This is a genomic window from Thermococcus sp. ES12 (assembly GCF_012027515.1).
Taxonomy (GTDB): Archaea; Methanobacteriota_B; Thermococci; order Thermococcales; family Thermococcaceae; genus Thermococcus; species Thermococcus barossii.
Genome location: NZ_SNUP01000005.1, coordinates 1 through 42,796, shown reverse-complemented (window position 1 = coordinate 42,796; position 42,796 = coordinate 1). Strand labels below are relative to the sequence as shown.

At 54.6% G+C, this 42,796-nt stretch carries 47 protein-coding genes and 1 rRNA gene; 15 read left to right on the top strand and 33 right to left on the bottom strand.

What is annotated here, in order from left to right; all coding sequences use genetic code 11:
* A 5S ribosomal RNA gene (gene rrf / locus E3E37_RS10680) occupies nt 1-95 on the bottom strand; the annotation flags it as partial.
* Between the two features lie 53 nt (nt 96-148).
* Here rrf and E3E37_RS10675 point away from each other — a divergent pair.
* Together E3E37_RS10675 and E3E37_RS10670 are read left to right on the top strand one after the other, a co-directional pair.
* Nucleotides 149-1,663, top strand: coding sequence for a hypothetical protein (locus E3E37_RS10675; RefSeq protein WP_240921976.1), 1,515 nt, complete (start codon nt 149-151; stop codon nt 1,661-1,663).
* Nucleotides 1,664-1,667: 4 nt separating this feature from the next.
* Nucleotides 1,668-2,036: a ribonuclease P protein component 4 gene (locus tag E3E37_RS10670; protein WP_167717296.1), complete on the top strand. Its 369-nt coding sequence runs from the start codon at nt 1,668-1,670 to the stop codon at nt 2,034-2,036.
* Between the two features lie 50 nt (nt 2,037-2,086).
* Here E3E37_RS10670 and E3E37_RS10665 read toward each other — a convergent pair whose 3' ends face one another.
* Entirely contained in the window at nt 2,087-3,247 is a 1,161-nt protein-coding gene (locus E3E37_RS10665) for a cell wall-binding repeat-containing protein (RefSeq protein WP_167717293.1), read from the bottom strand.
* 230 nt (nt 3,248-3,477) lie between these two features.
* Nucleotides 3,478-4,047: a cyclase family protein gene (locus E3E37_RS10660; RefSeq protein WP_088865048.1), complete on the bottom strand. Its 570-nt coding sequence runs from the start codon at nt 4,045-4,047 to the stop codon at nt 3,478-3,480.
* A 54-nt stretch (nt 4,048-4,101) separates the two neighbouring features.
* Between E3E37_RS10660 and E3E37_RS10655 the strand changes: the two genes are divergently transcribed.
* Nucleotides 4,102-5,367: an adenosylhomocysteinase gene (locus E3E37_RS10655; protein WP_167717291.1), complete on the top strand. Its 1,266-nt coding sequence runs from the start codon at nt 4,102-4,104 to the stop codon at nt 5,365-5,367.
* On the opposite strand, the gene E3E37_RS10650 is transcribed toward E3E37_RS10655, so the two are convergent.
* The 5 genes from E3E37_RS10650 to E3E37_RS10630 form a co-directional block, all read right to left on the bottom strand.
* Nucleotides 5,282-6,250, bottom strand: a complete 969-nt coding sequence (locus E3E37_RS10650) for a hypothetical protein (RefSeq protein ID WP_167717289.1) — start codon at nt 6,248-6,250, stop codon at nt 5,282-5,284. The two genes, E3E37_RS10655 and E3E37_RS10650, sit on opposite strands and share 86 nt — an antisense overlap.
* Entirely contained in the window at nt 6,240-7,496 is a 1,257-nt protein-coding gene (locus E3E37_RS10645; RefSeq protein WP_167717287.1) for a DUF58 domain-containing protein, read from the bottom strand. Before E3E37_RS10645 ends, E3E37_RS10650 begins: the two co-directional genes overlap by 11 nt.
* Nucleotides 7,484-8,308 carry a hypothetical protein gene (locus tag E3E37_RS10640; protein ID WP_167717286.1) on the bottom strand — a complete coding sequence of 275 codons (825 nt, stop codon included), beginning with the start codon at nt 8,306-8,308 and terminating at the stop codon, nt 7,484-7,486. The genes E3E37_RS10645 and E3E37_RS10640 overlap by 13 nt, the downstream gene beginning before the upstream one ends.
* Entirely contained in the window at nt 8,295-9,941 is a 1,647-nt protein-coding gene (locus tag E3E37_RS10635) for a hypothetical protein (protein ID WP_167717283.1), read from the bottom strand. Before E3E37_RS10635 ends, E3E37_RS10640 begins: the two co-directional genes overlap by 14 nt.
* Before the next feature lie 278 nt (nt 9,942-10,219).
* Nucleotides 10,220-11,191: a MoxR family ATPase gene (locus E3E37_RS10630; protein WP_167717281.1), complete on the bottom strand. Its 972-nt coding sequence runs from the start codon at nt 11,189-11,191 to the stop codon at nt 10,220-10,222.
* A gap of 116 nt (nt 11,192-11,307) precedes the next feature.
* Between E3E37_RS10630 and tsaA the strand changes: the two genes are divergently transcribed.
* Nucleotides 11,308-11,964 (top strand): tRNA (N6-threonylcarbamoyladenosine(37)-N6)-methyltransferase TrmO, encoded by a 657-nt coding sequence (gene tsaA, locus E3E37_RS10625; protein WP_167717310.1) that lies wholly within the window; start codon nt 11,308-11,310, stop codon nt 11,962-11,964.
* 124 nt (nt 11,965-12,088) lie between these two features.
* Here tsaA and wtpC read toward each other — a convergent pair whose 3' ends face one another.
* The 3 genes from wtpC to wtpA are packed head-to-tail and all read right to left on the bottom strand — an operon-like array spanning nt 12,089 to nt 14,935.
* The gene (gene wtpC / locus E3E37_RS10620; protein ID WP_167717278.1) at nt 12,089-13,123 is read right to left on the bottom strand and encodes a tungstate ABC transporter ATP-binding protein WtpC; all 1,035 of its coding nucleotides are present in this window, start codon (nt 13,121-13,123) and stop codon (nt 12,089-12,091) included.
* The gene (wtpB, locus tag E3E37_RS10615; RefSeq protein ID WP_167717308.1) at nt 13,116-13,859 is read right to left on the bottom strand and encodes a tungstate ABC transporter permease WtpB; all 744 of its coding nucleotides are present in this window, start codon (nt 13,857-13,859) and stop codon (nt 13,116-13,118) included. The genes wtpC and wtpB overlap by 8 nt, the downstream gene beginning before the upstream one ends.
* A gap of 38 nt (nt 13,860-13,897) precedes the next feature.
* A complete protein-coding gene (wtpA, locus tag E3E37_RS10610) occupies nt 13,898-14,935 on the bottom strand; it encodes a tungstate ABC transporter substrate-binding protein WtpA (protein ID WP_167717306.1) in 1,038 nt (345 codons plus the stop codon).
* Between the two features lie 155 nt (nt 14,936-15,090).
* Between wtpA and E3E37_RS10605 the strand changes: the two genes are divergently transcribed.
* Nucleotides 15,091-16,479, top strand: coding sequence for an ATP-binding protein (locus tag E3E37_RS10605; RefSeq protein WP_167717304.1), 1,389 nt, complete (start codon nt 15,091-15,093; stop codon nt 16,477-16,479).
* Between the two features lie 18 nt (nt 16,480-16,497).
* Here the strand turns inward: E3E37_RS10605 and E3E37_RS10600 are convergent, their stop codons facing one another.
* Both E3E37_RS10600 and E3E37_RS10595 read right to left on the bottom strand, forming a co-directional pair.
* Nucleotides 16,498-17,049 carry an HD family hydrolase gene (locus tag E3E37_RS10600; protein ID WP_167717276.1) on the bottom strand — a complete coding sequence of 184 codons (552 nt, stop codon included), beginning with the start codon at nt 17,047-17,049 and terminating at the stop codon, nt 16,498-16,500.
* A 2-nt stretch (nt 17,050-17,051) separates the two neighbouring features.
* On the bottom strand, nt 17,052-17,366 hold the full coding sequence (locus E3E37_RS10595) for a hypothetical protein (RefSeq protein WP_058938761.1): 315 nt from the start codon (nt 17,364-17,366) through the stop codon (nt 17,052-17,054).
* A gap of 49 nt (nt 17,367-17,415) precedes the next feature.
* Here E3E37_RS10595 and E3E37_RS10590 point away from each other — a divergent pair, with 49 nt between their 5' ends.
* Entirely contained in the window at nt 17,416-17,973 is a 558-nt protein-coding gene (locus tag E3E37_RS10590; RefSeq protein WP_167717274.1) for an Era-like GTP-binding protein, read from the top strand.
* Here the strand turns inward: E3E37_RS10590 and E3E37_RS10585 are convergent, their stop codons facing one another.
* From E3E37_RS10585 to E3E37_RS10575, 3 genes are read right to left on the bottom strand one after another with little or no spacing between them, the layout of a single operon-like run.
* Nucleotides 17,974-18,378 (bottom strand): secondary thiamine-phosphate synthase enzyme YjbQ, encoded by a 405-nt coding sequence (locus tag E3E37_RS10585; protein ID WP_167717302.1) that lies wholly within the window; start codon nt 18,376-18,378, stop codon nt 17,974-17,976.
* The gene (locus E3E37_RS10580) at nt 18,378-18,671 is read right to left on the bottom strand and encodes a hypothetical protein (RefSeq protein WP_167717272.1); all 294 of its coding nucleotides are present in this window, start codon (nt 18,669-18,671) and stop codon (nt 18,378-18,380) included. Before E3E37_RS10580 ends, E3E37_RS10585 begins: the two co-directional genes overlap by 1 nt.
* The gene (locus E3E37_RS10575) at nt 18,650-19,933 is read right to left on the bottom strand and encodes a prenyltransferase (protein WP_167717270.1); all 1,284 of its coding nucleotides are present in this window, start codon (nt 19,931-19,933) and stop codon (nt 18,650-18,652) included. The genes E3E37_RS10580 and E3E37_RS10575 overlap by 22 nt, the downstream gene beginning before the upstream one ends.
* 120 nt (nt 19,934-20,053) lie before the next feature.
* On the opposite strand from E3E37_RS10575, the gene E3E37_RS10570 reads away from it, so the two are divergent.
* Genes E3E37_RS10570 through E3E37_RS11790 form a run of 3 tightly spaced genes read left to right on the top strand, consistent with a single transcriptional unit; the run spans nt 20,054 to nt 21,596 of the window.
* Nucleotides 20,054-21,154 carry a TRM11 family methyltransferase gene (locus E3E37_RS10570; protein ID WP_167717268.1) on the top strand — a complete coding sequence of 367 codons (1,101 nt, stop codon included), beginning with the start codon at nt 20,054-20,056 and terminating at the stop codon, nt 21,152-21,154.
* A gap of 43 nt (nt 21,155-21,197) precedes the next feature.
* Complete coding sequence (locus E3E37_RS10565; RefSeq protein ID WP_088865062.1) at nt 21,198-21,413, top strand: hypothetical protein; 216 nt, start codon at nt 21,198-21,200, stop codon at nt 21,411-21,413.
* A gap of 36 nt (nt 21,414-21,449) precedes the next feature.
* The gene (locus E3E37_RS11790; RefSeq protein WP_167717300.1) at nt 21,450-21,596 is read left to right on the top strand and encodes a PIN domain-containing protein; all 147 of its coding nucleotides are present in this window, start codon (nt 21,450-21,452) and stop codon (nt 21,594-21,596) included.
* A gap of 16 nt (nt 21,597-21,612) precedes the next feature.
* On the opposite strand, the gene E3E37_RS10555 is transcribed toward E3E37_RS11790, so the two are convergent.
* A complete protein-coding gene (locus E3E37_RS10555) occupies nt 21,613-22,041 on the bottom strand; it encodes a CoA-binding protein (protein WP_167717266.1) in 429 nt (142 codons plus the stop codon).
* A gap of 67 nt (nt 22,042-22,108) precedes the next feature.
* On the opposite strand from E3E37_RS10555, the gene E3E37_RS10550 reads away from it, so the two are divergent.
* On the top strand, nt 22,109-22,546 hold the full coding sequence (locus E3E37_RS10550; RefSeq protein WP_167717264.1) for a hypothetical protein: 438 nt from the start codon (nt 22,109-22,111) through the stop codon (nt 22,544-22,546).
* Here E3E37_RS10550 and E3E37_RS10545 read toward each other — a convergent pair.
* Together E3E37_RS10545 and E3E37_RS10540 are read right to left on the bottom strand one after the other, a co-directional pair.
* Nucleotides 22,518-22,904, bottom strand: a complete 387-nt coding sequence (locus E3E37_RS10545) for an NfeD family protein (RefSeq protein ID WP_088865066.1) — start codon at nt 22,902-22,904, stop codon at nt 22,518-22,520. The genes E3E37_RS10550 and E3E37_RS10545 overlap by 29 nt on opposite strands.
* A 13-nt stretch (nt 22,905-22,917) precedes the next feature.
* Nucleotides 22,918-23,568 (bottom strand): M48 family metallopeptidase, encoded by a 651-nt coding sequence (locus tag E3E37_RS10540; protein ID WP_167717298.1) that lies wholly within the window; start codon nt 23,566-23,568, stop codon nt 22,918-22,920.
* A gap of 38 nt (nt 23,569-23,606) precedes the next feature.
* Here E3E37_RS10540 and E3E37_RS10535 point away from each other — a divergent pair, with 38 nt between their 5' ends.
* Nucleotides 23,607-24,407 carry a radical SAM protein gene (locus tag E3E37_RS10535; RefSeq protein WP_167717263.1) on the top strand — a complete coding sequence of 267 codons (801 nt, stop codon included), beginning with the start codon at nt 23,607-23,609 and terminating at the stop codon, nt 24,405-24,407.
* Here E3E37_RS10535 and E3E37_RS10530 read toward each other — a convergent pair whose 3' ends face one another.
* From E3E37_RS10530 to E3E37_RS10490, 9 genes are all read right to left on the bottom strand, one after another.
* Entirely contained in the window at nt 24,408-25,040 is a 633-nt protein-coding gene (locus E3E37_RS10530) for a diacylglycerol/polyprenol kinase family protein (protein WP_167717261.1), read from the bottom strand.
* A gap of 30 nt (nt 25,041-25,070) precedes the next feature.
* Nucleotides 25,071-26,390 (bottom strand): glycerate kinase, encoded by a 1,320-nt coding sequence (locus E3E37_RS10525; protein WP_167717258.1) that lies wholly within the window; start codon nt 26,388-26,390, stop codon nt 25,071-25,073.
* Nucleotides 26,391-26,410: 20 nt separating this feature from the next.
* Complete coding sequence (locus E3E37_RS10520) at nt 26,411-27,427, bottom strand: TrmB family transcriptional regulator (RefSeq protein ID WP_088865071.1); 1,017 nt, start codon at nt 27,425-27,427, stop codon at nt 26,411-26,413.
* A gap of 9 nt (nt 27,428-27,436) precedes the next feature.
* Nucleotides 27,437-28,540: an ABC transporter ATP-binding protein gene (locus tag E3E37_RS10515; protein WP_167717256.1), complete on the bottom strand. Its 1,104-nt coding sequence runs from the start codon at nt 28,538-28,540 to the stop codon at nt 27,437-27,439.
* Nucleotides 28,541-28,549: 9 nt separating this feature from the next.
* Complete coding sequence (locus E3E37_RS10510; RefSeq protein WP_088865073.1) at nt 28,550-29,383, bottom strand: carbohydrate ABC transporter permease; 834 nt, start codon at nt 29,381-29,383, stop codon at nt 28,550-28,552.
* Nucleotides 29,380-30,231 carry a carbohydrate ABC transporter permease gene (locus tag E3E37_RS10505; protein ID WP_088865074.1) on the bottom strand — a complete coding sequence of 284 codons (852 nt, stop codon included), beginning with the start codon at nt 30,229-30,231 and terminating at the stop codon, nt 29,380-29,382. The genes E3E37_RS10510 and E3E37_RS10505 overlap by 4 nt, the downstream gene beginning before the upstream one ends.
* A gap of 13 nt (nt 30,232-30,244) precedes the next feature.
* Nucleotides 30,245-31,531: an ABC transporter substrate-binding protein gene (locus tag E3E37_RS10500; protein ID WP_371731716.1), complete on the bottom strand. Its 1,287-nt coding sequence runs from the start codon at nt 31,529-31,531 to the stop codon at nt 30,245-30,247.
* A gap of 122 nt (nt 31,532-31,653) precedes the next feature.
* On the bottom strand, nt 31,654-32,667 hold the full coding sequence (locus E3E37_RS10495; protein WP_167717254.1) for a Gfo/Idh/MocA family protein: 1,014 nt from the start codon (nt 32,665-32,667) through the stop codon (nt 31,654-31,656).
* The gene (locus E3E37_RS10490; protein WP_167717251.1) at nt 32,664-33,671 is read right to left on the bottom strand and encodes a Gfo/Idh/MocA family protein; all 1,008 of its coding nucleotides are present in this window, start codon (nt 33,669-33,671) and stop codon (nt 32,664-32,666) included. Before E3E37_RS10490 ends, E3E37_RS10495 begins: the two co-directional genes overlap by 4 nt.
* A gap of 91 nt (nt 33,672-33,762) precedes the next feature.
* Between E3E37_RS10490 and E3E37_RS10485 the strand changes: the two genes are divergently transcribed.
* Nucleotides 33,763-34,905 (top strand): glycosyltransferase, encoded by a 1,143-nt coding sequence (locus E3E37_RS10485; protein WP_167717249.1) that lies wholly within the window; start codon nt 33,763-33,765, stop codon nt 34,903-34,905.
* Here E3E37_RS10485 and E3E37_RS10480 read toward each other — a convergent pair.
* The 5 genes from E3E37_RS10480 to E3E37_RS10460 are packed head-to-tail and all read right to left on the bottom strand — an operon-like array spanning nt 34,884 to nt 40,105.
* Nucleotides 34,884-35,834, bottom strand: a complete 951-nt coding sequence (locus E3E37_RS10480; protein ID WP_167717247.1) for a carbohydrate kinase — start codon at nt 35,832-35,834, stop codon at nt 34,884-34,886. The genes E3E37_RS10485 and E3E37_RS10480 overlap by 22 nt on opposite strands.
* Nucleotides 35,835-35,847: 13 nt before the next feature.
* The gene (locus tag E3E37_RS10475) at nt 35,848-37,035 is read right to left on the bottom strand and encodes a beta-galactosidase (protein ID WP_167717245.1); all 1,188 of its coding nucleotides are present in this window, start codon (nt 37,033-37,035) and stop codon (nt 35,848-35,850) included.
* A gap of 31 nt (nt 37,036-37,066) precedes the next feature.
* On the bottom strand, nt 37,067-37,888 hold the full coding sequence (locus tag E3E37_RS10470) for a carbohydrate ABC transporter permease (RefSeq protein WP_088865081.1): 822 nt from the start codon (nt 37,886-37,888) through the stop codon (nt 37,067-37,069).
* Complete coding sequence (locus E3E37_RS10465; RefSeq protein WP_088865082.1) at nt 37,885-38,772, bottom strand: carbohydrate ABC transporter permease; 888 nt, start codon at nt 38,770-38,772, stop codon at nt 37,885-37,887. Before E3E37_RS10465 ends, E3E37_RS10470 begins: the two co-directional genes overlap by 4 nt.
* A gap of 10 nt (nt 38,773-38,782) precedes the next feature.
* On the bottom strand, nt 38,783-40,105 hold the full coding sequence (locus E3E37_RS10460) for an ABC transporter substrate-binding protein (RefSeq protein WP_167717243.1): 1,323 nt from the start codon (nt 40,103-40,105) through the stop codon (nt 38,783-38,785).
* Nucleotides 40,106-40,366: 261 nt separating this feature from the next.
* Between E3E37_RS10460 and treT the strand changes: the two genes are divergently transcribed.
* The 3 genes from treT to E3E37_RS10445 form a co-directional block, all read left to right on the top strand.
* Nucleotides 40,367-41,611 (top strand): trehalose synthase, encoded by a 1,245-nt coding sequence (gene treT / locus E3E37_RS10455; protein ID WP_167717241.1) that lies wholly within the window; start codon nt 40,367-40,369, stop codon nt 41,609-41,611.
* A gap of 2 nt (nt 41,612-41,613) precedes the next feature.
* Nucleotides 41,614-42,633 carry an HTH-type sugar-sensing transcriptional regulator TrmB gene (gene trmB / locus E3E37_RS10450; protein ID WP_167717239.1) on the top strand — a complete coding sequence of 340 codons (1,020 nt, stop codon included), beginning with the start codon at nt 41,614-41,616 and terminating at the stop codon, nt 42,631-42,633.
* Nucleotides 42,634-42,642: 9 nt separating this feature from the next.
* A partial coding sequence (locus tag E3E37_RS10445; RefSeq protein ID WP_167717238.1) for an ATP-binding cassette domain-containing protein occupies nt 42,643-42,796 on the top strand: 154 nt, incomplete at its 3' end.

Sequence of the window (42,796 nt, the reverse complement as noted above, 5' to 3'; positions counted from 1 at the left end):
CCCTCCCGGAGGGCAGTACACCCGGGATCGCTGGCGGGCTTAACTTCCGGGGTCGAAACGAGACCGGGTGTGACCCCGCCGCTATGACCGCCGTACCGTTCTATAGCTCCCGCGGTGCATTTATAAATCTTGCGGTCGATGAGGATGGATGATGGAGGGCGAGATACTGGAACTGCTGAGGATGGAGAGGATGAGGGAGCCGCTGAGTCCGGGAAAACGACTCAGGGAGTTTCAGATGAAAATCCAGCGGCTCAAAAATGGGGATGAGATAACGGTAGCGGGTTTTCTGCTGGGCAGAAAGCCGCCCCATGCGCCGAAGGACGCCCTGTATTACCTTCTTTCCCCGCTCTCCCCCTCGGAGCTGTCGTCCCTGCGGCGGGGGGACTTCCGGACGTACCTAGTTATCCGGGTGACTGAAAGAACCGAGTTCTCGGGGAGGGCAAATCCAGGAAGCTACGTACTCGTAAGGGGAATCATGGACGCCTACCCATGGGGAAACCTCCGCATGCTCAACGCCACAAGGATTGAGGGGAGGGACTACTCGGAGTACTGGAGGAATTATCGCGAGTTTGCGCTGAGCAGGCGGGAGGTTCTTGACCTTTTTGAGCGGACGGTCTACCTCCGCGACGACATGAGGAAGGCCCTCATCTACTCGATATACGGCGTTCCGTACATACCGGGGATGGAGTGGGGCGAGGGATTCGAGTTCACGGTTTTCAAGTACGGGGAGGATTCCGGGCTTCTAGCTCTCTGGAAGGCCCTCAAGTACTTTTACTCAAGCCTTCCCTGGGAGGTCCGTCTCACTAGGAAAAGTGTTCTCGAAGTGGACGACCCATTCACCGGGCTGGATTTCAGGCTCGGAAACCCGAACGGGAGCGACATGAGGTACTACACGCCGCCGACCAAGAGGGGCACCGTTAGCTTGCCCAAGTGGGTCACAGAGAGGATACTGAGCAAGCGGGCAATTGGCCTGCTGCCCAAAAACATCGAGGCAAACCCCCTCGACAGGATGGCCAGGATGTCCGAAACCCCCTTCGTGCTGGTACCCTCGGAAGAGAAGCCCTACTTCGAGGAGAACAGGGAGTTTCTCCAGCTCATACCGAATCTCCTCGTCACGATATTCAGCCAGAGGGAAAGGCTGGGCTCACTCGACCTGAAAAAGACCCGGGCGGTTGAAGAGGAGTTTTTAAGGTGGCTCAGGGAATCGAGGGAGGACTACGGGGACCCGTTCAGGGCTCTGACAGCTCCCAGCGGACCAATGAACGTCAGGCTTAGGGCGGAGCTGGGCAAACGGGTCTTCGGCTCTATAGTCAGGTTCAACGGGAGGGTCACCAAAAGGGCCGTCAGAGAGGTCAAGCTTATAAACGAAGCCATAGTGAACGACTGGATGGTGGTTCTAAAGGACCATCCCTCGGAGATGATAAAGCTCCTGAGGGAGTACCGGATGTATATCCCCGGAACGCTCAAGGCCAGGCGGGCCCTGGAGATACTGCACGACCTGGCCTCGGTGAGCCCCTCAGGCGAGATAGCAAGGGGAGACTTCATCCGGGAACTGGTAAGGGACGGGTTCTCAGAGGAGGATGCCGCTGAGCTTCTTGAAAGGTTTATAGCGGCGGGATATGTATACGAACCGTTCCCCGGCAAACTTAGACCGATAGGGTGATGGCATGTCCAAAAAGTTCATCCGACAGAGGGAGCAGAGGGAAAAGCGCAGAATTGCCCGCGAAAGGGTGAACATCCTCTTTACCCTCGCCGAGAGGGTCTTCCCCTACGAGCCAGAACTGGCCAATCGCTACGTTGAGATAGCCCTTGCCGTTCAGCAGAAGGCAAGAATAAGGATGCCCAGAAAGTGGAAGCGCCGCTACTGCAAACGCTGTCACTCCTTCCTGGTTCCGGGCGTCAACGCCAGGGTGAGGCTCAGGAACGGCCACGTCGTCGTCAAGTGCCTCAATTGCGGTCACATGATGAGGTACCCGTACATCAGGGAGCAGAAGGAAAGACGAAGAAAAGGGCAAAAAGCTGATTCAAGCCCCTGATTTTAGCGCCCATACCGGGGGTTGGTGGTGCCCAACGTGTGTTAACGCATTCACGGCCTTGAGGAACCCATTCCGTGGGCTTTTTGAGTGCTGTCCCTGATTCCCTGCCTTCCGTTCTGGTAAGCCTCCTTTATCATCGCTTTTATCTGGTTCATGAGCTCCTTGGCCTCTTCGTACTGACCGTTCTGAATTGCAGTTTTGAGTTGCTCCATCAGCGCGTTGATAGCGCTAACATCTATCCCCGCATTCTCCATGACACTTATCTGTGCCTCAAGCTTCCCCATCTCGTGCATGAGGGCAACTTTTTCGTCGTTCTTTATAACCATCCTCATCTCTCCGTTCGCCGCCTTAAGGCTGAATTCCGTCTTAACCTGAAGTTCAAGCACCATCCTGTATGCTTCAGTGTAGTTTCCGGCCTGAAGTGCTTCGTTGACCTTCTCCATCGTCATTTCCATCGTCCTAACTTGCTCCATAAGTGCTGTTGAGTTGGTTTCGTTTGCCACCATTTCCAGGGCTTTGAGCCTCTCCATGACCTGAATCATCAGCTGGAGCACGGTCTCCTTGGTAACGTTGACCTGGACTTCCTTCGCGGTGCAGTTGCACTCACGGAGCTGCTCCCTAACGTGTTCCATGACTTTCTCTGATGCCTGGGTCTTGACCATTGTCATTTCCTTTATGCCCAGCCGTTCCATGAGTCCAGTGACGTTGCTGCTCTCATTAACGTAGATTATCATTGCCCCCTTCTGAACGGCCAACTGGAGAGCGTTCTGGATGGCCAGCGTGTCGTTTCCAGCAACGATAACGCTGTTGTTGAACCTAAGGCCAAGCTTTACCTGGGCCTGTTCCATGACCATGAGGTTGGTCTCGTACCTGTTCTGGCCTCCCCAGCGTTCAACCGTAATGTTGAGCTCTTCCAAGTCAGTGACGTACTCGTCAACCACCGCATCAGGGCCGCCGATTATTATCACTTCGTCAGGGGCGTAACTCATAATCTCCGCCGTAACGTTCGGATCATACACACCCCACGTTGTCGTGACAATCACTGCTCCTGTTTCGTTTGCCAGATACTCGGCGATTGCTTTGTCGGCCGCGTTGTCACTGACTAAAATCACGGTAACACTCCCTTCCGCGGCACTGACGTTTCCGACCGTCAGCGGCATTCCCAACATCAGCAACCCAAACAGGATTGCCATCAATTTCTTTCCAATCATGGCTCTTCACCTCGGTTATCTTTATGAAAGAAGGTCTATTTAAGCTTTTTTCACGAAATCGTCCACGTACGTTGGCTTTTGTTTAGAAAAAAGTTACGAGAACCCAGTTTTATCTTTTAACCGTTAACGAAGGTTTCACAACGTTTAATTATGTTTAATTGGGATTGAACTGGAGCAAATGCATGAATAAACGGTTAACTAACTCGTACCAAACAAAACAAGCACAGAATTTACTCCACAAATGCCACAGCCCTCACGGGGCTTCCGGAACCTCCCTCAATCCTGAGGGGAAAAGCCACGAACGTGAAGTCCTTTCCCACGAGTACCTCCAGGCTGGCCAGGTTCTCGAACACGGGCACCTCCTCACTGAGGAGTATTCTGTGGACGGCGTCGTCCCCGATGCTCATGGAATCGGTGCCAACGGCCCTTACCCCTTCGGCCACGAGGAACAGCGCCACCTCCGGGGAGAGTTCCCGTCCACCTGTCAGGAACAGCACTACCCTGTCAAAGTAACCCTCGTCAGGAATCTCGTCCAGCCGTATCGGGCCGTCTCCACCTCTGACATCAACCACGAGGCCCCTTCCCATGAACTTCTCAAGCGGCATCTCGTCGATGGTTTTCCCGCCCGGGATGAAGTGCGCCGGGGCATCAACGTGCGTCCCGGAATGCTCTCCCATCTTCAGGACGTTCATGTAGTAACCGTCCCTCTCGATAACTGCCCAGAGCCTTACGCTCACTGGAGGATCGTCCGGATAAACCGGTGTATCCTCGGAGAGGGGCACCGACAGATCGACTATCATGGGAACACCAATCCTTTTTTAACGTCTTTGATTAAAAACCCTGCGGTGATAACGATGAACTGCACGAAGGATTACTGCATCAAGGACATTGGTCTTGCCCCAAGCGGCGAGAAGAAGATAGATTGGGTCTCAAGATTCATGCCGGTTCTCCAGGAGATAAGAAAAGACTTCGAAAAGAGGAAGCCCTTCAGAGGCGTCAGGATAGCGACCACGCTACACCTTGAGATGAAGACGGCCTTCCTGCTCCTCACCCTGAAGGCGGGCGGAGCCGAGGTTTCAGCGGCGGCGAGCAATCCGCTGTCAACGCAGGACGACGTCGTCGCGGCTCTGGCAAAGGCGGGAGTGAAGGTCTATGCGATCAGGGGAGAGAGCCGGGAGGAGTACTACGAGAACATGCACCGCGCTCTGGACATAAGGCCGAACATCATCATCGACGACGGGGCGGACATGATAAGCGTTGTCCACCGCGAGAGGGAAGAGCTTATCGACGAAATCTGGGGCGCGAGCGAGGAGACAACGACGGGCGTCATAAGGCTCCGCGCAATGGAGAGGGACGGCGTGCTGAAGTTCCCGATAATAGCGGTGAACGACAGCTACACGAAATACCTCTTCGACAACCGCTACGGGACGGGGCAATCCACCTGGGACGGAATAATAAGGACGACCAACCTCCTCGTCGCTGGAAAAAACGTTGTAGTTGTTGGCTATGGCTGGTGCGGAAGGGGAATAGCGATGCGGGCGATGGGTCTCGGTGCGACGGTTATAGTGGTTGAGGTCGACCCCATCAGGGCGCTGGAGGCGAGAATGGACGGGTTCCTGGTCATGGACATGAGTGAGGCCGCTAAGATAGGCGACATCTTCGTCACATCAACGGGCAACATCAAGTGCATCCGCAGGGAGCACTTCGAGGTCATGAAGGATGGCGTTATAATGGCTAACGCGGGCCACTTCGACGTGGAGATATGGAAGCCCGATTTGGAGGAGCTGGCGGTCGAGGTAAGCGAGCCGAGGCCGAACATCACCGAGTACAGGCTGGCCGATGGAAGGCGGCTCTACCTCCTCGCGGAGGGCAGGCTGGTGAATCTGGCTGCTGCCGACGGCCACCCGGCGGAGATAATGGACATGAGCTTCGCCCTGCAGGCGAAGGCGGCCGAGTACATCCTCAGCAACCACGAGAGGCTGGAGCCAAAGGTCTACATCCTGCCAAGGGAGATAGACGAAATGGTGGCGAGGATTAAACTTGCTTCAATGGGAATAAAGATCGAGGAGCTGACAGAGGAGCAGAGGAAGTATCTTGAGAGCTGGGAGCACGGGACTTGACCTCGGAATTTATGAAGAGAACGTATCTTCTCCCTTTTTCCACCCATTCTTTCTTCTTCACGAGTATACTCGACTCCCATGGCGACCTCAAGACGACAATGTTGGGAATTCTATTTGTCCATTTCAACTTCATGAGAACGGGCCTCCTAACTGGGGTACCCCCAATCAGACCCAGTGTGATACTCCTGTCATCTTCGTTCAAGAGCTCTCTTGTGAAAGAATCCCCCACCACCATCTGGGTTCTGAGGATGAGAAAGGTTTCCGAGAAGGTCTCTTTTTCCTTGGACGGTTTGGGATCGGCAAATGATACTGCCACCGCAACCGCGGCACCCAGGAGGAAGGGAAGAAGGAGGTAGAAAGGAAGGGGATTACCAAAGAGTTTCCCACCGGAACTCCAGTAAAAGAGGAGAACGAAGTATCCCAGACCAAGCGGAATTGGAAGAAGGAGCTCCATCAAAGATGCCATCGCCGAGACCCGGAGTTCTTCCGTATCTGCACCGAAACTCAGCAACATCTCCCAGTCTTCCATCAGCCACTCGATGTATCTGCCCGAGAGGAAGGTGATTGAAAAAACAAGGGCTCCGAGTGTGTAGCCACCCACTAAACGTATGGGGATACCGCCAAGGGAAGGGAGCAAGTAAACCAAAAACTGAAGTCCCAGCGTTTTCAAAAGGCTTTTCGAGAGCAGGTAATATCCAAAGGAAAGCACCAAGGCGAGGAGCAACGTCAGAAGGATGGGGGGCACCCAAAGCTGTGTGAGCCAGTAAACGTATTCTGAAAGGGCTCTCCCGGCTGTCCTTTGTGAAAAAAGCCACGCCACCGGAATTGAGGAGAGGATAACAAGCAGATAACTGAGATTTTTCAGGCGTGAATCAACGACCATTTAGAGCACCTCCGATGATCTTTTTGAGTGCCACGGTGAGACTCTCTTCGAGGGGATTCCAGTGCACCACCTCAGCCCTTAAGTTCTCGGAGAGCTTTTCTTTCTGGAGCGCCGAAAGAACGAGCTGATGATCCCCGAAGTGCCCATAGGGGTTTACATCAACCACCACAACCTTACTCCCGAAGCTCTTCCTCGCAAGGTTAACCGCCGCTTTTATGTCATCAAGCGTGTATGGAGTGAGGTTGGTTATGAACAGACTCACCGTGACGTTCCCACCAACGGAAAATCTGGAGTGTTCAACTGCTAGAGGGAGGGAATCGTCCCGATGAATCGAGGGACCAACCGAGAGGAGTAGTTTGGAAAACGTCGAAAGGGCCTGAACTCCACTTCTGGGCGTGAGCATTTTCCTCGAACCAACGAGGTACAAACCGACCCTGAAGTCGTTCCTGAGTAGGAGGTTTATCAGAGAAATCGCCAAGCCGATTGAGCTTTCAAGGGAGCCTTGGAAAACTCCACCCACGGCCATGTTCTCACTCGTGTCGAGGTACACCATTACGGTGGCTCTCCCCTCAGGCTCGTACTCGTTCACTAGAACCTTGTTCAGCCGTGCGGTTGCCTTCCAGTTTATTGTTTTCAGGGGGTCACCGGGCCGATATTCTCGTATTTCTTTGAAATCCGTGGAAACCGAACCGAGGGGAGCGGTATGGCTTGAGGTCATCTTCTCCTTGGTGCGAAGTTTTGGAAGAACAGCCCGTTTTGTTCCATGCACCCGGGGATACGCCTCTATCACGACCTCCTTGTCCCAAACGGAATACGTGGAAGGTTTTATTCCGAGGAAATCCTTGCCCACAACTTCGATGGGGGAAATTGAGTGGGAACCTTTTTTCCTGGCTTTCACCCGGTATTCGTACTCCACCTCAAGGGGATGCCCTGGCTTTTTGAAGAAGACGTGCCTGTTCTTTCCAAGAACCTCCAGACCCGGGGGGACAACGTCGCCCACAATTACAAAGCCCACTCCCTTCTCCACCCTAAGCTTGACCCTAACCGTCGCCTCCTGCCCCACTCCCAGCCTTCTTGTCTCAACTTGCCTTTCAACAAAAACCCCCGAAGGAGGGTTGGAAAGCATGCTGTAAGCGAGAACAGATGCGGGGATGAAGCTCACATAGGCAAATCCTATTATCCCTGTAAACACCGCCAGTGCAAAGGATGCCATGGTCATGAAGACCAGCCACGTCAGTCTGTCCATCCTCTAACCCCCACATGGGTACTGAGCCTTTTGGTGAGTTCCCTGATGAGCAGAGCCCTCCTTATCTTCTCTTCCTCCGCCTTCTTCTCAACGAGCCAGGGGGGAGCCAAGGGTGAAACGGGGACCTCGGAATAGTCCACTAAAGGCCTGATTATCTCCTCAAGGTGGAGGTCGTAAAGGCCCCTTGGGGAGTTCCTGATCAGGAAGACAAGGAGGGGCACCTTGTCGCCTTTTTCAACGAACGCCTTGACGATCCTCTCGATGTCCTTCGAATATGCATCACCCCTCGGGGTAAGTTCCGGCAGGGGCAACGGCTCAATGTCCGCGCTCTCCCTCCTGAGGGAGGAGACGTAGGTCGAGACAAGGTACGTGAGGTACAGTATCGACATGACCGTGAGGAGGTAGAACAGTGTGCGAACCGCGGAGGTACTGGAGGGATACGCGAATATGAACGCTGATATTATCCCAACAATGGCAACCCCAAGGAAGTTCCTCTCAAGAAAATCACTCCCATATATGACCCAGAGAGCGTAAGCCGCCGCATAAATCATGGAAATCCATCCAAGGGAGGCACTTATGAAGACCCTCCACCAAGAGTCAGAGCGGAGCAGGATCACGGAGATGGACATTATCAAAAACCCGAGCCCTCTGACCAGGAGATCCTTGCGCCTCTCAACGTAGCGGGTAGCTGAAGCGACAGCCGCTCCGCTTCCAAACAAAAGTGCCAACGGCAACTCCATGAATATGAAAGCCAAGACACTCCAGACTGCAAAGTTGCTCGCGAAACTCTTAAGCTCATCATTCACCCCCACTCTTCAGCACCCCCAGCTTCACGAGACCCTCAACGAACTCGTGGAAGTGTTTTTCTCCAACCATGTGCTCCGAGTACCTGGCCTTGACGAATATCTCGGTGAGAGCGCGTAAATATCGCCCGTCGAGACCTTTCCTCCTCAAAAGCCTCTCTATTTCATAAGGAGTCATGGGCCTCTCCGGAACGCCATTGAAGACGGCAAAGGGGAGGAAATGGAGCTCATACGCCTTAATGACAGCGTCTTTCGGTGGAAGGACGTGGACTTCTATCTCGGAATCTCCCGTGGAAAGCTTATGCCTGCCTGCCCCCAGCACGAATTCGAACTGCCTGCCTCTCCCGACTGGGAGACCATCAAGGAACAGCTCTCCTTCCTCCGACAGAACAACCCTCACCATCTCGCCCGGGAGAAACACCCTTCGCAGGGGTTCAACGAATTTTATATCCCCTCTGGAGACACTAACTTTTGGAACGACAGCGATTTTACTCTTTCTGTTTTTTCTCTTTGAATAGATGCTGTAGCCAACTCCCACAGCGGCACCGACCATAAGGAGCGGATACATCCTCCAGAGTATCCCAGAAACGCGGTCGAGATACACCTTAATCCTCTCAAGAAGTGAGTTCTTATTCTCATCATCACGCCTTTTCTCTGGAACGGCTAGGCTCACGGTACGGTTCAGAGGCAGGTAATACCTGTCTCCGTCGTAGACAATCCTGATGCTCTCAACCCCTGTAAGGTTGAGGAAGACATAACCTCTCTCATCGGTTTTTGCCTCAATAACTCCCAAGTCCGTCGCTATCTTAAGGGTTCTGTTGGAAAGTGGATGGCCATCCCAATGAAGGAACAGGCGAATGGTTCCATTCATCTGGGTCACCGAAACCTCCGGCTCACGCAGTATTACGACAGTTGGGTCGCTGTCCGAAGGGTAAGCCTCATACCCGCGGTAATACGCTATCAGCTGATAGTCCCCAGGCGGTAAAGTGGAGCCAATGAAGGCATTAACTTCAAAGGTTCCATTGTGAATTTGGGAAGAACCTATGAAGACTCCCTTGATGCCCTTGCTCTCGTTCAGGGTTACCGTGACAACGCCACTCCTAACGGGCCTTCCATCCGGATAGTATACAACTCCTCGAACCTTCATCGTAAGGACACCATTACCCCATACCGCCGTAGGATAGTCGGTTATCTTAACGATCGGCTTTTCGAGAAGTGCCACCCACATAAGGAGAACCACGGTTTCATTGGAGGAGTTCACCGCAACAAAAAAGGGGTAGTAGCCCGGCCTCACCGACCGCTCCAGAGGAGGTATCAGATACTTGTGGAGCCTGTATCCGGCGGTTTCCTCAACCCAGCTGGTTCTGATTGGAAGTGCCGAGAACACACTGACAACTCCATCGGAGGAATTCTCCCTGAACTCCACAGTAACAGCGCGGTTGTACGTTGTAATGACGAGGGGTGTCTCCGTGTCCATTAGGTACGGCATTGGCCCGTTCACTCCTCTGAGCATCTTCACGCGCTTGGAATTATCCACGTATGGGATGTAGTACACACCGGGATACCACACCACGATAGTGTCCGGTTCGTGGCCTGCAATTGCCGGCAGGCTCTTTGCAGGGGCCTTTACACAGACCAGCATCGGATCCTCGGGCAGAACAGCTACAGGACATTGGGTTTGAATATCTGACGGGGAAAAGGTGAAGTTAGAACGGGGAAAGCTCGGTTTAGGGAGGAGATTGTCGAAACGGACTTCTGAGGGGGAGCACTTATCATCGCTGTGCTTCACACCGGCTGATGACATTTCCTTTAGAAGGCTCTTTGTTGAACTTCCTCCAGAGTAGGGGATGACAGAATAACCCAGCGTCAATGAAGCGAGGAATATCATCGTGAGGAGTAGCATTGCGGAGTGTTCTCGCCTCATTTTTCTTCGCCTTTCGGTACGGGTGTTTTTTCTAGGGCTTCTTTGATCACTTCCTCCCCGCTTATGCCTTCAAAAGCGTACTCGGGCTTAATTACAATCCTGTGAGCCAAAGCATCAACCGCGTAAGCCTTCACATCATCCGGCAAAACAAAATCCCTCCCCTCAAGCAAAGCGTTAGCCTTCGCAACCTTCATCAACGCAATCCCGCCACGCGGACTGGGCCCCGCCTCAACCCGCTCATCACTCCTAGCGTTTCTGATGAGCTCGGCAATGTACTTCAGCAAGTCCCTGCTGATGAAAATGCCCTTTTCAACAAGCTCCTGCATTTTCACGAAGGTCTCGCGGTCAATCAAAGCCTTCATGTCGACCGTCGGGTCGTCCTTCCCCCAGTTCAAGCGCGCCTCAAGAATGGCAATCTCGTCCTCGAGGCTCTTGGGGTAGCCAACCCTCAGCCGGAGCAAAAACCTGTCCAATTGAGCCTCCGGCAGGGGGTAAGTCCCCTCAAACTCGATTGGATTCTGTGTGGCGATGACGAAGAAAGGCCTCTCCAGCGTGAATGTTTCACCCTCGATCGTTACCTGCTTCTCCTCCATCGCCTCCAGGAGGGCACTCTGAGTCTTCGGTGGAGCGCGGTTGATTTCATCAGCCAAAAGCACGTGCGTGAAGATTGGGCCTTTAATGAGCTCGAAGGTTCCCAGGTTTTGACGCCAGACTTTCGTGCCGAGAATGTCCGCGGGCAGTAAGTCTGGAGTGAATTGAACGCGAGTGTACTTCAAGCCTAGAACTTTTCCGAAGGCTTTTGCCAGCAGCGTTTTTCCCAGTCCGGGGTAATCCTCGAAGAGGACATTCCCGTTAACGAGAGCAGCAGCCAAAGTCTTCCTGACAACAACTTCATTACCAATGTAAATGCTTGAGATGAGTGATACAACCTCATCAACGAATCCTTTGAACTCGTCCACTGTGAGCATAGTACATCCCGCCAATGTTCTTTTGTTACCACAGCAACTCAAAAGAAACATCATGCCCTTAAAAGTTTTATGGGCGAAGGTTTAAACGAGGGAAGAGTACTCATTCTGTGGTGCCAATGAACTTCGAACCCTTCAAGCTCGTCCCCGTCGGATACGTGAGGAAGAACGGCGAGACTTTCATAGAAATCCTCCCAAAGTTCACCGATGCAGTCGATGGCCTTCAGGAAGGAGACTGGATAAAACTCATCCTCTGGTTCCATGGCAGCGATAATCCAGAGCGGAGAAGCGTCCTCAAGGTTCACCCGTACAACAACCCTAAGAACCCCCTCAGGGGAGTCTTTGCAACGCGCTCACCGGTCAGGCCCAACCCTCTGGCAATATACGCCGTAAAAATCCACCGCATCGAAGGGAACAGGCTCTACATCGACTGGATAGACGCCCACGACGGAACGCCTGTGGTGGACATTAAAATCCTCGTGGAAAGGCTCGACTGTCCAAGGGAGGCACCGGTTCCGGAGGAAGAGCTGGATATACCGTCTTCCAGGCAGATCGGGGAGGTCAACCGGATACCAAGGAAGAGCGAGCACCTCGACGGGCTGGAAGAGGTCTCGCCGGAAGAGTATGAGGCACTGGTTCTTGAGCTCGGGCCGAAGACGGCAGTACTGAGGGCAAAGGAACTCTCAGAGCTCATCGAAGCCCTTAACGAAATCTACGAGAACCTGCCTGTGGAGATAAGGGACAGGCTGGCCACATTAAAGCAAAGAACGGACTGATCAGAGGTCATCGTCCCAGAACTCGATGCACCAGATCAGGCACTCCCTACTCTCACAGCAGTTGAGCACTATGCAGCTGTAGCAGTCGCAGTCCTCCGGTGGATTTGGCCCCATAACTTCACCCCTAGAATACATGGAGGGCGCTCGCCTTGAAGCTGACGTAGACTTCCTTTCCCTTTGATATCCCCATCTCAAGCATCGATGAGCGGGTTATGAACGCCCGCAGGTAGAGCTCCCCGACCCTGAGATGCACCCGGACGAGCGGGCCGAGCTCCTCGACGGAATCAACCACCGCGCGGAATTCGTTTCTCGCGGAGGTTTTTATGGGCCCGAGGGACAGGATTATGTCCTCGGGCCTCAAGCCAACGCGTATCGTACCCTCCGCCCCAACTGGAAGCTCTATCTCAACGCCGTTTGTTTTGAGAATCCTCCCCTCCGCGGTTCCCTCGATTATGTTCTCGAAGCCGAGGAAGCGTGCAACTTCTTCGCTCGCCGGCCTTGAGAAGACCTCCCGGACAGAGCCCGTCTGGACGAGTCTTCCGCCGAGCATCACGCCAACGCGGTCGCCCAGGCTTATGGCCTCCTCGAAGGAGTGGGTGACGTGAAGAGCCGTGAAGCCAAGCTCCTTCCTCCAGCGCTTCATCTCACCTATAAGCTTCGCCCTCGTCTGGACGTCGAGGTTTGCAAAGGGCTCGTCCATGAGGAGAAGCTCAGGTTCTATCACCAGCGCCCTGGCTATCGCCACGCGCTGGCTCTCTCCACCACTCAGCGTCTTGGGTTTTCTGTGGAGGAGATGCTCAATGCCAAGAACCTCAGTAATTTCCCTTACCCTTTTCTCAATCTCGGCCCTTGGCGTCTTCCTCAGCCTCAGGCCAAAGGCTATGTTGTCAAAGACGCTCATGTGGGGAAAAAGGGCGTAGCTCTGGGGGATGTAGGCCAATCCCCTCCTCTCCGGCGGCCAGTCGGTTATGTCCTCCCCGTTGAGGAGGATCCTTCCCCCGTCCGGCTCGATGACACCGGCTATTATCTCCAGGAGCACGGTCTTTCCGGCTCCGCTGGGACCGAGGATTATGAAGTGCTCTTTAGTCCTGACGTCAAACGTCACATCGCGCAGCTTGAACTCCTTCCAGTCCTTGGAGACGGATTTCACCTCAAGCATTCTTCCTCCCCACCAGCCAGCGCAGGATTATGAAGATTGTAAGGCTCATCAGTATGAGTATGACCGAAATCGGCCTCGATGCCCTTAAACCATAGTTGTTGAAGTACTCCATGACGAGCACCTGGGCCGTTTTGGGGTAGTAAGCGACGATGAGTATGGCACCGACCTCGCTTATCGCCCTCGCCCACGTCATTATCGCACCGCTCGCTATGGCCGGGAAAGCCATTGGAAGGGCTATGGAGAAGAAGGCCCGCAGGCGCGATGCCCCAAGGGTCCTGGCCACGTGCTCCAGCTCCTCATCAACGGCCAGAAAGCCATCCCTTGCGGCGTTTATGGCAAAGGGTGCCGAGACGAAGAGCATGGCCGCTATTATGCCCGTGTAGCTGTCGAGGATGGCGCTTGAGAAGGTAACGAGGAGCATTATTCCCACAACGGAATGGGGAATGACTATGGGCACGTCCACGATGGCCTGCACGAGGCTTTTTCCAGGGAACTCCTTTCTGGCCAGCACATAACCCAAGGGAACGCCAAAAAGGAGGGCTATCAGCGCGGTGGCGGTCGCCGTTATGAGGGAGTTTCTGAGGGCCTTGATGACGAGTTCATCCTGGAGCGTCTTCACCAGCATTCCCCAGTCCGAGGCCTGCTTTGCCAGTATGACGACCAGCGGGAGGGCTATGTAGACGACGAGGAAGCTCCCCAACGCGGCGAAGAAGTAGAGGGTGTAGTCCCGTTTCATGGCCATCCCCTAAAATTTGAAGGGAGAGGATAAAAAGCTCACCCCTCCACCTTGACGAGGGACTTTATCTCGTCCGGGACGCTGCCGAAGGCAACGGGCGGCCAGATGAAGTCCTGGTGGTTCTCCTGGAAGACGCGCTTCCCGTTCTCGCCCAGGAGGTATTTGAGGAACTCAAGGGCGAGCTCCCTGTTGGGCGCGTCCTTCGGGACGGTCACGCCGTAGACTATGGGCTTGGCCGTGATGGTCTTCTCGGTGGAGCCGATGTGGATGCTCACCTTACTGTAGTAGTCCGCCATCTTGAAGTCCCTGAGGTTTATCTCGTCCGGGAGTGTTATGTAGCTGAGGTTGTGCTGCTCGGCCACGCTCTTGTAGATGAAGAAGTAGTCGAGGCTTCCGCTCTCGACGAGGGCCGTAAGGTCGGTCTCCTTTGGCCTGATGACGACCTTGTCGTTCTTTATCTGAATCTCCTTGGGGGCAACCACGTGGGTGCCGTTGAAGTATATGTTGGTGTTCTTCTCGACCAGGGTCTCGAAGACCGGCTCGTTGTAGTAGTAATCCGCGAGCTTCATGACCATCACCGAGCGGTAGCCGCAGGGGTCCTGGTTGGGATCGCTGAATCCGAAGGTAACGCCCGGTCTGGCGAGTATCTCGTACCACCTCTCCGGGTGGGCCTTCATCTCGTCGGCGTACTTGCTGTGCTCCGTGAAGGCTATAACTATCTCGTTGGTGGCGAAGATGACGTAGAAGTCGGTGTAGTTGGGAACCATGAGCTGGGGAATGAGCGTGTAGTCTGCCACAGCGACTATATCGGCCTTCTTGCCAAGGTCGGTGACCTTTCTCACCGCCGCGACGCTCCCGCTCGCCTCGTCCTGGAAGGTCACCTTAACGCCAAGGTTCTCCTCGGCGTACTTCGCGAACTCCTCCTCCAGCTGCTGGAAGGGGACGCTCAGCGAGCCGGCGTGGAAGATTACGAGGGTTTCTTCCTTCATGCCGGAGTCACCAGAGCCACCCATGCAGCCGGCCGCGACGACCGAGAGGATAAGAACCGCGATCAAAGGGAACCCCGCTTTCTTCATCGTAACCACCGATACAATGGACGGAACCGTGTATTTAAACGTTTTGAGCAAACAAAAGGATTAACGTAAATGGATGTGTTTTCCGGGGCTTCGAGGGGTGAGGCGCGAAACCCTTAAATAGTTTACTCACAAGTAATTTACTGGTGAGTAAACTAATGTTCATCGACCGGAAGGCTGAGCTGGGACTGCTTGAGGATCGCCTGGAGAGGGGGAGAGCCGAATTCGTCGTTCTCTACGGCAGGAGGAGGATTGGAAAGACCGCCCTGCTCCTTGAGTTCATACGGAGGCATGGCGGCCTCTACCTCCTCGCAAGGGAGACGAGCGAGGCCGAGAACCTCAGGCGCTTCTCGGAGAGACTCGCGGCCCACTTCAACGACGAGTTCTTAAGGAAAAACCCCCTCCAGAGCTGGGACGCCTTCTTCGAGTACCTGCACGGTAAAGCAATGGAGGAGAGGCTCATAGTTGCCATCGATGAGTTCCCCTACCTCGTGAAGGGAAACAGGGCCCTGCCTTCCATCCTCCAGGAGTACTGGGACCTGAAGCTCTCCCGCGGGAAGATTTTCCTGGTCATCTGCGGCTCCTCGGTGGGTATGATGGAGAGACTCCTCGGCTACAGGAGTCCGCTCTACGGGAGGAGGACGGCCCAGCTGAGGCTCAGGCCCCTGAACTTCTTCGAGGCGAGGGCCTTCCTTCCGGGGTACACGCTGGAGGACTTCGTGAAGGTCTACGGCATCCTCGGGGGGACGCCGGCCTACCTGCTCGAATTCAGCGACGGGAGGAGCCTTGAGGAGAACCTGCTCGACTACTTCCGGCCCGATTCCTTCCTCTACGGCGATGCCCTCTTCATACTGAGGGAGGAACTCGATGAACCGAGGAACTACTTCGCGATAATGGAGGCCATAGCGAGGGGGAAGACAACTCTCGGCGAGATAACCAGCGAGACCGGGCTCGAGAGGGGAACCGTGGGGAAGTACCTGGGCGTTCTCATCGACCTCGACCTCGTGAGGAGGGAAGTCCCTGTAACGGCCAGCTGGAAGAGCAGGAAGGGGCGCTACTACATAACGGACCCCTACTTCACCTTCTGGTTCCGCTACGTCTACCCGAACGCCGACCTGGTGGAGAGCGGCCAGGGCGATGCCCTGGTGGAGCTCGTGATGAACGATCTCCCCGCTTACCTGGGCGGAGTCTTCGAGGAGATCGCGAAGCAGTTCTTGGTAAAGCTCAACAAAGCCAACGGGCTCCCCTTCCGCTTCACCAAGATTGGCCGCTGGTGGCACAGGGGAGAGGAGATTGATTTGCTCGCCCTGAACGAGCGGGAGAAAAAAGCTTTGTTTGTAGAGGTTAAGTGGAAGGGGCTGAGGGAGAAAGAGGCGCGCGGAATACTCAGAGATTTGGAGAGGAAGAGCGAGCTGGTAGGACTTGAAGGGTGGAAGAAGGCCTATGGCCTGGTGGCAAAGGCGGTTGGGAACAAGGGGGAACTGAAAGAGAACGGTTACCTCGCCTGGGACCTTGAAGATTTCGAAGAAGAACTTGACGGGGCTTAAACAGTCATCAAACCCCGGCTATCTGCCCGTTCTCCTCTCCGCCAGCCCCTCCACCAGCTCCTTGAAGTGCCCGTAGAACTCGCTCTCGCGGAGGTAATCAAGGGCACCCCAGAACTCATCGAGGTCGGCGAAGCCGGCCCTTTCATACTCATAGGCCTGGATCAGCATCTCCAGCCTGTCGGCGAACTTGACGAGCCTTCCCTCTCTGCTCAGCCCCTCCTCGTACTCGCGCCAGAGCCTGAAGTACTCCCGTGGATTTGGCGTCTTGATGAAAAGCTCCATGGCTGCCTTTTTCTCGGCCTTACCTTTGTCGAGGTAGTACTGGGCGCTCAGCGGGATGTCCGTTACCCTCGCCTCGGCCAGGTCGTGGATGAGCGCTATTTTCAGGGCCCGCTCGACGTCTATCTCCACGCCACTCGCCTTGAGCTCGTCCGCCAGGAAGAGAGTGATGAGGGCAACGCGGTAGCTGTGGTCGGCTATGCTTTCGGGGTTTGGAACTCCCCTGAGGAGCCAGCCGGTTCTCGGCAGTTTCTTCAGGTTTCCGGCCTCGATGAGAAGGTCAAGGAGCATGCTCATTCCTCCGTCGTGAAAACGGCCCTTTCCGTTTCGATGGCGCTCGCCATTATGCAGTCGCCGAGAAACCTGCCGTAGACCTTCACCCATTCGCCCTTCCCGAGGCACGGGCTTCCCGAGAACTCCACCCTGAGGCCGGAAACTTTAAAGGTCGTCCTGTAACCAGGTAGCTCCATGGGGAGGAACTCGACCAGGGGCTTGTCCTCGATGGTGCCCTCGATGACAACGTTCTTACCGCGAAAACCGCCGGAATTCAGCTCATCAACCGTAACGATGTAATAATAATGATGACCAAGTTTAACCCGCTTGGGCATGCTCATCACCTTTATAGGCCAGCCTTGTAAATATATGTGGGGTGAGGGTATGATAAAGGTTGCGATTATCGGTGCCGAGAACGTCGGCAAGTCAACGCTCATGAACGCCCTGATCGGGGGTAAAATTTCAGAGGTGGAGAACCTCCCTGGAACGACCAAGGGAACCATCAGGCGGCGCTTCGGCAAGCTGAAAATACCGAAGAGCATGAAGAACCCGCTCGGCGGCGCCGACGAGTTCGTCCTCATAGACACTGCTGGACTCTTCGACCCCCAGAGGGAGCTGAGGGGAAAGGTTCTGAGCGAGGAGAAGTTCCGGGAGATAATCGACGAGATAGTATCCTCTGACATCGTCATCCACATGGTCGACGCCACCGTCGGCCTGCACCGGGGCATGGAGAAGCTCCACCACCTGCTCAAGTTCCGCTACGAGAAGCCGATAATTGTCGTCATCAACAAGATAGACCTCGTGCCGAGGGAGCGGGTCGAGGAAGTCAGGGAAACGATAAAAAAGCGCCTTGAGCAGGAGGCGATACCGCTGTCCCTGGTCACCTACGAGGGCTTCAACGACCTGATAAAGGCTTTAGCGTACTACGCCCAGTACGTGTGATCAGCACTTGCATATCTTCACCAGTACCCTCCTGTGCCTCGGACCGTCCAGCTCGATGAATAGGATTCTCTGCCAGGTTCCAAGGAGCAGTTCACCATTCTCTATCGGAACCACCACTTCCGGGTTAAGAAAGAGGGTCGCCCTCAGGTGCGAGTGGGCGTTGCTGTCTATACGGTCGTGGAGGTAACCTTTGCCCCTGGGTATCAGCTCCTTCATCTTTGACTTGATGTCCTGGATAAGCCCCTCCTCGTTCTCGTTTATGGCAAGGCCCGTGGTGGTGTGAGCCGTAAAGACGACGGCAATACCGCTGGTCACATCGCTCTTCCACACGAGGTGCTGAATCTCATCGGTTATGTCCACAACCTGGAACTTCTCCTCGGTTGGAACCTTGACCTCGAACAGCATCACTCCCACCGGGTTAGTCCTTTCTTTATTTCGAGTAAAAGCTTATCGGGGGACTCGATGGAACCGGAGACAACCGCCCTCAGGAGGACCGCCTTCTCATAGGCCTCAACCAGGTCTTTCCTGCCGTTGTCCACGACCTCCGAGCGGAGGGTCCTGTATATCTCCTCGACGGCGTCCCTGAACAGTATCTCGTCGGAGTAAAGCTCCTTGTTGGTCAGGAGGATTGTTATGAGGTAGCTGACAAAGTCAATCCTGTCCTCCTTTTTTCCTATCAGTGCCTTGAGCCGTTCCATGACTTAACCCTCCCCGGAAGTTCCTGCTCTAGGGCCTTGATGAGTATCTCGGAGACGAGTATCGAGGAGAATCTCGGGTTCCGGACCTCAAGCGCGGCGTCGATGGCCCTCTCAACCTCCCCCCTCTTGACCAGGTGATGGGCAACGTCGGCCATTATTATCGAACGCAGCCTCTCGTCCTGTATGAGGCTTCCTATCCTCATTGCCCCCTCCAGTTCGCCCTTAAGGACGTGGTAGCGTGCTATCTTGGCCCATACCTCCTCGCTGGAGGTGCCGTTCCCGATGGCCTTAACTATTGCCCAGCTACCCTTCTTCGGGTTCTCAAGGATTCTGTTCATGACGACCTTTCCGACGAGGGCCACCTCTTCCTCCCTCATAGCGGAGATGAAACTGGGCAGAACGTCGTGGTCCCTTTCAAGGAGCTCCAAGGCCATCTCAACTATTATGGACTCACTGTTATCGAGGCGCCTTATGAGGTCAAGTGCCGGCACGCCCTCACCGCTCAGGGCGAACACGAATGCCAGCTCCACCGTGAAGTCCCTTCCAAACTTCCCGATGAGGTCGTTGGCAACCGTCTCCAGGGTGTCTATGTAGTGACCGAGCACGTCCTTCTCCTTCAGATAGAAGGCAACCTCCTTGAAGGCCTGCCTGGCCCAGTCTTTGACCTGAATCTCCCTGAGAAGGGAAATGGCGTTCTCGTAGCTCTCCAGGAACAGATAGGCCTTTATCAGTTCCAGCATGGCCTTTGAGCGGTGGGGTTCGGAGTCTATATAATCCACGATCAGCTTGCTCTTCCTGAGCCTGTAAGCCACCCTCAGGTGCTCCTTTCCTATCATCCTGGTGTTGGCGCGCAGTATTTCGAGGAGAACCTCGTTCCGAACCCTGGGATTCTCTATCTCCAGAGCGTAAGTTATCGCCTCACTAACCTCCCCGAGCGCCAGCATGTAGCCGGCGGCACTCTGCATTATCAGATCCCTCTGAGCCTTTGGAAGCATCCGGGAGTCTTCGAGAACTCCCTGGTATATCCTCTTGGCGGATTTAAGCCCCGCGCGGCCCATTGAGTATCCAACGGAAAGCAGCGCCCGGAACATAGTCACAGGATCCTCTATCTCCTTGGCAGTCTCAATTGCGCGCAGAAAAGCGGTCTTGTAGAGGTTGTCCCTTGCTTTGGCTAATCTCTCACCAATTTTAGCGTAAGTTGCAGATTTTATATAGGGGTCTGGAATCACCTCAACGGAAGCCAGCACCTCTTTGGCAATCATACGACATATCCCCCATTATATTGTAGATTTTACCTGGGTCCCTGTGTAATATATTACGCGCTTCTTCTTATTAACCTAACCCTCGGAACGTTTTTAAGACCGTAAGGGGAGTGAACGACTATGTACGCCGTGATATTTGGAAAAAATCCCCGCCTGAGTGAAGCGGAATTTCATGCGTTTGTAAGAAGGTTCAACCTAAAGGTCGAAATCATCGACTCCACTCGTGACTGGATGGTATTTAATTCAAGCTCCAAGGTTGGGAGGTACTTCCACTGGCTCGGCGGCTCTTTGAAGCTCGTGAGAATAGTGGGCGAGGGCGAGGAAGCTATTAGGGAACTCGAATACGCGAGGCTTTTCACGGTCAGCCTCTACGGGAGGGACGACTGGAAACTCTGGCGGAGGCTGGGGAGTGAGGTGAAGAGACACTTCAAATCGGAGGGGCCTTCAAAGTTCTTCAAGCCGGCAAAAACCTATGCCATGCCCGCCGAGCTCATCCTCAAGGGCTTCCCCGAAACGAAGGACTTCGTCTTCATCTTTAGAGAAAACGGGAGCTTCCTCGTGGGGGAAACGATTAGGGTCACCGACCCCTTCGAGCTGAAGAAGCTCGACGTGGAAAGACCCGTCCAGAGGCCCGTACTAGCTATCCCGCCGAGGCTCGCGAGGATAATGGTGAACCTGACCGAGGTGAGGAAGGGCAACTTCCTTGACCCCTTCTGCGGCATAGGGACGGTGGTTCAGGAGTTTGTCCTTCAGGGGCTCAGCGCTTACGGAAGCGACCGCGACCCGGAGAGGGTTAGGGAGACAAAGAGAAACCTCGCATGGCTCAGGCGGGAGTTCAGGCTCAAGAACTCTGCCCACCTCGAAGTCTGCGACGCGAGAAAGCTGAAGCGCTGTTTCCGCCAGAGGTTCGACGCGATAGTTACCGAGCCCTACCTCGGAAAGCCCCTCAGGAGGAACCCGAGCAGGGGAGAGGCGATAAGGCTCGCCAACGAGCTGGACAGGCTCTACTACCCGGTCTTTGAGAGCTTTGGCGATGTCCTCAAAAGGAACGGCAGGGTAGTCTTTGTCTTCCCCGCCTACAGGCTTTCCGGAGGGGGGATATACAGGAAAGAAAGGAAGTGGCTCGGAAAGCTCGGCTTTGAGGTTCTTGGAAAATACACCGACCACGAGGAGAGGCACCGCTTAATCAGGGACATCCACGTGCTGAGGTACAGGGGTTAAAAATCGTTATAAGGAAAAAGTTGTAGTTGTGTCAGGTGGTTGAATGGGGAACATCGTCCTGAAAGTGCCCCCCACTGTGGATGAAAAGATTGCAAAGCTCATAGCCGAGACCATAGCGCACCGTCTGGAGAGTCTGGAGCGGATAAACCAGCTCCTTAAAAACTCCGAGCTGACCGAGGATGAAGCGGTGGAACTCGGAAGAAAGGCAAAGGCAGGACGGGGCGAGTACCTTGAGAGAAAATACTCTCCTCGTGGTTAATACCAACGTGCTGTTCTCGTTCTTCGGGCGGAATTCATTCCCATCGCTCTGGAGATAACACCCGACAAGGACGACGCCGACTTCGTTGCCCTCTCCCTGAAGGCGAACGCTCCCCTGTGGAGCAACGACAAGAGGCTTAAGAAGATAAAGGAAATCGAGGTTGTGAACACGAGGGACTGTTAAGACTGCTTGGGGTTGATTAGCCGATCAGCCTCGCATGCTCCTGCTTTATGCAGCGATGGGCAACCGCTATTAAGCCGGCTTCCCTCGCCTTTCTGAAGGCTTTCCGGTCGTACGTCCCGAACTGGAACCACACCACCTTTGCCCCCTTCTCTATCGCCTGCTCGACGTACTCCATCGTAAACTCCGGGCGAACGAAGAGGTCAACAATCTCCACCTCGTCAGGGATATCCAGAACGCTCGGATAGCACTTCCTTCCGAGAACTTCTGAATAACGCGGGTTCACGGGGTAGACCTCATAGCCGTGTTCAAGGAGATAACGCATAACGTCGTTGGAATCGCGTTCGGGCTTCGGCGAGGCCCCAACGAGGGCTATCCTCCTGTACTTGGTCAGAATCTCCACTATTTCCTCGTCGCTCAACCTGTCAACGGGCATGGTCCTTACCATCTTACCACCCTCCCCTCTTGGGGGTCAAGGTTTAAAGGGATAGCGGAGAAGTTCCCTCGGTGGAAAGATGCCACTTTACGAGGAGAGGGTCACAAGTCGGGCGTTCCAGATTCTGCTCCTTGTTCCAGTAGGGATCATGTTAGCCGGACTCTACGGTACGTATCAAAGCGAAAAAGGCTTTGATGTGATGCTCGCCCTCACGATTGGAGTTTCACTTGTTATCCTCGACGCCATGGCCATCAGGATAGAGATAGACGAGCGCGAGCTGAGGATAAGGGGTCTCCTGGGGCTCGTACTGAGGAAGACCGTTCCCATCGAGAACATTGCGAGCTTCCGGGTCGGTGAGGGGTGGACCTCCTGTTACGGGGTGATGCACTTCAACCTACCGGCAAAGGGCTGCGTGGCGGTGCACCAGAGAAAGGGCTGGACTGTGTCGTTCACGACCAACCACCCTGAGAAGGTTGCGGAGGTTTTATCTACTCTCGGCATTCCACGAGAACCTTAGTCCCCTTCACGGACGTTATCCTGACAAGTTCACCTCTCCTGGCACTTCCGTTTAAGCATTCCGCCTTCCACAGTTCTCCGTCGAGCTTAACCACTCCCTCCGGGGAGAGGTCCTCCACAACGAGCGCCATTCTGCCCACCAGCCCTTCTGGGCCTGTTTCGGGCCTTCTGTCAACACCTCCCCCAAGAACGAATGGCGCTATTAAGAAGTCTTTGGCCAGGAGAACGGCTATCACCAACAGACCTGCCCACAGGGGGATACCTACCCCCATACGCGGGAGTACGGCGAAGAGCAGTATTCCAACGATTATCTCATCGGCCATCAGTGCGAGGAGCTTTAGGATGTTCCGGAGTTTCATATGATGCCCCCGGCTAAACCTCGCCCCGTGCCAGCCACTTCCAGTAGGGGTTCAGCTCAACTATCGTCCACCACTTCTTGAGCTCCTTCCTCGCGGCCTGATAGTCCGGGTAGAACTCCCCGACGAGCTCCCAGAAGGCCTTCGAGTGGTTCATGTACCTCAGGTGTGCAAGCTCGTGGACAACGACGTATTCCCTCAGTTCCGGGGGGAGAGCTATGAGGCGGACGTTGAAGTTCAGGTTCCCCCTGGGAGAGCAGCTTCCCCATCGGCTCTTCTGGTGCCTGATATAGACCTTCCCCGGCTCAACCCCCATTTTTCGAGCGTATGAGTCCACGAGAGGCAACAGCTCCCTTCGGAGGATTTTCTTCAGGCACTCCACAACGTCGGTGGGGTTGGGGGACAGGACAATGGTTTTGAATCTCCCGTGAACCTTGGGCTTCCTTCCATGAATCACCTGGTAGAACTCGCCGTTGATGGGAAATCCGGACTCTGCGATCTCCCTAAGCTCTCCAATCTCAGCCAGCTTCCCCTCAAGCCATCCTCTGTGCTTCTCTATTAGGGTATCAACGTCGAAGCCATCCGGGGCGGTGACAAGGACCGTTCCGTCGGTCCTCACCTCAAGCCTCGCGTACTTAACCGGCCGACGGCGAACCCTCAATCTCATGCCGCTCACCTTTTAAGGAGAATGGATAAAAAGTCCTTATGAAGGTTCGGGTTATCGAGAGGCGTGCCAAGAGCCTTTACACCCGCTCAAAGATTCCGGGTGTTGAGTGGGCGATTAACCAATACGTCGGCTGTGCCTTCGCCTGTGAGTATTGCTACGCCAAGTTCCTGACGAGGTGGAAGGACTACGGAAGATGGGGAAGCTGGGTTGAGGTCAAGAGCAACGCACCAGAGCTCGCCCGAAAGCACGTCACCGGGAGCGTGGTAATGTCCACCGTGAGCGACCCCTACCAGCCGATAGAGGCCGAGCTGAAGCTTACGAGGAGGGTTCTCCGCTATATGGACAAGAGAAACGAACTCTCGGTTCTGACGAAGTCGCCGCTGGTAACTCGCGACATCGACCTTTTCAAAGAGTTCCGCACGATAGAGGTCGGCCTCACGATAAACGGCCTCACAGGGAGAGAAAAGAGGCTTTTTGAACCGCTGACGCCGGTTCACGATGCCAGGGTTAATGCGCTGAAAGAGCTCCACGAGGCGGGCCTGAAAACCTACGTTTTCGTCAGCCCCATAATCCCCGAAATAACCGACGTTTCCGCCATCGTTGAGGACACGCGGGACTTCACGGACTACTACTTCTTTGAGGTCCTTAACCTGAGGGCCTCTGGGAGCGATTTCGAGGAGCTCTTGAGGGAGGAGTACCCCGAGAGCTACGAGGCCCTGGTGGACGGGGACGCCTTCGAGGAGTTTATGTGGGGGCTGAAAAAGGAGATAGGGAGCCTCAAAGTAAAGGCCGAGGGGATAGAGACCCACAGGGAGGGATGGGAGTTCGTGGAGCTCTGATCACCAGGTTACGGCCAGCAGCGGGCCCCCGTAGGCAAGCCATATTAAGAGGGCAGTTGAGAAGGGCACCGTGAACTCATCGTAGGCCGAGCGGATTGGAAGACTCTCCAGGATTGCCGCAGCGAGGGCTATCCCCCCGAGGAATTGGAGGGAGTAGTCCAGTCCGAGGACTCTGTGGGAAGCTATGAGCGCAAACAGGGAAACAGCGAACATCGTCGCACTGCCGATGAGCGTTTTCCTTCTGTTCCAAGGTATCCGCGGGCCTCCAACCAGCTGACCGATCAGGGCGTTGAAGCAGTCACCAAAGGTCGAGACCCAGAGGGCCGATAAGGCGGCGATTTTGGGGAAGACGGTGCATATAATCGCCATTGTAACCCACAGCAGAAAGCTTCCCAGGAAGTTGTCCGCCTCGTCATCCCTGGCCATCGTGCGGTAGCTCAAATCCGCTATCGGAACTGTGAACTTCCAGCCGCGCCTGAGTTTCAGGTGCTGGAGCGTGTAGAGAATCGCGAAGAACCAGACAACGAGGAGAGTAACCCATCTGGGAGTGTAGACGATTATAGGCGCACCGAGGATTCCGGGAAGGACGTGCCAGCCCTTCCTTACAAGCTCCCTTCTCGGAATGCGGTTCATGATTCCACCGGAAGTTTTTAGGCGTTTGGTTTAAAGTCCCTTTGGAACCACCGCTATGATTAGAGAGTTCACGTTCGTCCCCGTCGGCCCAGTCTTTAGGAGTGCACCGGCCTTTTCGAGGGCATGATATGCGTCGTGCCTTCTGAGGGCTTCCTCCACGTCCACCCCCCTCTTTTCAAGAAGCCCAAGCGTTCTCCCGTCCACTATTCCCCCAGCGGCATCCGTTGGCCCGTCGGTCCCGTCGGTGTCAACGGCAAGGACAACTGCATCCAGGCCCGCTATTTTTCTCGCTATGCTAAGCGCGAATTCCTGGTTCGGCCCGCCGAGACCGGCTTCACCCTCTATCGTCACCGTCCACTCTCCGCCGGCTATCAGGACGGCAGGCCTTGGAACCGGTCGGTCATATCTGGCAATCTCCTGGACTATCGAGCCTATAGCCAGGGCTATCTCCCTCGCTTCACCCTCCAATGTGGTTGTGAGAAGCAGGGCGTTGTATCCGAGTTCCTCCGCCTTTGCCAGGGCGGATTCGCAGGCCAATGTATTGCTTCCGACTATGAAGTTGTGGACGTTTGGGAGGTCTTCCTTAAGGGTCTCTTCGGCTTTCCCTTCAAGGCCAAGCTCGATGTGCCTCCTGACGCTCTCCGGAAGCTTATCCCAGACACCGTAGAGCCTCAGGATTCTGTGGGCGTCTTTAAAGGTCGTGGGGTCTTTAACGGTCGGGCCGGAGGCGATGGCTTCAAGGGGGTCACCAACCACGTCCGAGAGGATTAGGCTCACAACCGTCCCTCTAACGCGCTTGGCCAGCTTACCTCCCTTGACAGCGGAGATGTGCTTCCTCACGGTGTTTATCTCGTAAATCTTTGCACCACTCCTCAGGAGGAGTTCGTTGGTTCGGATTTTATCGTCGAGGCTTATCCCGCTCTCCGGGAGGAGGAAGAGGGCACTGCCCCCGCCGGATATGAGAACCAGGAGGACGTCGTTCTCCCGGACTTTCTCCGCGAGCTCAAGGCCGAGCTTTCCGCCCAGGAGGGAGTTTTCGTCTGGAACGGGGTGTCCCGCTTCAATGACCCTCAGCCTTTCTGTTTTCGGGCACTCCTCCGCGTAGCCGTACTTGGTAACGATTACTCCCTCCTCTATCCTCTCCCCGAGGATTCCAGCGGCGGCCCTTGCCATGGCACAGGCGGCCTTGCCGAAGGCGAGGAGATAAACCCTTCCCGAGAGAGGGAGCTCCTTCCCAGAAACCATCAGACGATCTCCGGCAACCCTGAGGCTCCTCCTCACTGCAGCGTAGGGGTCGGCACTCTCGATGGCCGCGTTCATAATCTCCAGTGCAGCGGTTCTGGCGTCCATCACCCTCCCCCGTCAAAAGCTCACTCAAAGAGGATAATTCTCTCGGCCTCTATGTCCTCCAGAGAGGCGTTCCAGCCACCCACGACGTGCCTCTCACCATCCTGAGTTTCGACCGTTATGTTCGATATGACCTTGCCCTCGTCCTCGTAGAACTCCACGACCCTGCCCACTATGTGAACTGGCTCTCCGGAGCGGACGAAGCGGCCGAAGACTTCAACCTTCGCATTCCGAATGTTAAAGCGTCGCAGGTCGGAAACAAGCTCTCTTATGTGTATGTACTCCCTCGGGAGCTTCAGTGCCCTTTCTTCCCTGTAAACAACCCTGCCTGTGGGCCACAGGGCATGGTAGAAGTAGCGGTCAAGCATGAAGAGAAGGTTGTTGTCCTGGATTATAAGGCCGTAACCGTGAAGGGAACTACCGCCAGTCAGGGCCTCGTATGGGAGGTATACCCCCATATCCCTGTCCTGAATTATGATTATTGGATCGGGCACGTCTCTGATACGTATCTCGTTGGCCACGGGAGGAACGTCGTTTTCGCCGTAAACAAAAAGGTTTATGCGGACGTTGTTCTCCTTCTTCTTCCCCAAATCCATCTCCAGCTTCTTCAGAAACTCCCTGGGGACTGCGATGCTCATGTGGAATCTGGTGTTCTTTATTGCCTTCCTGACGTAATCTTCCAGGGTTATGCGGCTTTTAACGACTATTACACTGCCTATCTCGCTATGAGGCGTGTAAATTTCCTCCAAGGCAGATTTGAGGGCCTCTATCCTCTCATTGTACCGCTGCTTGATGGCATTCATGACGCTCTCGGGATTGAGGGGAATGACTCGCTTGGGTCTGCCCTGACTGGTAGTGACGAATCCCTTGGCCATGAGCGTTCTTATCACGTCGTATATCCTGGGCTGGGGAACCTTTGAGAGCGTCGCGAGTTCACCAGCCGTCAGAGGTCCGCTCCTGATAAGTGCAAGGTACGCCCTAACCTCATACTCGTTGAGTCCAAACTCGCGGAGGAGGGACTTTATTTCCTTCTCATCCATAGGCAGGCCTCAGATTATCGCTTTCTCCGTGTCTCTGTCGAAGATATGGATGTTGTCAAGGTCTATCTCTATTTTAATCTTTTCTCCAACGGGGAGGGGTATGTGCCCGGGCAGCTTTACCTTAATGATGTTCTCCCCGACCTTGACGTGAACTATCGTATCGGTTCCAAGGGCTTCGATGAAATCGACCGTTCCCTCTATCTCCGCCGTTCTGGTTACGTGCTCAAGAGTTGAGACCCCCTTAACGGTCATGTGCTCCGGCCTTATGCCGAGCAGGACGTCCTTCCCAATGTGGTCGAGAAGAAGCTCCCTGAAGTCCTCCGGTAGGTGGATGGTAAACCCGTCACCCTCAAGAGCCAGCCCCTCCTTCTCGGTGACTGTGGCGCTTAGGATGTTCATCTCAGGGGCACCTATGAAGGTTGCAACGAAGAGGGAGTTGGGCTTCAGATAAACCTCGGTGGGCGGACCCACCTGGAGGAGTCGGCCCCTGTTCATTACGGCTATCCTGTCGCCCATTGTCATTGCCTCGACCTGGTCGTGGGTGACGTATATTGTCGTGACCTTGAGCTTGGTCTGGAGCTTCTTTATCTCAGCCCTCATCGCAACCCTGAGCTTCGCATCGAGGTTGCTCAGCGGCTCGTCCATGAGCAGGACGTCAGGTTCAACGACTATCGCCCTGGCTACCGCCACGCGCTGTCTCTGGCCGCCGCTCAACTGTCCTGGGTAACGGTCGAGGAGGTTCTCTATCTGGAGCAGCTCTGCCGCCCACTTGACGCGCCTCTTTATCTCGTCCTCTGGATACTTCTTCACCCTGAGTGGGAAGGCTATGTTGTCAAAGACCTTCATATGCGGCCAGACGGCGTAGCTCTGGAAGACCATCGAGATGTTCCTGTCCTTGGGGGGCAGATACGTGACGTCCCTGTCACCGAAGTATATCCTTCCCTCGCTGGGGGTCTCAAGACCGGAAATCATCCTCAGCGTCGTAGTCTTTCCACAGCCACTCGGCCCGAGAAGGACGAGGAACTCTCCATCCTTTATCGTGAGGTTCAGGTTCTTAACCGCCTCAAAGTCTCCAAACCTCTTGGTTATCCCCTCAAGCTTGACCTCAACCATGGTAACACCTCACTTGAGCGTTATACCCCACATCGTGACCAGATACCTCCTGGCGAAGAGGATGAAGAGCATCGCCGGGAGAGTCATTATGAATGCCGCCGCGAACTTGTAGTAATCCGGCGCGGCACCGCCGCTGGAGCCGGCCATTATCGAGAGTATCTGCGCGGGCAGGGTTCTGTTGTTTAGGGTTAGAATCGAGGCAACGAATACCTCGTTCCAGCTCATAACGAAGGTAAACATAGCCGCGGCGGCCAGCCCCGGAAGGGCCAGGGGAAGGGTTATCTTACGGAAGGAGCCGAAGCGGGTCAGGCCAAAAACCATCGCGGCCTCTTCGTACTCCTTGGACACCCCGGCGAAGATACTCGACGTTATGAGAACGACGAAGGGGAGCGCCATCGCCGTGTGGGCCAGCGCCACTCCGATGAGGGTATCGGCGAGATGGAGGTCTATGTAGAGGACCAGGAGCGGTATTGCCATGACCGGAATCGGAAACATCCTGAGGGCAACTATGGAGAGCTTTATGTGGTCCTTGCCCGGGAACACGTACTTGGCTATAGAGTATCCTGCCGGAACGCCGAGGATGAAGCTTATGATGATGGTTAACACGGCCACGATGACGCTGTTCTTTATTCCGTCCCAAGCGCCCAGGGTAAAGAGTATCGTGTGGACGTACTCGCTCGTAAAGCTCGTCGGGATTATCTTGGTCGGGTCGTAGTAGTCCGCCTTGCTTGTGAAGGCGTAGAGGAAGGAGATGATTATCGGAATCACTATCCAGACCGCGGCCGTGAAAACTGCCGTGTAGAACCCTACCTTTTTGAGAGCGTATTTGGTTTCGTCGTTCATTCTCCCACCTCCAGGTACTCAGCGCGGAGGAACTTGATGTACAGCGCACCGAGCAGGATGGAGAGACCGGCTATCACGAGGGCGTATACCGATGCCACACCAGCATCCTTTATCTCCGTGAGCTGGTAGTAGCCCTCACCGGCGAGAACCGGGATGTCTCTGCCAGCCAGTATCCAGACGATACCGAAGATCTGCATCGCGAAGAGCGTCCTTATTATGAGGGCGCTCTGTATGCTGGGCTTTAAGAGCGGAAGAACGATGCGCCTGAGCCTTGTCCAGTAGCTCGCCCCAAAGACCTCTGCAGCCTCAATGTACTCCTTGCTTATCATCTGCAGACCGGCGAGGATTATCACAAAGACTATCGCCGTGGAGCGCCACAGTTCGGCTATGACTATCGCGAAGAACTCCCTCATGCGGTATTCGTAGCCGAATACGTATATCGGCTGGCTTATCACCCCCAGGTTCATGAGGAGCTTGTTTATGAAACCATAGGGGGAGAGCATGGAGTACCAGATCAAACCCGCCGCCACGTCACTTATGGTGAGGGGGATTATAAGGGCATAGAGGGCGGCGTCCTTGCCCTTGAAAACACGGTTCATGAGGAGGGCGAGAACAACGGCAAGGGCAACCTGAGTGGGGACGATAATGCCAGCAAGAAGGATCGTGTATTTAAACGCGCTCCAGAAGTAGTAATCGCTAAAGGTTCTACGCCAGACCTCCAAAGAGAGCGCCCCGTTCTGGGTGAAGGCCAGGTAGAGAGCCTGAACGAGGGGGTATCCAACGAAAAACAGCAGGTACAAGAAAGCCGGCAAAATTAAAAGATAAGGAACGAGAGAGCGCCGTTCCATGGGACCTCCTCCTTCACGGCACCGGCACTCCAACGTCCTCGAAGAGCTTTACAAGGTCGGGCTTGATCTCCTTGGTGACCGTCGCTGGATCCTCGTCGTTGAGAACTATCCTCTCGAAGGCCTGCTTGTAGTACTCCTTGAACTGGCCTCCCTTGTCTCCGAGGTTCGGTATCATGACAACGAGGGCATCCTTGGTGCTGGCCTGGGCCTGGACACCCTCAGCGAGTATCTTCAGCGGCCCCTCAGGCAGCTTTCCGCTGGCCTCTTCAACGGTCGGGAAGAAGCCGACCTTCTCCAGAACCTTGACCTGGGTGTCTGGCTTGGTCAGGTAGTCTATAAGCTTCCATGCCTCGTCCTTGTGCGGTGCTCCCTTCGGTATGGCAAGGCCGGCGAGAACGACGATGAATCCCCTGCCCTTCGGTCCCCTCGGAACCGGAACAACGACGAACTGGTCTGGCTTGGTTTCGATGGCGTTCTTAATCCTTGCGGTGTGGTCCCAGGCTATGAGAACTTCACCCTTCAGGAGCGGGTCAGCCATGGCATCCCAGGTTGTGCTGGACGGGTGCACGTAGGGCCAGAGTTCCTTGAGGTAGTTCCACATCTCAACTGCCTCTGGACTGTCGAACTCCTTCGCCTGATAGCCGGTGTAGCTCGGATAGATGTATCCGTGGAGGAACCTGACGAAGAGTCCCTTCGGCCCGGCCGGGAAGCCGAGCTCGGGCTGTCCCTTGGCCTCTTTGAGGTTCTTGGCCCACTGGAGAAGGGCGTCGTAGGTCCACTTTTCGGTGCCCTTCATAACGTCCTCCTCGGTAAGCCCTTTCGGAAGGTACTGGAAGGCCTCCTTGTTAACGACCATAACGTAGGTGGCGCTCATCCAAGGAACGTATGCCTTCTGGCCGCGGATGTAGGAGTACTGCTCAAAGGTGCTGATGAAGGTTCTTCCTTCAAGCTTGGGCATCGTGCTGAGATCCTCCAGCCAGCCCTTTGAGGCCATGTAGTCCATACCACCGTGGAGGTCGCCTATAACGTCGATGGTGACCTTTCCCGTCTGCATCTCGCCCTCAAGCCTCGTAACCATGTCCGTATAGGAAATTGGGACAAAGTTAACCTCGATGTTTGTCTCCGATGTAAAGCCCTTCAGAAGGTCCTCCTGGACGAAGGCCCTCTCCTCGGGCGGGTTCAGCTGGGTTGACAGAAACGTCACTGTTACTTTCTCTTCCCCTCCTGGGGAGATACAGCCACTGGACACTACGGCGAACAACACAACAGCCGCCAACAGAACACCAAACAATCTCCTAATCATGGGGCATCACCCTATCCCTCAAGTAAGGTACTTCAACGAACTTAAGTGGACAACATATATAAGATTTGTGTTTAGAACCACTAAAAGTGGTTGTATTACAAAAAAGTAAAAGTTTGGAATTAAAGTCTAGGCCTCACGGTTTTTCCCTTTCTGGACGATTCATAGGCCGCCAGGATTATCGCCAGGTTTTTCTTCGCATCCTCGCCCGTTATGGGAACCTTTTCATCCTTCAAAACCGCCCTGGTGAAGGAACTCACTATTCCCCTCACATCGGGTCTGTCCCAGTATATCTTCTCTGCCCTGTCCTGATAGACGGTAAAGTCAGGGTATGCCGTCCTCACGTCGAGGAATCCCTCCCTTCCGACGAGGTAGTATTTTATCTCGATGCCGTAGGAGTAGCCCTTTGGATTGCCCCAGCCGGCAGTCAGAACCGCCAGAACGCCTTTTCTGAACTCAAGAACGGCGGTGCCTATATCGTCCACCGGGAAGCCGTATATCTTGGCACCTATGTCCGCGTAGACCTTTCTGGGGAGGTCCCCAGTGAGCCAGAGGAGGGAGTCAACCCCATGGGGGGCGGTGTCCATGAAACCCCCGCCTCCGGACTTTCTTGCGTCTAAGAACCAACCCATGTCAAGCCCCTGGAGGAATATCGGCGGTTTCACGTTCTCGGAGATGGTCTGGATGTACTCAATGGGGCCTATCTCACCGCTATCAATCATCTCCTTCGCCTTCACGAGGGGCTCAGTGAACCTGGGATTGAATGGGAGCATGAGCTTTACCCCGGCCCTTTTGGCGGCCCTTATGACCTCATCCGCGTCCCTGAGGTTCAGGGCTATGGGCTTCTCAAGTAGTATGTGCTTGCCCTCTTCAGCGGCCCTGACTGCTATCTCCCTGTGCCTGTATGTCTCTATTGCAATGTAAACCGCCTCGACGTTCTCATCCCTGAGGAGTGCCTCGTAGTTCCTGTAGAACTTCGCTCCGTACTTCTTCGCCTCGGCACGTGCAACGTCCGAGTTGGAGCCGTCGCCGGATATCGCCACGAGCTTCGTCTGCCTGCCTCCCGCAATGGTGGAGGCAAAGCGAAGGGCGTGGGGATGGGCGTAGCTTATTATCCCGAAGTTGAGCTTCTTCATACCTCGACCACCTCCCCCTTGCGGGCACTCTCCTTTGCCCTCTCTGCAATCTTCAGGGCGATCAGGGCATCCTCGGCGGTGACCGCCGGCTCCTCTTTACCCTTGATGCAATTGAAGAAGTGCCTCAGTTCCCTCTCGAAGGCGTCTGGGAAGGTTGAAAGGAGCGGTGAGAAACGCGGCATCTCGAAGTTTGCCTTGGCGACACCGACCACGGGGGTATCCAGCGGGGTGTAGCGTATTCTGCCGTTCTTTCCAATGATGTCGACGTGATGGTAGAAGACGCCATACCGTGAGGGATACGGATACGCCCAGCTCACCTCCGCTATGCCAGTCTTTCCACCCTCGAACTTTATCATCATCATAAAATGGTCAAACGTTCCATTGGCCCTTGCCTCCTCCTTGATGGATTTCCCAACGGCGTATACAGAGACGGGTTCGCTCTCAAAGAACCATCTAAGAAAGTCCGTGACGTGGACTCCAAGGTCAACGGCGACGCCGCCGCTCCTGTTCTCGTCCCAGTACCAGTAATCCCTGGGGAAGGGCAGGTTCTGAACCTCGGCCTTTCTGATGTGCATCGGCAGGATGTTGCGCTTCTTTATGACCTCCTTCATCTGCATCCATCTCTTGTCAAACCGCCTCACGTGGCCAACGAAGAGGTGAAGGTCTTCCCTTTCGGCGGTTTTTATCATCCTCTCTCCCTCTTCAACGGTGAGAGCTATCGGTTTCTCAACTATAACGTGCTTTCCGGCCTTGAGAGCCTCAATGGCGAGTTCTGCGTGGGTGTATGTTGGGGTCAGAATCTCAACAACGTCGGTCTCGGCATCGAGAAACTCGTCGAGACTCGTGAACTCCCTGGCCCGAAACTCCCTCGCACCTTTGTGTGCCCGTTTCGGGTCTATGTCCATGCAGGCGACGACCCTGATGCCCTCGATTCCCCTGAGGGCCCTCTTGTGGGCAAGGTTGAATATGTTCCCACAGCCTATCACCCCGACCTTCAGCTCCATGGGAATCCCCCAGGGAAGTAGGGGCAAAAAGTATATAATCCTTTTCAAAATAAACCACTTTAAATGGTTGTAAATTTACGGGGGGAAAGATATGAGGGTCATCGTTGGAATTCCCAGCTACAACAACGTGGAAACAATCTCATTCGTCGTCAAGCAGGCCGCACAGGGGCTAAAGAGGTACTTTGGTGGGGGAATTGTCGTCAACGCCGACGGGGGGAGCACGGATGGAACTAGGGAGACCGTTCTGGCGACGAAGGTTCCGGATGGTGTGGAGGTTCACAGCTTCGTCTACCGCTGGCCCATCCCTGGGAAGGGCAGTGCTATGAAGGAGCTCATGGAGTTCGCCCTCGAAAGAGATGCGGACGCCATAGTGTTCGTTGACAGCGACCTGAGGAGCATAACCCCCGAGTGGATATACCGCTTCGCCAAACCCATCGAGGAGGGCTACGACTTCGTGGCCCCGCTCTACATAAGGCACAAGTGGGATGGAACCATAACCAACAACATCGCATACCCAATGACCGCTTCACTCTACGGAAAGAACGTCAGACAGCCGATAGGGGGGGACTTCGGGATAAGCAGGAAGCTCATGGAGGTTTACCTTGAAGACGAGGAGGTCTGGAAGACCCACGTGGCTCGCTTCGGCGTCGATATATTCCTCACGACAACGGCCATAGCCAGGGGCTTTAAGGTCATCCAGACCGCCCTTGGAATGAAGATACACGACCCCAAGGATCCGGCCGCATCGCTCGGCCCGATGTTCAACCAGGTTGTAGGAACGCTGTTCATGCTGATGGGGAGGTATGAAAACGTCTGGAGGAAGACCCGCTCGATAGAACCCGTTCCGGTCTTCGGGGAGCTTGAGAAGGGCGAGCCGGAGCCCGTAAAGGTCACCCTTGAGCTCCTTGAGATAAGGGCGAAGGAGCTCTTTGCCCAGCACGAACCGGTGCTGAGGAGGGCCCTCGATGAGGAGACGCTCAGGGGGGTGACTGAGGCACTCAAGACCTTCGAGTTCGACGACAGGCTCTGGAGCCACGTCCTCTACGATGGGGCTGTGGCGTACAAGAACGGAATTCTGACCGAGGCCGAGCCCCTGGTACCCCTATACTTTGCAAAAACGGCGGATTTCATCAAGAGAACGCTGGACATGAGCACTCTTGAGGCCGAAAAACTGATAGAGGAGAGGGCAAAGGTATTCCTTGAGGAGAAGGACTACCTCCTGGAGCGCTGGTAGAGGTCCCTGACCTCCTTCATCAGGGTTACTTCTTCCATTTTTGGAACGCTCCACGCGCCCCTCAGTGTCGTTGAGAGCGCCGCAACCAGGTTTGCGAAGCGGCCGATTTTCCTGAGGTGCTCCTCATCGATATTACCGGCGCCAAGCAGGTTCAAATAGTGAAGACCCGCCAAGAGAGCGGCGGTGAAGGCATCTCCAGCCCCGGTTGTGTCAACGGGTTCGACCCGGTAAGGAGGAATGTGGACCCTAATACCCCCGCTCATCAGCTCGCTGCCCTTCTCACCCAAAGTCACCGCGAGCAGTTTGAAGTCGAAGTCTTCCACTTCCACTCCATTGCCTTTTAGATACGCCAGCTCCCCGTCGCCGAGCTTAACTATATCCGCCAGCCCGAGGGCCTTCTCAATGTCGCGGAGCATCTCCTCCTCCCGTTCGCGCCAGAGGTCGGGCCTTATGTTGACGTCGTAGCTGAGCGGAACCTTCCCGCTCAGTTCCTCAAGAAGTCCAAAGATGGTAGAGCGTGATGGCTCCCGGGCGAAGAGCACGGTGCCGAAATGAACGGCCTCAGCATTCTCAAGAAGGGACGTCTCCACGTCCCCCGGCTTCAGGTTGAAGTATGCAACGCCGTCGTAGAGAATGAACTCGGGCTTTGCACCGATGAGCTGAACGAAAACAACGCCGGTGTGCCTCTCCGGGTCCCTCGGTATGTAAGTCCTTACCCCCTCATCGCGGAGTCTTTCGAGCAGGAAATCCCCGAAGGGGTCGTCACCGACCTTGCTCACAAGCCCGCTTTCAACGCCGAGCCTCGCAAGGCCAACGGCAACGTTTGCCGGAGCACCGCCTGGGTGCTTTTCGAAGCTCTTAACCCCCTTCAACGGCCCCTCCTGGAGGGCTATGAAGTCTATGAGGGTCTCTCCGATGGATACAATCACGGTAACCACCTCACTAAAGGCCGAGCTTTTGCCTGAACTCCGCGTACAGCCTTACAATGTTGCCTTTGGGGTCTGAGTAGTAGTCCTCAGGCACTTCTATTTCCACGTTTCTCCTTTTAAGTTCGCCCATCCTCTTCCTGAACTCCCTCATCACAAGTGCGGTCGGCTTTAGGCTTCCATCGCTTCTCAGAAGACCAAAGAACCTCTCGTGAACCGCCCTGTCGAGGGGAGGCCTGTCCCATATGCTCTCGTGATAGTCGGAGAAGTTCCAGTAGAACGCACCGAGGACACCGAACTCGTAGAGGGCCTTAAGGGTCTCTTCGAGCCACCTCGCAGCGTCCTCCTCCCCCACCAAGTAGTGTTCGGCCTCGTGCTTGCCAGTCACGGAGCGTATCTTTCTGGTTTCTCCCCGCGTTGTTGGCATTCCAAACTCCTCCATGAGGACATCCTTTTTCCCCAGTGCCCGGGTCAGCAGGCACGCGAAGGGAACGAAGTACGGATCCAGGGGGTCCGTGAAGTCCGTGTAGACGGAGTACGCGTGCATGCAGAGGAAATCGTTTCCCTCCGCCACGTCACCCACGCGGAAGTGTTTGTCTCCCTGAATGTCCTCCTGATGAATGCCGAAGGTAACCGGCTTACTGGAACTGGCTTTCAGGGTCTCATACACAAACCGGACCCATCTTCTCCCCGCCTCGGGAGTGCGGGGAATCCTGACGTTGTCTATCTCATTGGAGATGTCCCATGCGTAGAGTGCGGGATGGTCGTCGAACTCGGAGGCGACGACCTCAAGGAGCAGTCTCTCCGCCTCCAGAAGGTCGGGCTCCTCATAGATGTCCCTCGCACCGAGGTCGACAACTCTTCCGTTCGAATACGTCAGGAATCTCTCGTGGGGTTTGTCGGAGAGGGTCCACTCGGGGAGCCAGTTTATTCCGCTCATGTGGCCGATGAAGAAGGTCGGCATGACCTTCAGTCCGAGGTCATGAGCTATGGCCATGACCTTCTCCAGATTTCGAAGGGAGTTCTCATCGATTCTTTCAGGTTCCGGCTGAAAGTCCTCCCAGAGCAGGAAAATTCTCACGGCGTCAAGGTTGAGGTCCTTTATTACCTGAAATTCCTCACGAACCTCCCACTCCTCGAACTCCTTCCACCAGAACATAGCCTTCCTTCTCGGCCAGTAGTTGACACCGAGGATGAACTCCATTTTCCTCCCTCCAAAAAAGTTTTGAAAGGGCTCAGCCCTTGATTCCGCCGGACACTCCCCTCATATAGTACTTCTGGAGCACGATGTAGACGGTGATGGGTACGAGTATTGCCAGCACTCCAGCGGCGGTCAGCTGTCCCCAGTTGGGGTTGTAGCGGCTTATAAACTGGGTGACACCCGCTGAAACTGGCCACTTCTCCGGTCTCAGGAGGGTTATCGCAAAGAACAGGTCTTGCCACACGAAGATGAACTGGACCACGGCGACGCTGATAACCGCGGGCATCGCTATGGGGAGTATCACCTTGAAGTATATCCCAACATCGCTGAGGCCGTCTATCCTCGCAGCCTCTTCATAGTCCTTGGGAATCGACATGAAGAAGTTGCGGAGGAAGAATATCGTCCACGGGAGCGCGAAGGCCGTGTGAACGAGGATTATACCGTAGTACTGGTCGTACAGATGAAGGTCGCGGAAGAGCCTCAGGAGGGGGACTATGACTGCCTGCTGTGGGACTACCTGGATGGCAACGAGGGTCAGGAAGAGCATCGTCTTTATCGGGAAGCTGAAGGAAGTGAAGCCGTAGGCTGCCATTCCGGCGATAAGTATCGGAATTACCGTGGCCACAGTGGCTATCAGAATCGAGTTGAGGATGTTCTTCCAGAAGCCGGCGTCCCATACACTGACGTAGTTGTCGATGATGAAGTGGGCGTTCCTGAGGTTCCACCAGCCGTTAACTATCTCGTCGAAGGGCCTAACGGAGGTCATTATCAGTCCCAGGAGGGGTATCAGGAGCATTAGCCCTATGGACCACGCCACGAGGTTTATGGTGACCTTGTATCTCGTGCTTACCTTCATGAGCCCACTCCCCTTTCACTTATCATCTTCTTCAGCATCCCTATGGAGAACAGGAACACTGCAACGGTCAGCAAAGTCGCTATCGCGGCGGCATATCCCCACTTGAACATGCGGAATATCTCGTAATACACCATGTAAGCGAGCACCGAGAGGTACATTGGCACAGACTCACCACCGGAGAGGACGTAAACGAGGTCGAAGACCTTGAGTATGTAGATGGAACTCATTGTAACGACGACTATCAGAGCGGGCTTCAGCAGGGGCAGTATCACGTACCTAAACCGCTGCCAGGGGTTTGCACCGTCAATGATGGACGCCTCAAGAACCTCGATGTCAAGACCTTCCAGCCCGGCCAGGAACACCGTGGTTGAAAAGCCCTGCCACGCCCATAGGGAGCCTATTATAACGAAGTATATCGCCGTACTGGGGTCCTGAATCCACGCCCGGGGTTCGATTCCAAAGAAGCTAAGAACATGATTAACGATACCGGCGTTGGGATCGAGAAGGAGCATCCAGACGATACCGACAACGGTTAGGGGCATCACCATTCCAAGCATAACGAAGCCCCTGAGCAGGTTGCGCCCCACAACCGCACTGTTGTGAAGGAGGAGAGCAAAACCAAGGCCGAGCATCGTTACTAAGGGGAGGAAGACTATGAAGATGAATAGATTGTTCTTAACGGACGTCCAGAAGAGAGGATCTCCCATCATGGTGCGGTAGTTTTCAAGTCCAACGAACTGGGGCTGGGTAAAGCCGTCCCACTTGGTGAACCCCAGGTAGAACGTGTTGAAAATCGGGTACAGTATAAAAACTAAAAGGAGGATGAAGGCGGGCATCATCAGGATCAGGAAATCCTTGCTGAGCCAGTCCCTCCTTCCGCCCATTTCAGGCACCTCATGAGCCGTAGTACTGTTCTGCGTACTGTTCAAGCTCCTGGGCTATCTGCTGGTAATTGTCCGGGTTGGCCCAGAGCTCGAAGAGCTTGTCCCAGATTATCGGCTGAAATCCTGAGGGGGCGTTGTCATCGAGGTCTGGAACCACGGTGTACTTGGCCATCATGTCGATAATCTTCGCGTCAACGGGGTCGTAGGCACTCTTGGGAACCTCAAGGTTGGGTGCGAGGTATCCCTTCTGCTCCACCATTATCTTCTGGTATTCCGGACCGGCGAGCCACTTGGCAAGCTCAAAGGCGGCCTCCTTGTGCGGGGCTCCTTTGGGTATAATGACCCAGTCCCCACCAGCAACTATGGCGAAGTCGGCGTTGGGGTTGATGACGGGGAACGGAATCAGGTCGTAGTCAGTGCCGGGCTTGTAACCCTGGTTCTGGAGCATGAGGTTTATCCAGTTGCCCATAAAGTACATGGCCACCTCTCCCTGGCCGAGCCTCGTGACCTGAACTTCCCACTTCTCACCGATGGCAACCTTGGGGTCACCGTAGCAGCCCTCCTTAAGGAGGTCGCTGAGCACCTTGAAGGCCTCAAGAACCTGGGGGTCGGTCCACTTGACCTTGTGGGTCATCAGGTCGTTGTGGAGCTGCGGACCGCCAACCCTGATGAGAACCGCCTCAAAGATGTCGCTCAGAGGCCACTTGTCTGCGGCACCGCTGGCCATGGGCTGGATTCCGTTCTGCTCAAAGACTTTACATGCGGCCTTGAGGTCGTCAAGGGTCTCGGGCGGCTTCACGTTGTACTTCTCAAAGTCGTGGACATTGTACCAGATACCTGGCTTGGCCCAGGCCTTTATGGGAACTGCATAATAGGTGTCTCCAACCTTAACCGGCTGAAGAAGGTTCTCCATAATGTCGCCCTTATAGGAGTCGACGACGGAGTTCATTGGCTCAAGCTGGTTCTTCTGGCCGAGCTCAGTGATGAGTGCAGGCCACGGAAGAATCGCAATGTCAAAACCGGGAGAGCCCGTTGCGAGCTCTGTGAGAACGGCATCCCTGAGCTTGGACTGAATCACATACTTTATCTTAACGTTCGGGTGCTCCTGCTCGTAAACCTTCAGAGCGTTCTGGAAGTTCTCACCCTCAACTCCACCCCACTGGCCGTAAACGACCACCTCAACCGGCTTCTGGGAGGTTGTGGTCGTCTGTGTGGGGCTGGAAGTTGTTGTCTGCGTCGGGGAGGTTCCCCCTCCTGAAATGCATCCGGAGACAAAGGCGGCTAACAACAGCACGCTCAAAAGCAATGCAAACCTTTTGGCATGAAACCTCATAGATAGACACCTCACCAAGGCTGTTCACTAGGGCTGTATACTTTTAGTATATTTATATTTTTCGGAAAACCCCTGTTAATTTATGTTCATGATTCCCCAAAAATTTTGGAGAATACCCTGACAAAAAACGTAGAATGTCAAATTTATTTACAAAACGTTCGTTAAAATTCAGGATATATTTCAAAAAACTTTTTATATGTGGACGACTAAACATTCCCCGGATATTCATATACTAAAAGTATACAAAGGAGGAGCGTTCACATGTTCCCTGTTACAAAGCTACCCCAAAGGAGAATTGAGGACTATTCTACCGTTGCCGGAAAAGGGGCCATTCTAAGGATTGTGGAAAAAGCAGAAAAGCTCTCAGGGGCAAGATTTGTCCACGTTAACTCGACTCCCTATGGCGGTGGGGTTGCCGAGATACTGAGCAACCTCGTACCCCTCATGAACGACATCGGAATAATGACCGAGTGGTGGGTTATAGAAGGGAATGATGAGTTCTTCAACGTCACGAAAACCTTCCACAACGCCCTCCAGGGCAACAAAGACCTCAAACTCACCCAAGAAATGACGAACCTCTACCTCAAGACCAACGAGGAGAACGCGAAGAGTGCAGAGTTAAGCGAATTTGATTATGTCCTCATTCACGATCCGCAGCCAGCAGCGTTGATAGACTTTTACGAGAAAAAACAGCCCTGGATCTGGCGCTGTCACATAGACCTGAGCGACCCGAACAGAGAATTCTGGGAATTTTTAAGGCAATACGTGCAAAAATACGACAGATGTATTTTCCATCTTCCAGAATACGTTCAGCCCGACTTGAATCCTGAGAAAACCGTCGTCATGCCGCCTTCAATCGATCCCCTGAGCGAGAAGAACATGGAGCTAAAAGAGTCAGAAATTATCAAGACACTCGAACGGTTCGATGTTGACCCTGAAAGACCGATAATCACTCAGGTTGCCCGTTTCGACCCGTGGAAGGGTGTGTTCGATGTCATTGACGTCTACAGGAAAGTGAAGGAAAAGATTCCGGGCGTTCAACTGCTCCTCGTTGGAGTCATGGCCGCAGACGATCCGGAGGGCTGGGTTTACTTCGAGAAGACATTGCGTAAGATTGGGGAGGACTACGACGTCAAGGTTCTAACGAATCTGACCGGCGTTCACGCGCGAGAAGTCAATGCCTTCCAGCGGGCTAGTGATGTGGTTTTGCAGATGTCCATTAGGGAGGGCTTTGGGCTCACGGTCACAGAGGCCATGTGGAAGGGAAAGCCGGTGGTTGGCAGGGCAGTTGGGGGAATCAAGTTCCAGGTGGTTGACGGGAAAACGGGCTTTCTCGTGAGCAACGTGGACGAAGCCGTTGAGAAGACCTGCTACTTGCTCAGACATCCTGAAGAGGCCAAAAGACTCGGCTTCAACGCCAGAGAACGCGTGAGGGAGAACTTCCTCATCACCAGGCACCTGGAAAGGTATTTAGACCTCCTCCTCTCATTTTCTGGGGAGGGATAGGTATGGAGATCAGCGAGAAGGCCATAACCATGCTGACCAGAATCGGCTTCACGAAGTACGAGGTCATGATATACTGGACGCTTCTGGTTTACGGGCCGAGCACCGCGAAGGAAATATCCGAGAGGAGCGGGGTGCCCTACAACAGGGTTTATGACACCATAGCATCTCTGAAGGCAAGGGGCTTCGTCAACGAGGTCGAAGGCTCTCCCAAGGTTTACGTCGCATACTCTCCAAAGATAGCGTTTCTGAAGTTCAAGAGGGACATCGACGGGATAAAGGATGAGCTGGAGAAGGAACTCAAGCGGGTTAAGGTGAAAACGGAGGAGAGGCCGGGGATATGGCGCACCAAAGACTTGGACATAGCCGTGGAAATGGTTAGGGAGTCTATAGACTCCAGCTCCTATGAGGCTATACTCGTCGCCCCGGAGAAGTTTCTGGAGAACATAGAGGACAACATAAAGGCCGCCCTCAAGAGGGGAACTACTATCTCCCTCTACACCGAGGAAAAAATAGACCTCTCCGATTTTGCCAAGCTTGGCAACCTCTACGTGAGGAAGTTCCACAAGCTGAACCATTTCATCGGGATGTTCGACGGCAGGGAGGTCATAGACATCCAGAACATCGGCTTCCGGCCGAGGAACCCACCCAGCTTCAAGGCCACCTATCCGGAGATAATATTCTCCCAGTACAGCTTCATCCGGGAGGCATTCAAGGAGTCGAGCCTCATACTTGAGGGGATAAAAAACAGGGATGACTTGAGGTTCTTTGCGAACTTCCACGCCGTGGACATCATAAGGCGGCACCTCAACGACGGCGTCATCTATGCCAAGGTACTTGGGAGAAACCTCGTCACGGGTGAGGTGGAGGAACTCGAGGGCCGCGTTGTGGGCTACACCGTTGCCCTTGACGAGGGAATAGACAACTTTGACCTGGAAACAGAGAGGGGAATAGTGAAGGTTGGGGGAATGTTCGCGGTTTTGGAAGATTATGAAACGACTATGATCCGGCTGACCATAGTTTGAGGTGATTGTATGGCGGAAGTGAAGCTCATCGGAGTCTGGAAGATGTTTGGTGATTTTGCGGCCGTTAAGGATATGAATCTTCATGTGAAAGACGGAGAATTCATGATCCTCCTCGGGCCAAGCGGCTGCGGAAAAACAACCACCTTGAGAATGATTTCAGGCT

Coding starts and splice junctions, on each gene's coding strand:
- E3E37_RS10675 (WP_240921976.1), top strand. CDS start 149: ATGATGGAGGGCGAGATACTGGAACTGCTGAGGATGGAGAGGATGAGG.
- E3E37_RS10670 (WP_167717296.1), top strand. CDS start 1,668: ATGTCCAAAAAGTTCATCCGACAGAGGGAGCAGAGGGAAAAGCGCAGA.
- E3E37_RS10665 (WP_167717293.1), bottom strand. CDS start 3,247: ATGATTGGAAAGAAATTGATGGCAATCCTGTTTGGGTTGCTGATGTTG.
- E3E37_RS10660 (WP_088865048.1), bottom strand. CDS start 4,047: ATGATAGTCGATCTGTCGGTGCCCCTCTCCGAGGATACACCGGTTTAT.
- E3E37_RS10655 (WP_167717291.1), top strand. CDS start 4,102: ATGAACTGCACGAAGGATTACTGCATCAAGGACATTGGTCTTGCCCCA.
- E3E37_RS10650 (WP_167717289.1), bottom strand. CDS start 6,250: ATGGTCGTTGATTCACGCCTGAAAAATCTCAGTTATCTGCTTGTTATC.
- E3E37_RS10645 (WP_167717287.1), bottom strand. CDS start 7,496: ATGGACAGACTGACGTGGCTGGTCTTCATGACCATGGCATCCTTTGCA.
- E3E37_RS10635 (WP_167717283.1), bottom strand. CDS start 9,941: ATGCTGGTCTGTGTAAAGGCCCCTGCAAAGAGCCTGCCGGCAATTGCA.
- E3E37_RS10630 (WP_167717281.1), bottom strand. CDS start 11,191: ATGCTCACAGTGGACGAGTTCAAAGGATTCGTTGATGAGGTTGTATCA.
- tsaA (WP_167717310.1), top strand. CDS start 11,308: ATGAACTTCGAACCCTTCAAGCTCGTCCCCGTCGGATACGTGAGGAAG.
- wtpC (WP_167717278.1), bottom strand. CDS start 13,123: ATGCTTGAGGTGAAATCCGTCTCCAAGGACTGGAAGGAGTTCAAGCTG.
- wtpB (WP_167717308.1), bottom strand. CDS start 13,859: ATGAAACGGGACTACACCCTCTACTTCTTCGCCGCGTTGGGGAGCTTC.
- wtpA (WP_167717306.1), bottom strand. CDS start 14,935: ATGAAGAAAGCGGGGTTCCCTTTGATCGCGGTTCTTATCCTCTCGGTC.
- E3E37_RS10605 (WP_167717304.1), top strand. CDS start 15,091: ATGTTCATCGACCGGAAGGCTGAGCTGGGACTGCTTGAGGATCGCCTG.
- E3E37_RS10600 (WP_167717276.1), bottom strand. CDS start 17,049: ATGCTCCTTGACCTTCTCATCGAGGCCGGAAACCTGAAGAAACTGCCG.
- E3E37_RS10595 (WP_058938761.1), bottom strand. CDS start 17,366: ATGCCCAAGCGGGTTAAACTTGGTCATCATTATTATTACATCGTTACG.
- E3E37_RS10590 (WP_167717274.1), top strand. CDS start 17,416: ATGATAAAGGTTGCGATTATCGGTGCCGAGAACGTCGGCAAGTCAACG.
- E3E37_RS10585 (WP_167717302.1), bottom strand. CDS start 18,378: ATGCTGTTCGAGGTCAAGGTTCCAACCGAGGAGAAGTTCCAGGTTGTG.
- E3E37_RS10580 (WP_167717272.1), bottom strand. CDS start 18,671: ATGGAACGGCTCAAGGCACTGATAGGAAAAAAGGAGGACAGGATTGAC.
- E3E37_RS10575 (WP_167717270.1), bottom strand. CDS start 19,933: ATGATTGCCAAAGAGGTGCTGGCTTCCGTTGAGGTGATTCCAGACCCC.
- E3E37_RS10570 (WP_167717268.1), top strand. CDS start 20,054: ATGTACGCCGTGATATTTGGAAAAAATCCCCGCCTGAGTGAAGCGGAA.
- E3E37_RS10565 (WP_088865062.1), top strand. CDS start 21,198: ATGGGGAACATCGTCCTGAAAGTGCCCCCCACTGTGGATGAAAAGATT.
- E3E37_RS10555 (WP_167717266.1), bottom strand. CDS start 22,041: ATGGTAAGGACCATGCCCGTTGACAGGTTGAGCGACGAGGAAATAGTG.
- E3E37_RS10550 (WP_167717264.1), top strand. CDS start 22,109: ATGCCACTTTACGAGGAGAGGGTCACAAGTCGGGCGTTCCAGATTCTG.
- E3E37_RS10545 (WP_088865066.1), bottom strand. CDS start 22,904: ATGAAACTCCGGAACATCCTAAAGCTCCTCGCACTGATGGCCGATGAG.
- E3E37_RS10540 (WP_167717298.1), bottom strand. CDS start 23,568: ATGAGATTGAGGGTTCGCCGTCGGCCGGTTAAGTACGCGAGGCTTGAG.
- E3E37_RS10535 (WP_167717263.1), top strand. CDS start 23,607: ATGAAGGTTCGGGTTATCGAGAGGCGTGCCAAGAGCCTTTACACCCGC.
- E3E37_RS10530 (WP_167717261.1), bottom strand. CDS start 25,040: ATGAACCGCATTCCGAGAAGGGAGCTTGTAAGGAAGGGCTGGCACGTC.
- E3E37_RS10525 (WP_167717258.1), bottom strand. CDS start 26,390: ATGGACGCCAGAACCGCTGCACTGGAGATTATGAACGCGGCCATCGAG.
- E3E37_RS10520 (WP_088865071.1), bottom strand. CDS start 27,427: ATGGATGAGAAGGAAATAAAGTCCCTCCTCCGCGAGTTTGGACTCAAC.
- E3E37_RS10515 (WP_167717256.1), bottom strand. CDS start 28,540: ATGGTTGAGGTCAAGCTTGAGGGGATAACCAAGAGGTTTGGAGACTTT.
- E3E37_RS10510 (WP_088865073.1), bottom strand. CDS start 29,383: ATGAACGACGAAACCAAATACGCTCTCAAAAAGGTAGGGTTCTACACG.
- E3E37_RS10505 (WP_088865074.1), bottom strand. CDS start 30,231: ATGGAACGGCGCTCTCTCGTTCCTTATCTTTTAATTTTGCCGGCTTTC.
- E3E37_RS10495 (WP_167717254.1), bottom strand. CDS start 32,667: ATGAAGAAGCTCAACTTCGGGATAATAAGCTACGCCCATCCCCACGCC.
- E3E37_RS10490 (WP_167717251.1), bottom strand. CDS start 33,671: ATGGAGCTGAAGGTCGGGGTGATAGGCTGTGGGAACATATTCAACCTT.
- E3E37_RS10485 (WP_167717249.1), top strand. CDS start 33,763: ATGAGGGTCATCGTTGGAATTCCCAGCTACAACAACGTGGAAACAATC.
- E3E37_RS10475 (WP_167717245.1), bottom strand. CDS start 37,035: ATGGAGTTCATCCTCGGTGTCAACTACTGGCCGAGAAGGAAGGCTATG.
- E3E37_RS10470 (WP_088865081.1), bottom strand. CDS start 37,888: ATGAAGGTAAGCACGAGATACAAGGTCACCATAAACCTCGTGGCGTGG.
- E3E37_RS10465 (WP_088865082.1), bottom strand. CDS start 38,772: ATGGGCGGAAGGAGGGACTGGCTCAGCAAGGATTTCCTGATCCTGATG.
- E3E37_RS10460 (WP_167717243.1), bottom strand. CDS start 40,105: ATGAGGTTTCATGCCAAAAGGTTTGCATTGCTTTTGAGCGTGCTGTTG.
- treT (WP_167717241.1), top strand. CDS start 40,367: ATGTTCCCTGTTACAAAGCTACCCCAAAGGAGAATTGAGGACTATTCT.
- trmB (WP_167717239.1), top strand. CDS start 41,614: ATGGAGATCAGCGAGAAGGCCATAACCATGCTGACCAGAATCGGCTTC.